The following is a 44,587-nucleotide window of genomic DNA, read 5'->3' on the forward strand; positions in this document are numbered from 1 at the left end:
CGAGGTGCCGGAGGGGTACGATCGAGCCCCAGTCAAGATCGCGAGGCTAGGGGCATCGCGTTCGCGCCCCACGCAGGCGGCGGCTACTGCGCCTTTCGGAGAGACATCGCAAGCTTGCGCTCGCCGTTATGCCGCCGATAGGTCAGCCCCTCCGGGTCGCCCAGACGCCCACCTGATGATGCAATGGACTGATCGTGACACTTGACCGTCGCCCCTTTGGTTGGTCCGGGACATGTGTTCGTTCGGACCAACGGCGGAGGAGGGAGGATCATGCGACGAAGATGACTTCACCCTCGACCAACACGACAGTGGAACTCGGCTCCCTGGGACCGGGTGGGTGGGTGACACCGGTTTCGCGCTTCTCCCACTTGGCCACGGTCTTCGGATTGATCCTGTAGCGTTTCGCTGAGGCCCTAAGACTGGGTTGACTATGCTCAACGCTCGACTGACCGCTGCCGTCGTGCGGGCGCTCCGACGAAGAATTTAGCCCCCAACGCGTCCTTTGGTGCTGCGGAAAAGAACGCACCATAAAACCCTAGAAGCACCCACCTGTAGTGATACTGGTACGCGTCTGGCAAGAAATGACGTCAACTGACCTAATTTGCTTTGATCCCTCGCTCTCTGATAAGCCTGCCCCATGCGTCCATCTCGCTGTCCATGAAGCGGCGGAGCTCTTCAGGTGTGCCGCCGACGGGTTGAATGCTGAGTTCTGCAAACTTCTCGCGCACGGCCGGAGCCTGCAGCGCTGTTCCGAATGCCTCGTTCAGCTTCATCGTCGCCGCATCCGGTGTTGCCGCCGGCACGACGAGGGCCGACCAGGCGACCGCTCCGTAGCCAGGGACACCTGACTCAGCGATTGTCGGCACATTCGGCATCGCGGTCGAGCGGCTCTGCGAACTGACGCCGAGTGCCCTCAGGCGGCCGCCTTGGATGTGCGGCAGCGCCTCCGGCACGCTGACGATCATTGAGTCTACGCGACCTGCGATGATGTCTGGCAGCGCTGCAGTCGAACCTCTGTATGGCACGTGCTCGATGCGCACGTCGGCTAGGGCCTTGAACATTTCGCCTGCGAGATGCGATGCCGAGCCTACGCCAGAGGAGGCCATGGTGAGTTGTCCCGGCTTCGAGCGTGCCAGCGCCAGGAACTCCTGGACGGATGTGGCCTGGATGCTCTGACCGATGACCAGGACGTTTGGGACGATACCCGCCATGATGACAGGACGGATGTCGGTCCGCGGATCCCAGCCGAGATTGTCGATCAGGAAGACGTTGGACGCGCAGCCGAGCGTGCACATCAGGATCGTGTGGCCGTCGGGCGTCGCACGTGCGCCTGCCTGCATCCCGATGTTGCCGCCGGCACCGGTGCGGTTCTCCACTTGAACCGGTTGCCCCAGCTGCGGCGAGGCATGCTCGGCAAGCAGTCGCGCAACGATGTCCGGAGCGCCTCCCGGAGCGAACGGCACGATGATGCGAAGCGGCTGCGTTGGGAATGGCGCGGTCTGCGCCACCACGTCTCCTGACGAGTACGCAACGAGGCTGACTGCGAGGGCAGCCATCATGACGTGTCGCATAGGAGATCTCCTTGCCCAGTGCTCCCGGCCGCTCTTCACAAGGCGGCTCGGATGACTGAACATCCCGTTTCGATGTCGGTCAAGGGGACGAAGATGGATCAAGCTGCAATGTCTGCACGGGCGCGCGACGCCATCGACCAGGACGCGATGGTTGCGCTCCTTCGGCAGATGATTGCGATCCCGAGCCAGCACTTCGAGGAAGCGAAGGTCGGTGCGTTCATGGCTGAGCGCATGCACGAGGCCGGCTTCTCGGTGACGGAGATGGACGTCCATCATCCGCTGCAGGAGGGGCGCTTGACGCGCCAGTCAATCGGTCTGCTGAAGGGAACAGGTGGCGGGCCGACGGTGATGATCAACGGCCACCTCGACGTGAACGTGCTGATGCCGGGATGGACGGTCGATCCGCACAGCGCGCATTACGAGGACGGGTGGATCTGGGGGCTTGGCGCGCAGGACGACAAAGGCGGCCTCGCTGCCGCGTTCGAGGCGATCCTCGCCATCCAACGCGCTGGCGTTCCGCTCAAGGGGGACGTGCTGTTCTGTCCCGTCGCTGCGCACAAGGTCGGCGGAACGGGAACGCGGACCCTCGTGAAGAACGGTGTGAAGGCCGACTACTGCATCAATCTCGAGCACTCGGCGAACACGATCGGATCCGTCATCGTGGGCTCGGTCCGCGTCAGGCTGCGTACCAAGACGCCAGGCCTGTTCTTCCGCTTCACCGAGGAGGCGCGGGCAGGGTACTTCAACCCGCTCGAGCAGCATGCCCTCCTGATCGGCGCCTTCGGCCCGAGCTTGACGCCGCTGCCGCACAATGGCTGGGCGCGCCACAGGCCGCACCCGCAACTTCCTGGCTTCCCCATGATCCGCTACGACGCCGTCTCCAAGGACCACTACGGCACCTCGTCTGACCTCATCTTCCAGATCAGGACCGTGCCCGGAATGACGCTGCAGGGGGTCATCGAGGATGTCACTGCGGTGGTCGAGCGCCTGAAGGCTCAGCACCCGGCGCTTGACTGCGAGATCATCATCCCCGCCAACGGTGCGAACGATCCGTTCTACATGGAACCGACCGCGCTGGAGGACGATCACCCGCTGGTCGCTGCGATGATCCACGGCTACCGCCACGCGACGGGCAAGGAGCCCCAGGTCGGCGGTGTCGAGCGAATCGGCAATTTCGGGGACGGCAACGTGCTGCAGGCGGCTGGCATTCCGTCCGTGCAGTTCGGGCCAGGTGACATCAAGCGATATCCCGAATGGCCCGCACCGGACGAGCGTGTCCATGTCACGGAGCTCATGACGACGTCGCGGACCGTGGCGCACGCGATCGTCGAGCTGTGCGGATGAGCGTGGCCGATCTTCCGACCCTGCAGCGCGAGGCGCTCGCGCACGCCGCGCCTGCAGCCGTGCGGGCCGCCATCAGGGAGCGCCGCTGGACAGGCAATACCAAGCGGCTTGCGCTCGGCTACCACCAGGCGAATGTCACGATCCTGCCCGAGCGCTACGCGTTCGACTTCATGCGCTTCTGCCATCGCAACCCCCGCTCGCTGCCGCTTCTCGACGTCACCGACCCCGGCTATCCGCACCCCACGCTGGCTGCGCCGGAGGCCGATCTCCGCACGGACATTCCTGCCTTCTGCGTCTATCGCGACGGGCAGCTGGTCGAACGGGTGAGCGACCTGCGCCCCCTATGGCGCGACGACCACGTTGCCTTCCTGACCGGCTGCAACCTGTCGATCGACCAGGTGCTGCTTGAGGCAGGGATCCGCTTTCCCCATCTCGTGCGCGAGGATGCCTTTCCAGCGCAGTACCGCTCGAGCCTTCCGGCGCGCGAGGCGGGTGTATTCCGCGGGCCGGTTGTGCTGAGCTACCGGCCCGTTCCGGAGGCGCAGCTGCTTCGCGTGATAGAGCTGACGTCGCGGTTTCCGCTGTGTCATGGCGGGCCGGTACACGTTGGCGACCCCGGCCGCGTCGGTATCGCCGATCTCGCAGAGATCGACTGGGGCCGCAAGCCGGAGCCTTCGCCTGGGACGGTTCCTGCCTTCTGGGCCTGTGGCATCACCGCTCAGGCGGCCGCGCTCGCCAGCGCGATCCCTGAGATGATCACGCATGCCCCAGGCCACATGTTCGTGACGGATCTTCCGGTCTCTGACCGGACGTTCGGCTAGGCCACGACACGTCCTGCCGCACGGGTGGCAGGCCGATGGGTGCCTCTGATGGGAGGAGTAGAGACGATGAACCGAAGGATGCTTGCCGCAGGGCTCGCAGCGCTGACGACCGCGTGGCTCGTGCCGATGCCGAGCCAAGCGCAGGCGCAGTCGACTTGGCCCGATCGGCCAGTGCGGCTCGTGCTGCCCTTTGCGGCGGGGGGGGCGGCGGATGTCGTCATCCGCATCGTTGGCGCGGCGGTCGCCGAACGGGTCGGACAGAACATGGTGGTCGAGAACCGCACGGGTGGCAGCGGAAACATCGGGACGGAGGTTGTCGCTCGCGCAGGGCCGGACGGATACACGTTCCTCGTCGGCTCTCCGGGCACGCTCGCCATCAACCCCCACATGTTCCAGCGGCTGCCCTATGACGTTCGGCGCGACTTCATCGCCGTGTCGCACGTCGCGAGTTTTCCGCAGGTCCTCGTCGTGCATCCCGGTGTGCCGGCCAAGACCATCGAGGAGTTCATCGCGCTTGCGAAGCGCGAACCCGGGAAGCTGAACTACGGGTCGAGCGGGAATGCCTCGACCGGTCACCTGATCACCGAGATGTTCCGGAGCCAGGCCGGGATCCAGCTTGAACATGTACCGTTCCGCGGTGGCGGACCTGCGGCGCAGGCGCTCGTTGCCGGTACCGTGCAGATGGTGATCGATGGCCTTCCCACCTGGCTCAGCTACATGGGCGGTGACCAGATCAGAATCCTCGGCGTCACCTCCGGCCAGCGCTGGCCAGGACTGCCCGACGTTCCTGCGATCGGCGAGAAAGCCGTGCCCGGGTTCGATCTTGGATCGTGGGTCGTACTCGCCGCGCCGACAGGCACGCCACAGGCCGTGCTCGAGCGCTTCGCCTCGGAGATCGACGTAGCCCTGAAGCGCGATGACGTGCGCCAGCGCCTCGCGCAGGCCGGAGCGCTCCCGGCCGGCGGAACGCCGGCGGAAGCGCAGGCGTTTCACATGCGCGAGCTAGAGAAGTGGAAGCGTGTTGTCGAAGTCTCAGGCGCAACGATCAACTAAGTTTGCTAGGCCTCCTTCACTTTTCTTGCGCGCTAGATCGCTGCCAACACGGCCTCCGGATGTGCCCTTGCGGCACTGATGAGCGCCCGCGCGACGGGATCGTTGGGCGCGATGCTTTGCTGCACCATGACCCGGTCGGCGAGCGCGGAGCGGTTGGCGGGATCGAACACGAGCGCGACGATCGCCTCCCAGACGCCCGCTGTGTTGAGGCGCTCGGGCAAGAGGGAGAGCGGAACGAGCGCGTCGGGCGGCGGTGGGGGCTCGGCAGATGGCTCCATGGCTACGGCAGCGGCGACCGGCGCGTCGCGCACTGTGTCGTCTGCCACAGCCTCCGTCGCGAGTGGCGTTCTGTGCATGCCGCTGCGCACGAGGACCGAGCGCCGCTCCGGGTCATCCCAGCGGCGGACGATGCCGCAGTGTCGAGATCTGACGGCACCAGGATGATGGATCACACTCGGATCGTTGTCCTGCGACCATCGCAATGTCCTTGCTCGCTTTTTCGCTTCGCTTCGGCGCTGCACCGAGTGACGTGGGGGAAGTGTAGAGGACGGATAGAGCGATGCGGGCTGATCGGGCGGAGAGGGTGGCGGCGAACCAGCAGCGCAGCCTGGAGGCGTTTCTCACAGCTCAGGCCGAGTTCGATGCGCTGGTTGCCGAGTTGCAGGCAACAAGCGCTGATCATTTCGGCGCCCACCCGGAGGCGGTGCTATGGGGCAATTCGGCGAACCTGGCCGGCAGGACCCGGCGCCTTCGCGACGCGACCGACGCCTACCACCGGCGCGGAGAATTCGCGCCCGGCTGAGCCAGGCGCCCGCACGCCTCGCGCGTTGCCCCGTGACGGGGGCTTGGGCTCGTAGGGGCCCGGCGGTCAGGCTCCGTGACCCGGAGACCCGGCGATGACCCCTGTCCGATACCCACCTGAGGTGGACTCGAGCTCTCGAGCCCAACGCAAGACATCCTGATAGGAGCCGTTGATCTTGAACGAGCTCCTCGCAGTAGCGACCGCAAATTGGCGCCTTTCGTGCGATAGATCGACCGTCTGGAAGGCCTTCGCGATCTGACCCACAACGTCCTTGAATACGGAGTCTGCTGGGGCAAACGTAATGGTACGCTTAGCCTGCACCTCCGAGTCTGCTGCGTCACCGGCAGGGGTTACGCCGTGGACAATCACGTCGTCTAAGGGATGCCCCTCACCGGCACGCTGCAGTTCAACGCGTTCAATGGTGATGCCTGGAAGCCCCCGCGGATCCGCCTCCGCAAGCATCGTCAGCAGGTAGTGAGCGGCAACTTCGGCCTCGAAGCGTGCACCAGCTGGACCCGTCGCGGCGGGGCTTACACCGGTCGGCCCGGCAGCTGGCGTACTATTCGTCATGTGACGCCAACGATTGTCGAACGTTCCGTAAACATCACGACCTATAACCTCTCACCCAAGTGTCGACGCCACCGCGCGGAAGCGGGCCACCGCGGCTTCCAGGTCCTCGGCGATGCTGGCTGGGATCTCGGCAGGAGGGGGAGTAAGGCGGGGCGCTGATGCGCTACCCCTTGGGCCTCAGGACTGGCGGTCTGCCTCAAATCGTCGTCGGCTCGCATGGCGGAACGGTAACACAGCCGAGAGCGCGTACAGGAGGGCGCTGGCATCTGACCGTCACGCAGGAGCTTCGGGGCTGCGATCGCGCGTTCGACCCCAGTGCTGAGCGGAGGAGCGGTCGCTTGATTAACTCATTTCGCGTCTACGGCGACGAAAACTGTTTGTGATCAATACGTTGAACCTTGTTGGCCAAATCACTCCACCCTCAAGGTTCGGAGAGTTTTCCGCCTCCGAGGAGAGAAATGGGCGGCCGTTGCGCTCGCGCACCATCAAGTTCGCGTGCGAAAAGCCGAAAGACCGGGCGGTTCTCGGCGGCCGGCCACGTCGGAGAGGCTGAGTCGAATGAGGTGACTGGAGCAGGGAAGTGAGCCGGGGAGGGAAAAGTCTCTGAGCGGCGAGCCTTGCCCTTGCGGGCAGCACGATCCTGCGCCTTTGGGCAACCACCCCACCGTCAAGCGCCCCTTGTGAAGCCATCGGGACGACCGGCAAGAGGCACAGCCATGGCCAGCGCCTGCGACCGTGCGGGCTTTAGGGTCTTCCAGAAATCGCGCGTTATCACAGCGCCCCATCTTGCACCCAGCCCGCCGACGGCGCTTGACTGCGCGGCATGTTCACCCTCTCCGCCCGGCAAGATCAGATCATGGCCCTGGTGCGCGTCGCAGGGCGCGTCTCGGTCGATGCGCTCGCCGAGAAGTTCGCGGTCTCGCCTCAGACCATCCGCAAGGACCTGAACGAGCTTTGCGAGGCACGGCTTCTGTCGCGTGTCCATGGCGGCGCGATGCTGGCGTCAGGCACCGAGAACATGGCCTACGCCGCCCGCCGTGCCCTGGCGGCGGACGAGAAGAAGCGCATTGCCGCCGCCGCCGCCCGTCTCGTGCCCGATGGATCGAGCCTCTTCATCAACATCGGAACCACCACCGAGGAGTTCGCCCGCGCCATCACCGGCCGCCGCGGCCTCCTGGTGATCACCAACAACCTGCACGTCGTCTCGATCCTGCTGCCCAGCCCGGAAATCGAGGTGGTGGTCGCCGGCGGCCTGGTCCGCCGTGCCGATGGTGGGATCGTCGGCGAAGCGACGATGGACATGGTCTCACAGTTCAAGGTCGATCTCGCGGTGATCGGCGCGAGCGCGATCGACGAGGATGGAACGCTGCTCGACTTCGACTATCGCGAGGTGCGGGTGACCCAGCGCATCATCGCCAACGCGCGCAAGGTGATCCTGGTGGTCGATGCGCTGAAGTTCGCCCGCAGCGCACCGGTGCGGATCGCCCATGTCGCGCAGCTCGCCGCGGTGGTCACCGATGCACGGCCTCCCGACCGCTTCGCCCAGGCCTGCGCCGAGGCAGGCGTGGAGCTGGTCGTCGCCGCCGGGCAGGGGCCGCGGGGTGCGGCCAGCGAAGACGAGGCGATGGGGAACGAACCGCCGCTCGCGGAAAACGAAACTCATTTGCGTTGATTCGAAAGATTTTGGCCGCGATCCACGCGCGGATTTTTTCCTTGCAGTTTCATTTGAGCTTCGTCACGCTCGCTCGGTCAATGTTGCCCCTCATTGGACAAGGGCGGCGCAGCCGGGAGAAACGATCTGTCACCCCCCGACAACACGTTCGATCTTGCCATCATCGGCGGTGGCGTGAACGGTGCCGGCATCGCGCGCGATGCCGCAGGGCGCGGACTCTCGGTGCTGCTCGTCGAGCAGGGCGACCTTGCCGGCGCAACCTCCTCGGCCTCGACCAAGCTGGTACACGGGGGCTTGCGCTACCTCGAGCATTTCGAGTTCCGGCTGGTGCGCGAGGCGCTCCTTGAACGCGAGGTGCTGCTGCGCGCCGCGCCGCACATCATCTGGCCGCTGCGTTTCGTGCTGCCCCATCATGCAGGCCTTCGCCCGTGGTGGATGATCCGGCTCGGCCTGTTCCTGTACGATCATCTCGGCGGGCGAAGGATCCTGCCTGGAACGCGAAGCGTGGCGCTGCGCAGCGATGCGGTGGGCGTGCCGCTGCGAGACGAGTTCGCCCGCGGCTTCGAGTATTCCGACTGCTGGGTCGAGGATGCGCGGCTAGTGGTGCTGAACGCGCGCGACGCAGCCGACCGGGGAGCCGATGTGCGCGTGCGGACGCGCTGCACGGCAGCACAGCGCGTCGGCGCCCTGTGGCACCTGTCGCTGGCCGGCGAGGGCGCGGGCGAGGTCTCGGCGCGCGCGCTGGTCAATGCCACAGGTCCCTGGGTCGCTGACTTCCTCGCGCACGCCGTCGGCGTCAACGCACCGTCGAAGGTACGGCTGGTCAAGGGCAGCCACATCGTGGTGCGCCGCCTGTGGGACGGCCCGCAGTGCTATATCTTCCAGAATTCCGACGAGCGGATCTGCTTCGCCATACCCTACGAGGACGCGTTCACGCTGATCGGCACCACCGACCGCGACTTCACGGGCGATGCCGGCAGCGTCGAGATCAGCGCCGAGGAAACGGGCTACCTGTGCGAGTCGGTCAGCGCCTATCTGCGCCGGCCGGTCACGCCGTCCGACGTGGTGTGGGCCTATGCCGGCGTCCGGCCGTTGTACGACGACGGCGCCTCGAAGGCTCAGGAAGCCACCCGCGACTATGTGCTCGAACTCGATGCGCCGGCCGGTGGGCCACCCCTGCTGTCGGTGTTCGGCGGCAAGATCACAACCTTCCGCCGCCTCGCCGAGTCGGCACTGCTGCGTCTCGCGCCGCACCTGCAGATGCGAGGCCCCTGGACGGCGAACGCGTCGCTGCCGGGCGGCGATTTTCCGCACGATGGCGCGGCGGCGCTGGCGCAGCGGCTGCTTGCCGCCCATCCCTGGCTCGCGGACCGCACGGCGCGGCGCCTGGCGCGCCAGTACGGCACCCGTGCCTTCGTCGTGCTTGAGGGAGCATCCGGCCCAGAGCCGCCGCTCGCCGCCGACCTCACCGCGCGCGAAGTGCGCTGGATGATCGAGCAGGAATGGGCGCGCGCACCTGCCGACATCCTGTGGCGGCGCACCAAGCGCGGCCTCGTCGCCACCGAGGCCGAGATGGCGGCGCTCGCCCGCTTCATGGGCGCACCGGCCGGCAGCGGCATGCGAGCGGCTGAGTAGCCATGGCGCTCGTGCTCGAGAACATCGCGCTCAGCGTCGGTGGCGTCGTGCACCTGCACCCCACCAGCCTGTCGCTCGCGCGCGGCAGCCTGACCGTGTTGCTGGGCCCGACCCTGTCGGGCAAGACCACGCTGCTGCGCCTGATGGCCGGGCTCGATCGCCCCGATGCAGGGCGTGTGCTGCTCGACGGCGTCGATGTCACCGCTATGCCGGTCCGTCGCCGGCGCGTTGCGATGGTCTACCAGCAGTTCATCAACTACCCGACGCTGTCTGTGTTCGAGAACATCGCTTCGCCGCTGCGCGTCGCCGGCCTGTCGCGCGGCGCGATCGTGGACAAGGTGAAGACCGCCGCACGGCTCTTGCGGCTTGAGCCGTTCCTCGACCGGACCCCGCGCGAGCTTTCGGGCGGGCAGCAGCAGCGCACTGCGATCGCGCGCGCGCTGGTCAAGGATGCCGACCTCGTACTGATGGACGAGCCGCTGGCGAATCTCGACTACAAGCTGCGCGAGGAAATGCGCGAGGAACTGCCGCGTGTGTTCGAGGCCAGTGGCGCGGTGTTCGTCTATGCCAGCACCGAGCCGGCCGAGGCGCTGATGTTCGGCGGCGGTGTCGCCACCATGCACCAGGGGCAGGTGACCCAGCTCGGCCCAGCCTCCGAGGTCTATCGACAGCCGCTCGACCTGGTAACCGCCGGCGCCTTCTCCGACCCACCGATCAACCAGTTCGCCGCGATCAAGGCCAACGGCGCCATCAGGCTCGCTACCGGCGAGGATCTCGAGGCCAGCAGCTTACCGCCGCTGCCGGACGGCCCCCTGACGCTTGCCGCGCGCGCACACGAAATCAGGCTCGAGGCCGTGCCCGGGGCTGTGGCGCTTGCCGGGCGGGTGCGGGTGGCGGAGATTTCCGGCTCGGAGAGTTTTGTGCATGTCACGTTTCCCGATGGGCGTGACCGCGTGGTGCAGGTGCCGGGCGTGCACCGCCACGAGCCCGACAGCCACATTCTGGTCTGGCTCGACCCGCGCCGACTGTTCGCTTTCGGCGCCGACGGACGATTGCTGGTCGCCCCCAGCGCCGCAGCGCGAGGAGCGGGCTGATGGCGCGCATCAGCCTCGAGCGGCTCGCACACGCCTATCGGCCCGGCGGGCCGTATGCGTTGCAGCCGATGGATCTCGTCTGGGCGCAGGGCGGCGCCTATGCGTTGCTCGGGCCGTCGGGATGCGGCAAGACCACGCTGCTCAACATCATCTCCGGCCTGATCCATCCGAGCGAAGGGCGCGTGCGCTTCGACGACCGGGACGTCACCACATTGCCGACCGAGGCACGGAACATCGCCCAGGTGTTCCAGTTCCCGGTCGTGTATGACACCATGACGGTTCGCCAGAACTTCGCGTTCCCGCTGAAGAACCGTGGCGTGCCCGAGCCCGAGATCACCCGCCGTGTCGCCGAGATCGCCGAACTCCTGGACATGGTCGCTGTGCTCGACCGACCGGCCCGCAACCTGACGGCGGATGCCAAGCAGAAGATCTCGCTTGGGCGCGGCCTCGTGCGCAGCGACGTCGCCGCGATCCTGTTCGACGAGCCGCTGACCGTGATCGACCCGCATCTGAAATGGGAGTTGCGCGGCAAGCTCAAGGCGCTGCATCGCCGCATCGACGTCACGATGATCTATGTTACGCACGACCAGACCGAGGCGCTGACCTTCGCTGACCAGGTCGTCGTCATGAACGCTGGCGAGGTCGTGCAGGTCGGCACGCCGGATGAGCTCTTCTCCCGCCCGGAGCATGTCTTCGTCGGCCATTTCATCGGCTCGCCCGGTATGAATTTCCTGCCCTGCGAGGTTGCTGGGCGGCTTGCCTGGGTCGACGGCCACGCCGTGCCGCTGGGCGCCGACTACGGTACGACGGCAGGGCGGCTCGAACTCGGCATCCGTCCGGAATTCGCGAGCCTCGCGCGGGCCGGTGCAGGCGTGCCGGTTTCGGTCCGCCGCATCGAGGACCTGGGCCGGGTGCGGCTGGCGCGCTGCATGCTGGCCGGGAACCCGTTCGTGGCGACCGTGCCTGACGGTGTCGTACCCGATGGAGATGCCGCCTCGGTGCTGCTGCCGCCGGCGCACCTGCACCTCTATGCTGACAGCCGGCGCGTCGTCCCCCTCGAACCGGCGAGGGAGGCCGCCTGATGCAGCGTCCCCGCAACGATCGCGCCTGGTTCCTCGTGCTGCCGGTGGTCGGCATCGTCGCCTTCAGCGCGTTGATCCCGCTGATGACGGTGGTCAACTATTCGGTGCAGGACACGTTCGGCAACAACCAGTTCTTCTGGAACGGCATCGGCTGGTACAAGGAGCTGCTCGACCCCACGACCGACCTGGGTGGACGCTTCTTCGACGCGCTGTGGCGCAATCTCCTGTTCAGTTTCCTGGCTCTGGTGATCGAGGTGCCGCTGGGCATCGCGGTGGCACTGGCCATGCCGCGGTCTGGCTGGAAGGTCTCGGCGACGCTGGTGCTGATGGCGATGCCGCTGCTGATCCCCTGGAACGTGGTCGGCACCATTTGGCAGGTGTTCGCGCGTCCCGATATCGGCATGTTCGGGGCCGCGGTGAACCGGCTGGGCGTGCCGTACAACTACACCCAGGACCCGCTCTCCGCCTGGGTCACCATCGTGCTCATGGATGTCTGGCACTGGACGAGCCTCGTCGCGCTGCTGGCCTATGCAGGGCTGCGCAGCATCCCCGATGCCTACTACCAGGCAGCACGCATCGACGGCGCAAAGGGCTTCTCGATCTTCCGCAACATCCAGCTGCCGAAGATGAAGCGCGTGCTGCTGATCGCGGTGCTGCTGCGCTTCATGGACAGTTTCATGATCTACACCGAGCCCTTCGTGGTCACCGGCGGAGGGCCCGGCAACAGCACCACCTTCATCTCGATCGACCTGGTCAAGACCGCGCTCGGGCAGTTCGACCTGGGCAAGGCCGCCGCGTTGTCGATCGTCTACAACCTGATCATCCTGGCGATCTGCTGGGTGTTCTACACCGTCATGACGCGCGCCGACGCCAGGGAGAATGGCTGATGCGTGGCATGACGGGCGGGCGGTGGGTGCTAGGTCTCTATCTGCTGTTCCTGCTTCTGCCGACCTATTGGCTCGTCGCGATGAGCTTCAAGACGAATGCCGAGATCACGACCGGGCTGACGCTGTGGCCGCACAGCCCCACGTTGGCCAACTACAAGCGCATCTTCACCGACGCTAGCTGGTATTCCGGCTACATCAACAGCCTGAAGTTCGTCACCGTGAACGTGCTGCTGTCGCTGGGTTTCGCGCTGCCCGCGGCCTATGCGTTCAGCCGCTACCGGTTCCTGGGCGACAAGCACCTGTTCTTCTGGCTGCTGACCAACCGCATGGCGCCGCCCGCGGTGTTCGCGCTGCCGTTCTTCCAGCTCTATTCGGCAGTCGGGCTGTTCGATACGCCCTGGGCGGTGGCGCTGGCGCATTGCCTGTTCAACGTGCCGCTCGCGGTCTGGATCCTCGAGGGCTTCATGAGCAGCGTCCCGAAGGAGATCGACGAGACCGCCGCACTCGACGGCTACAGTTTCCCGGTCTTCTTCGTCAAAATCTTCTGCCCCTTGATCGCCAACGGCATCGGCGTGACGGCGTTCTTCTGCTTCATGTTCAGCTGGGTCGAACTGCTGCTGGCGCGCACTCTGACCACGGTCGATGCAAAGCCGATCGTCGCGACGATGACCCGCACCGTCTCCGCCGCCGGCATGGACTGGGGGCTGCTGGCGGCTGCCGGCGTGCTGACGATCGTTCCGGGTGCGATCGTCATCTGGTTCGTGCGCAACCACATCGCGCGCGGCTTCGCGCTCGGCCGGGTCTAGGGAGCGCGGCTATGAACCTCGACTGGATGGGCTGGACCTGGCAGACCGCGACCTTCTTCGCCGCCATCGCCGCGACGCTGCTGGTCATGACGGTGCTGGCCGCGCTCCGTCCGGAAACGGCACGGCCTGGCATGCTCGGCATCACCACCACTCGGGGCGACCGACTGTTCCTGTCCCTTCTGTCGGCCGCCTTCATCCATCTCGCCTGGCTGGGCCTCGTCGGCGACGATCTGCGCCCGGCCTCGGCGATCGCCGTCCTGTGGGCCGCCATCCTGTTCCGGTGGGCCTGAATCAGGAGCCTGAAGACGCCGGCACCAGACCGGCCCCCCAACGAGAGAGCGAGGAAAAGACCATGTCTCAGAAACTTCCAAGGCGTACGGCGCTGCTTGCCGGCAGCGCCCTTCTGGCCACCCCGTTCGTGCAGGGGATCGGCAGTGCCCTGGCGCAGGAGGGTGTCGCGCGCCGCTGGGTCGAGAACGAGTTCCAGCCGAGCACGCTGTCGCGCGAGCAGGCAATGCAGGAGATGGATTGGTTCATCGCCGCCTCGCGCCCCTATCGCGGCCAGGAGATCAACGTGGTGAGCGAGACCATCACCACGCACGAGTACGAGGCACGCACCATGGTGCAGGCCTTCAACGAGATCACCGGCATGCGGATCCGCCACGACCTGATCCAGGAAGGCGACGTGGTGGAGAAGCTGCAGACCCAGATGCAGTCCGGCCGCAACGTCTATGACGGCTGGATCAACGATTCCGACCTGATCGGCACGCACTATCGCTACAACCAGACCGTGGCGCTCAGCGACGCGATGGCCGGCGAGATGAAGGACCAGACGCTGCCGACGCTGGATGTCGAGGACTTCATCGGCCGCAGTTTCGGCACCGCGCCCGACGGCAAGCTCTACCAGCTGCCCGACCAGCAGTTCGCGAACCTGTACTGGTTCCGTTACGACTGGTTCAACCGCCCCGCAATCAAGGAGGCGTTCCGCCGCCAGTTCAACTACGAGCTCGGCGTGCCGCTGAACTGGAGCGCGTACGAGGACATCGCGGAGTTCTTCACCAACACGGTGCGCGAGATCGATGGCGTGCGCGTCTATGGCCACATGGACTACGGCAAGAAGGACCCCAGCCTCGGCTGGCGCTTCACCGATGCCTGGCTCTCCATGGCGGGCAACGGCGACCGCGGCATTCCCAACGGTAAGCCGGTCGATGAATGGGGCATCCGCATGGAGGGCTGCCGCCCCGTCGGCTCATCGGTCGAGCGCGGCGGCGACACCAACGGCCCGGCGGCCGTCTACGCGGTCGAGAAGTATGTCGAGTGGCTGCGCAAGTACGCGCCGCCGCAGGCCGCGGGCATGACCTTCGGCGAGGCAGGGCCGGTGCCGGCGCAGGGGGCGATCGCGCAGCAGATCTTCTGGTACACGGCCTTCACCGCCGACATGGTCAAGCCCGGCCTGCCGGTGGTGAACGCCGACGGCACGCCGCGCTGGCGCATGGCGCCGAGCCCGAAGGGCTCGTACTGGCGCGAGGGCATGAAGCTAGGCTACCAGGACGCCGGCTCGTGGACGTTCCTCAAGTCCACGCCGCTCGATCGGCGCCGTGCCGCCTGGCTCTACGCCCAGTTCACGGTGGCCAAGAGCACCTCGCTGAAGAAGAGCCATGTCGGGCTCACCTTCATCCGCGAGAGCGACATCTGGCACCCGAGCTTCACCGAGCGCGCCAAGAACCTGGGCGGCCTGATCGAGTTCTACCGCAGCCCAGCGCGTGTGCAGTGGACGCCGACGGGGGCGAACGTGCCTGACTATCCGAGGCTGGCGCAGCTCTGGTGGCAGAACATCGGCGATGCGAGCTCCGGCGCGAAGAGCGCGCAGGAGGCGATGAACGCGCTGGCCGCCGCGCAGGACAGCGTGCTGGAGCGGCTTGAGCGCGCCAACGTGCAGGGTGAATGCGGGCCGAAGCTGAACCCCCGCCGCACTGCCAACGACTGGTTCGCACAGAGCGAGCGCGACGGCAACATCGCGCCGCAGCGCAAGCTCGCCAACGAGAAGCCCCAGGGCCAGACGGTCGACTACGACGCCCTGATCCGGAGCTGGCCCGCGACGCCGCCGCGCCGCACCTGAACCGGGCCTGACGATGGGGCCGGCGGGAAGGCGTCCTTCCCGCCGCCGCCTTTTTCTCCAGGAGACGCATGCGATGAGCCATGTCCTGGCGCCCGCCCAGGGCACCACCAGCACGCGGGCGCGCCATGGTGGGATGCCGAGGCCCGCGGCGCGCTGTACGGGCTGACCCGCGCCACCGACCGAAATGAACTGGTCCGCGCCGCGCTCGAGAGCGTCGGCTTCCAGACGCGCGACCTGATCGAGGCGATGCGCCGTGACTGGAATGGCGAGGCCGGCAGCGTGTTGCGCGTGGATGGCGGCATGACCGCCAACGCCTGGGCGATGCAGTTCCTGGCCGACATTCTGGGGAGCCCGGTAGACCGCCCGGCGGTGACCGAGACCAGCGCGCTGGGCGCCGCTTGTCTCGCCGGGCTGCAGGCGGGGCTGGCGCCGGACCCCGGCGCCTGGGCCGAGCGCTGGCGGGCCGAGCGTCGCTTCACTCCCGGCATGCCGGCATCGACGCGCGAGGCGCTGTACAGCGCCTGGCAGGATGCCGTCGGGCGCACACGCTCGCAGCGCTGATGGGCTGAGCGAGAGGCGCACGGGCGCATGCGCCAATTGGCTCCCGGCGATTGTTGGGGAAATCCCGACCCTGACGCAGTGCCGGCGTCGCGCGACGCTGCGCTGACGGATCGTCCTTGCGCTCGGGCCGATGGACGGCATGCGACCGCGCCAGGATCCGACAGGGCAACCACTGGCAGGCTCATCGGTCACCATCCCCAAGCCCGTTCGATCATCCTGTCCGCCTCTCGCTCAATGCGCGTGGTGTGCGATACCGAGTTAGCGCGCCTGGAGGTCCTGATCTGCTACAAGAGCCGCCGTTTCGAACATGGCCCCGATCCTGCCGTTCACCATGACGGCGGCTGTCCGACAAACGGAGGCGGCGATTGCAAGCTTCTGCTCGACCAGCAGGATCTGCATCCCGTCACGGCCGGGCGTGACAAGCACGTTGCACAGACGGTCGACGATGACCGGCGCCAAACCTTCGGAGGGTTCGACGTTGCGCCACATCTGGCTCAGCAACGCTCGCTTTCCGAACTTGGCACCCGGAACGAACGCGCCAAGGTTCGTCGCCGGCCGCGAGCACGTCGCCGGAAGGCTGATCGGGACCTCGCCTAACAGAACTACGTCGGCCGCATTGGCGGGCAGTTCCTTCAGCCATGGAGACTACGTCGGCAACCAGCAACGGAGCCTCGAGGCGTTCCTCGCGGCAAAGGCGGAGTTCGACGCCATGGCCGCCAAGCTCAAGGCGATGAGCGCCGAGCATTTCGGTGCCAACCCGGAGGCCGTGCTGTGGGGCATGCAGCGAACGTGGCCGACTGGACCGGACGGCTGCGCCAGGTGAGCGGCGCGCATCGTCGGTGCGGAGAATTCGCGCCCAGCTGAGCCAGTCGCGCCGCGGGCTTCGGGTGTTGCCCCGAGGTGGGGGCTTGGGCTGGTCGGAGCCGGACGGTCGGGCTCGGTGACGAAGCATTTGGCCTCGGCGTCGAGCGGATAACCGGTCGCTTGATTAACTGACGTTACGACCAGCGCCGCGAAAACCGTTCGCGATCAGCGCGCTGAACCTTCTTGGCCAAATCGCCCCAGCCTCAAGGTTCGGAGAGTTCTCCGCCTCTGTGGAGAGAAACGGGCGCTTGTTCCGACCGCGCACCATCAAGGTCGCACGCAAGTATGCCAAAGAACCTGCGGTTCGTGGCGGCCGGCTACGCCAGAGAAACTGAGTTGTTTGAGGTGACTGGAGCGGGCGAAGGGATTCGAACCCTCGACCCCAACCTTGGCAAGGTTGTGCTCTACCCCTGAGCTACGCCCGCATCCGTCCGCCGGGGCGCGAGCCCCGGCGAAGGCCGCGGACTATACGCAGCGCTTCGCCGATTGCAAGCCGTCACCGCGCCCGGCTCCCGAGCGCCCGGCCCATGCCTCGCGCCGGCCAGGGGCCTTGCTGGCGCCGGAGCCGGCGCCTAGCGTGCCGGCGAAGAAACCAACCGCAGGGTCAGAGGAAGCCATGACGAAACGCCGCGCCGTCCTCGGGGCGATCGCCGCCGTTCCCTTCGTGGCGGCAGGCCCGCCCGCAAGGGCACAGTTCAACCGGTCGCTCCGGCTCATCGTCCCCTTCGCCCCCGGCGGCACGAGCGACATTCTCGCGCGGCTCATGGCCCCGAAGCTCACCGAGGCGCTCGGCCAGAACGTCGTGGTCGAGAACAAGCCGGGCGCGAATGGCAATATCGGGGCGGATTTCGTCGCCAAGGCCCAGCCTGACGGGCATACCCTGCTGCTCACCGATGTCGGCAGCCTGGCCACGGCGCCAGCCCTGTTCTCGAAGCTGTCCTTCGATGTGAACAAGGACCTGGCCCCCGTCACGATGGTGCTGTTCGCACCCTACATCATGGCGGTGCATCCCTCCGTGCCCGCCGCGACGGTGCCGGAGCTCGTTGCTTACGCGAAGGCGAATCCCGACAAGCTGAATGTGGCCCATAGCGGGGTGGGCGCGGCGAACCACCTGACCGCCATCGTCTTCGCCAAGCATTTCGGCATCACCTGGTCCTACGTGCCGTATCGCGGCGGGGCGGCCGCGATCCGCGCCGTGGCGCAGAACGAGTGCCAGGTCCTGCTGAACGGCGCGACCGCCACGCAGCCTTTCGTCGTGCAGGGGCAGATGAAGGGGCTTGCGGTCTCCGGCGCGCCGCGCCTCGCCGCCCTGCCCGACACGCCGAGCTTCGGCGAGATGGGCCTGCCGAAGACGCTGGTCGACAGCGGCACCTGGCAGGGCATCGTGACGACGGGCGGCACGCCCGCGGGCACCGTCGCGGCGCTTTCAGACGCGATCCGCCGCGTCCTTGCCCAGCCGGACATCGCCGCGAAGGTGACGGAACTCGGCGGGGTCAACCGAGCCGAGGGGCCCGAGCCATTCGCCGCCTGGATGAAGGACGCGATCGCGAGCTGGGGCCAGGTCGTGCGCGCCGAGGGCATCACGCTCGACTGAACTCGACCTCAGGCCCGCCCGGCCCCATCTGACCGACCATAGAGACGGGAGAGATACCGCATGTATGCAACACTCGAGATGCTGATCGACGGCAAGTTCGGCAAGGGCAGCGGTACGGCGGCCGAGCCGGTGCTCAACCCCGCGACGGAGCAATCGCTGGCCGACCTGCCGCACGCCTCGGGCCATGACCTCGAGGCCGCCGTCGCCGGGGCCGAGAAGGGTTTTGCGACCTGGAAGGCCATGAACGCCTACGACCGCTGCCGCATCATGCGCAAGGGAGCAGACCTGATCCGCGCCCGCCTCGACGCGATCGCGACGGTGCTGACGCTCGAGCAGGGCAAGGTGCTGGCCGAGGCAAAGGTCGAGGTCGCGACTGCGGCCGACATCCTCGACTGGTATGCCGAGGAAGGTCGCCGCTCCTACGGCCGCATCGTGCCCGGCCGCGTCGGCGGCGTGCGGCAGATGGTGCTGAAGGAGCCCGTAGGCATCGTCGCCGCCTTCACGCCGTGGAACTTCCCGGCCGTGACGCCGATGCGCAAGATCGCCGGCGCGCTCGGCGCGGGCTGCTCGATCATCCTCAAGGCGTCGGAGGAGACGCCTGGCACCGCCGTCGAGATGGCGCGCTGCCTGCAGGAGGCCGGGCTGCCGGCCGGCGTGCTGAACCTCGTGTTCGGCGTGCCGTCGGAGGTCTCGACCTACCTGATCAACCACCCGAAGGTGCGCAAGATCTCGTTCACCGGCTCAACCGCGGTGGGCAAGCAGCTGACGAAGATGGCCGCCGAGGGCATGAAGCGCACGACGATGGAGCTCGGCGGCCACGCGCCGGTGATCGTGTTCGACGATGTCGATGTCGAGGCGGTTGCGAAGATCGCGGCCGGCGGGAAGTACCGCAACGCCGGCCAGGTCTGCATCTCGCCGACGCGCTTCTTCGTGCACGAGAGCAAGTACGCCAAGTTCCTCTCGACCTTCACGGAGATCGCCTCGGGCCTGAAGCTTGGCGACGGGCTCGACCCTTCGACGCAGATGGGCCCGATGGCCAATGCCCGCCGCCTCGAGGCGATGGACGGGTTCGTGGCGGACGCCAAGGCGAAGGGTGCCAAGGTGGCGACCGGGGGCGAGCGCCCCGCAAACCAGGGCTTCTTCTACAAGCCCACCGTGCTGGCCGACGTTCCGCCCGATGCCAAGGTGATGAGCGACGAGCCGTTCGGGCCGATCGCGCCGATCGTGCCGTTCAAGAGCTTCGAAGAGGTCGTCGAGCGTGCCAACGGCGTGGCCTACGGCCTCGCGGCCTATGCCTTCACGAACGACGAGAAGCGTGCGACGGCGATCGCCGATGCGCTGCAGTGGGGCATGGTGGGCGTGAACAGCCTCGCCGTCTCGATGCCCGAGACGCCGTTCGGCGGCATCAAGGACAGCGGCCACGGCAGCGAGGGCGGCACCGAGGGGCTCGAGGCCTACCTGAACGTGAAGTTCGTCTCCCAGGCCTGACCCGGCCGACCGGCCGCACCGCGGCAGGGTCGAGGAGGGGCGGCGGGGCAACCTGCCGCCCCTTCTGATTTCCGGTTGAAACGGCCGGTTTTGCCCTATATCAAAGTTTCAGAAATTCCTGAAACCGCAGTAAGGGCGAGACGCCGTGAACCTGCCACCCCTGGTCCAGTCCTTCGTGCTGCATTTCGGCGAGATGGGCAGAAGCTGGGGCATCAACCGCACCGTCGGGCAGATCTATGCGCTGCTCTACGTCTCGCCCGTGCCGCTGAACGCAGACCAGATCGTCGAGGCGCTCGGCGTCTCCCGCTCGAACGTCTCGATGGGCCTGCGCGAGCTGCAGGCGTGGAACCTTGTCCTGCTCCGCCATATCCCCGACGACCGGCGCGACCATTTCACCACGCCAGACGATGTCTGGCAGATCCTCCGCGTCCTTGCCGAGGAGCGGAAGAAGCGGGAGGTCGACCCCACGCTGTCGGTCCTGCGCGAGCTCCTGATGCAGAAGCCTGGCACCGCCGAGGAAAAGCATGCCCAGGCGCGGATGGCCGAGATGCACGGGCTGATCGAGCAGCTCACCACCTGGTACGATGACGTGAAGCGGCTCGAGACCGAACGCCTCGCAGCGCTTCTCGCGCTCGGCGCCAAGGTCACGAAGCTGATGGAGGTGAAGGACCGGGTCGTGTCGCTCGCGCGGCCGCGGCGGGCGAAGGAGACCGCGTGATGGACGCGACCGTCCTGGCCCGCATCCAGTTCGCGGCCAACATCTCGTTCCATATCCTCTTTCCCGCCATCACCATCGCGCTCGGCTGGGTGCTGCTGTTCTTCAAGCTGCGCTTCAACGCCACCGGCGATGCGAAGTGGATGGACGCCTACCGGTTCTGGGTGAAGGTGTTCGCGCTCTCCTTTGCGCTTGGTGTCGTCTCCGGCATCACAATGAGTTTCCAGTTCGGAACGAACTGGCCCGGCTTCATGGAGCGGGTGGGCAACATCGCCGGCCCGCTTCTCGCCTACGAGGTGCTGACGGCCTTCTTCCTCGAGGCGACCTTCCTCGGCATCATGCTGTTCGGCTATCGCCGCGTTCCGGGCTGGATGCACACCGGGGCGACCGTGCTCGTCGCCTTCGGCACGACGATGAGCGCGTTCTGGATCCTGGTGCTGAACTCCTGGATGCACACGCCGCAGGGCCACGAGATCCGCGAGGGCGTGGCGCACGCGGTCGACTGGTGGGCGATCGTCTTCACGCCGTCGATGCCTTACCGGCTTGCGCACATGCTCATCGCCTCGGCGCTGACGGTCGCGTTCCTCCTCGCCGGGCTCTCCGCCTATCGGTGGCTGAAGGGCGACAGGGGGCCTGACGTCGCCGTCGCGCTGCGCACCGGCATCGTGATGGCCGCCGTGCTGGCCCCCGTCCAGGCCTTCGTGGGCGACCTGCACGGGCTCAACACGCTCGAGCACCAGCCGGCAAAGGTCGCGGCAATGGAGGGGAACTGGGAGACGCGCGGGCACGTTCCGCTCGTCCTGTTCGCGATCCCCGACGAGGCGGCGCGCGAGAACCGCTTCGAGATCTCCATTCCCTCCGGCGCGTCGCTCATCCTCAAGCACGAGGCGGCCGGCGTCGTTCCGGGGCTGAACGAATTCGAGGGGCTGCACCCGCCTGTGGCGCCGGTGTTCTTCGCCTTCCGCGTCATGGTCGGCGTCGGCCTCTTGATGATCGCGATGGGCTGGACGGGGGCGTGGTTCCTCCGCCGCCGCAGGGGCGAGCTGCCGCCGCTGCTTCTCCGCGGCTTCGTCGCCGCCACCTTTGCCGGCTGGGTCGCCACCCTCGCGGGTTGGTACGTCACGGAGATCGGGCGGCAGCCCTGGCTCGTCACCGGCGTGCTGACGACGGCCGACGCCGTCGGCCCGATCGCCGCCGGAACGGTTCTGTCGACGCTCGTCATGTATCTCACGCTCTATGCGCTTCTGCTGTTCGCCTATGTCGCGACGCTGTTCCGGCTCGCGCGCAAGGCCAAGGCGCTGCCCGGCTCGGAAGGCGGCGGCAATCCGCTGACGCTTGCCCGCCCCGTGCCGGCAGCGAAGGCCTGAGCGCGATGACCCCGTTTCTGCCGCCGGATGTCCTGCCCATTGTGTTCGCCGCGCTGATGGCGGCCTCGGTGCTGGCCTATGTCGTGCTCGACGGGTTCGACCTCGGCGTCGGCCTGCTTCTGCCGCAGGCGGCCGACGAGCCGGAGCGCGACAGGATGGTCGCCTCGATCGGTCCGTTCTGGGACGCGAACGAGACCTGGCTCGTTCTCGGGGTCGGGCTGCTGCTGGTGGCGTTCCCCACGGCGCACGGCGCGATTCTCACCGCGCTCTATCTGCCCGTCGCGCTGATGCTCCTGGGCCTGACGCTTCGCGGCGTCGCCTTCGAGTTCCGGGCCAAGGCGACCGAGCTTCACGACAAGCGGCGGTGGGATCATGCCTTCTTCGGCGGCTCGCTTCTCGCGGCGCTCACCCAGGGCTGGATGCTCGGCCGCTACGTCCTCGGCTTCGACGATGCGCCGGCCGCACTCGCCTTCGCAGCGTTGTCCGCCATCGGGGTGGCCATCGCCTACAGCTTCATCGGCGCGGCCTGGCTCATCTGGCGCTGCGAGGGCGCGCTCCAGCGTCGGGCCGTCGCCTGGGCGCGGCGGTCGCTCTGGGGCGTCGCGCTCGGCATCGTCGGCGTCTCGGTCGCCACGCCGCTTGCGAGCGAGCGCATCTTCCACCGCTGGTTCGACTTCCCCAACGTCATGCTTCTCGCGCCGATGCCACTGATGACGCTCGCGCTCGTCGCGGGCCTCGTCGCACTCCTGCGCCATCTTCCACTGCCAGGCGATGCCCTTCGGCGCCTGCCCTTCTGGGGTGCTGTCGGCTTGTTCTGCCTCTCCTTCGCGGGCCTTGCGTGGAGCTTCTTCCCCTACATCGTGCCCGAGCAGCTGACGCTCTGGCAGGCCGCAGCCGCGCCCGAGAGCCTCTCGATCATCCTCGCAGGCGCGCTCGTCGTGCTGCCGGTGATCGCCGCCTATACTGTGCTTGCCTGGCGCGTGTTCGGCGGCAAGGCGATGGACCTGCGGTACGACTGATCGGGATAGTCCGCTCGCGCCGGCCGACCAACGCCCGCCATCACCCGAGCAGTTTCTCCGCGGCGTCGGCGAGCACAGCGCAGCCGCGCGCGATGTCCTCCTCCTTCGTATCCTCCGTCCAGTGGTGGCTGATGCCGCCGATTGAGGGAACGAACAGCATCCCTGCCTTCAGCCTGAGCGCGATCACCTGCGCGTCGTGCCCCGCGCCGGAGGGCATGCGCTGCCAGAGCCCCTTGGCATGCGCCTCCGCGGCCTCGGCGAGCGCGTCCTGGAAGGCCGGGTCCATCACCTTGGGAATGGTCTTCGAGGCCGTCTCGATGGTCACGCGGCACAGGCCTGCCTTGTCGGCCTCGGCGACCAGCGAGCGCAGATGCGCCTCGAGCCTGTCGAGCACCGCGGGGTCGGCATCGCGGAACTGCACGTTCATCTCCGCCCCGCCCGGCACGATCGACGGCGCATTGGGGTCGAGCGACATCCGCCCGATCGTCCATACGCTCCGCTCGGCAATCACCTCGGGAAACGTGTCGTCGATGCGGTTGGCGAGACGCGTCATCGCCACGCGCGCATCGCGGCGGATGGCCATCCGCGTGGTGCCGGCGTGGTTCTGCACGCCCTCGAAACGGATGCGGAAGTTCCAAATCGCGACGATCGAGGTGACGACGCCGATGCCGAGCCCCTTGGCCTCGAGGTCGTCGCCCTGCTCGATATGCGCCTCGAGGAAGCCGCGATAGCGCGCGGGGTCATCGAGCGTGATGCGGGGCACGTCGGCGAGCCCCGCCCGCGCAAGCCCCTCGCGCATGCTCTCGCCCGTGGTTCGGTTGCGCGCGGCGTCGATCTCGGCGTCCGTCACCTCGCCGATGAAGGAGCGGCTGCCGAGGAAGTTGCCGTAGTGGCCCTCCTCGTCGACGAAGGCGACGACGTCGATCGGCAAATGCGGCAGGGCACGCGCAACCTCGAGGCCGAACATCACGCCCATGCAGCCGTCGAGCCAGCCCGCCTCGTTCTGGCTCTCGAGGTGGCTGCCGATCAGAAGCCGCCTGCCCGGGTTCTTCGTGAACCCGAACACCGAGGCGATGCCATCGATCTTCGCCTCGAGCCCGGCTTCCTCGAGCCTGCCGGCAAGCCAGCGCCGGCTCGCGATGTCCTGCTCCGACAGCGTCGGGCGGTGCACGCCCGTCCTGAACCGCCCGAAGTCACGCAGCCTGTGGAGATCGGAAAGCAGTCTCGCACCGTCGATCGTCGCCAAGGTCGCCCTCCCCATGCATGAGGAGGCGATGCTGCAACGTCGCGGGCCGCGAGGCGAGAGGGGCTGCTGTCCTCGCCTCAGGCCGCCGCGGTGCCGCGCGCGCCTGGTGCGGGCGTCGGCTCATAGACGCCGCGCTCGCCCGCCACCGCGCTGAGACGGTCGGTGATGCCGAGCACCGTCTCGGCGCCGCCGAGATAGAGCACGCCGTCTGCTGGCATCTGGCCGGCAATCGCTGCAAGGACGCGCCCCTTCGTCGCCTGATCGAAATAGATCAGCACGTTGCGGCAGAACACGATGTCGAAACGCCCCAGGCCCCGCAGGTCGCCGAGCAGGTTGCCCTCGCGCCAGCTCACCATGGTGCGGATCGCCTCGGAGAGGCGCCAGTTCTGCCCTTCCTGCTTGAAGTACTTCATCAGCAGCTGGATCGGCAGGCCCCGCTGCACCTCGAACTGCGAGTAGACGCCCTCGCGCGCCTTGGCGAGCACCTCGCGCGAGAGGTCGGTGCCGACGATCTCGACGCGCCTGTCGCCCAGCACCGCCTTCGCCTCGGCGACGATCATCGCGAGCGAATAGGCTTCCTGCCCCGTCGAACAGGCGGCGGACCAGACGCGGATGGGCTGGCCGGCAGGTCGGGCGGCATGGATGCGCTTCAGCGCCGAGAGCTTGAAATGCTCGAACGGCTTGCCGTCGCGGAAGAAGAAGGTCTCGTTGGTGGTCATCAGCTCGACCACCTCGCGCGCAAGCGTCTCTCCCGCCGGCGAGGAGATGCGCGAGACCAGCAGGCCGAGATCGGCGAGCTTCTCCCGCTTCATCAGCGGCCCGAGCCGCGTTTCGACCAGGTACATCTTGTCGGGCCCGAGAACGAGGCCCGAGCGGGCATGCAGCAGTGCCGCGAGAGAGGTGAAGGCCGCCTGGCTCATGCCCGTGCTCCCTTGCCGGTGATGCCCGTGACGGCACCGGCGATCTCCCCGAGCGGCAGAACGGCGGAGGCGAGCCCCGCCTGTGCGACTGCGCCCGGCATGCCCCATACCACCGACGTGGCCTCGTCCTGCGCGATCACCCGCCCGCCTGCCGCGACCACTGCCTTGCTGCCGCTGAGCCCGTCCTGCCCCATGCCGGTGAGCATGACGACGAGCACGCGCCCGCCATAGGCAGCGACAGCGCTGCGCAGCATCGGGTCGACCGCGGGGCGGCAGAAATTCTCTGGCGGTGTCTTGGAAAGGCGAAGCTTCGGCCCGCCAGGCTCGGGGGAGAGGATGAGGTGCGTGTCGCCCGGCGCGAGATAGGCGCGGCCCGGCAGAGGCGTCTCGCCGTCCTTCGCCTCGGCGCAGGGCGGCCCGCCCACCTTGCTCAGATGGTCGGCGAGGATGGGGGTGAAGGCGGGCGGCATGTGCTGCGTCACGATCACCGGAAGCGGGAAGCCGCGGCCGAGCCCCGCGAACAGGGTGAACAGCGCCTGCGGCCCGCCCGTGGACGAGCCGACGGCGAGGATGGCGGGAGCCTGCGCAGCGGCGGCGCGCAGCGGCGGTGCTGCAGGCCTCGGCGCCATCGGTGCCGCAACCGGACGGGCAGGGCCGAGCCCGTGCCTCCGCTGGCGCGCGAGCCCCTTCACCTTGGCGACGATCTCGTCGCGGAACGACGCCTCGCCCGCGATCGCGCCCGTCGTCGTCGGCTTCGGAACGTAGTCGGCCGCGCCCAGTCGCAGCGCGCGCATCGCCACATCCGCGCCCCGCGTCGTCAGCGTGCTCGCCATCACCACGCGCAGCGCGGGGTCGACCTTGAGCAGTTCGGGAAGCGCGGCGAGCCCGTCCATCACCGGCATCTCGATGTCGAGCACGCAGACATCGGGCCTGGTGCGGCGCACCGCCTCGACTGCTTCGCGGCCGTTGCTCGCACGGCCCACCACCTCGATCGCGGGATCGGCTTCCAGCATGCGGGTGACGAGGCCGCGGATCACCGCGCTGTCGTCGCACACGACGACGCGCACGGAAGCGGCATCCTGCGCCGCCGGGAGGGTGAACGGCGCTGGTCTCGTCGGGGCCGGTACCGTCACAGGAGGCCGACCTGCTCGAACTTCGAGGTGAGGATCTCTGCGTCGAACGGCTTCATGATGTACTCGCTCGCGCCGGCCTGCATCGCCTCCATGATGAAGCTCATCTCGTTCTCGGTGGTGCAGAACACCACCGTCGCGGCGCCCTCGCCGAACTCGGCCTTGAGCGCGCGCAGGAACTCGATGCCGTTCATCACAGGCATGTTCCAGTCGAGCAGGATGGCGGTCGGCATGGCCCGGCGACAGGCCTCGAGCGCCTTCTGCCCGTCCTCCGCCTCCTCGATCGCGAAACCCTGGCCCTCGAGGATGCCGCGCGCGATGCGCCGCACGACGCGGCTGTCGTCGACCACGAGGCACGTGCGCCGGCCTGCCTCCGCGGCAGGCTGCGTCGTGAGCGTCGCCTGGGCTGGCTCAGTCATCGGGAGGGCTCCCTGCGCGTGTCCGTCGGGGGATCATGCGCAGGCGATTGCGTATCCTTCGTTAAGGCGCCAAAACGCGGCGATGCAGGCAGAACCGATGACGCCGGAGGCCTTCCTCGCTTGGCTCGAGGCGCGGGGCATCGGGCATGAGACCATCCATCATGACCCCGTTTTCACGGTCGCGGAGAGCAAGGCGCTTGCGATCCACGCACGCCTGCCCGGGGCGCATGTGAAGAACCTGTTCCTGAAGGACCGCGACGGGCGGCACTGGCTTGCGACCCTTCCCGAGCACCGCCGCGTGCCGATCGGCGCGCTCGCCCGCTCCCTCGGCCTGCCGAGGATGTCCTTCGCCTCCGCCGAGGAGCTGCTCGCGCTGCTTGGCGTCACGCCCGGCTCGGTGACGCCCTTCGCCCTGGTGAACGACCGTGCCCGCCGCGTCGGCTTCATCCTCGACCGCGAGCTCGCCGAGGCGACCGGCAGACTCACCGCCCACCCGCTCGCCAACACCGCCACCACCGCGGTCTCGGCCGAGGATTTCCGCCGCTTCCTCGCCGCGACCGGCCATGCGCCGATGATCGCCGATCTCGCCCCCCTCGAGGGCGCCGCGGGCTGAGCGTCCCGCGCGCCCCGGACCCCGCCCTTGCTCGCCCCGCCCTTGCTCCCCGGCCATCCATGCGCATGTTATGCATCCGGAGGAATGCCGCAGGCCCAAAGAGCGGCACCACCAGTGAGAGAAGGCCGATGGAAATCATCTTCGACCCGCCCAAGCCGCAGCCCGGTACACAGCAGGGCCTCGGCGGCGACGGCAGTGCTCCCGATCCGGTGATCGACGTCACCGAGGCCAATTTCATGGCCGAGGTGATCCAGGCGAGCCAGCAGATCCCCGTCGTCATCGATTTCTGGGCGACATGGTGCGGGCCCTGCAAGCAGCTCACCCCCGTCCTCGAGAAGGTGGTGCGCGGCGCGGGCGGCCGGGTGCGGCTCGCCAAGATCGACATCGACAAGAACCAGCGCCTCGTCGCGATGCTGGCGCAGCAGGGGCTTCGCGTTCAGTCGGTGCCGACGGTGGTCGCAGTCGTGCAGGGCCAGCTCGTGCCGCTCTTCCAGGGCGCGCTGCCCGAGAGCCAGGTCCGGCAGGTGATCGAGCAGGTCGTGCAGATGGCCGGCGGCACGATGCCGACGGAGGACCTGATGACCGCCGCCAAGGCCGCCGGCGCGGAGGGGCGGCATGACGAGGCGGCCGAGATCCTGCGCGCGGTGCTCGCGGAGCAGCCGGAGAACGCCGAGGCGATCGGCCTGCTCGGCCGCGCCCTTATCGCGCTCGGCCAGAGCGAGGAGGCGGCCGCGCTGGTCGCCAACCTGCCTGCCAATGTCGAGAGCCATGCCGAGGTGCAGGGCGTGAAGGCCGCCCTCGAGGTCGCCGAGAAGGGCCGCGAGGCCGAGGCGCAGCTATCCTCCCTCCAGGCCCGCCTTGCCGCCGATTCGGAGGATCATGCCGCGCGGTTCGACTATGCCGTCGCGCTCAACGCGATCGGCCACCGCGAGGAGGCGGCCGAGCAGCTGCTGCAGATCATGCGGCGCAAGAAGGGCTGGAACGACGATGCCGCCCGGCTGCAGCTGCTGAAGTTCTTCGAGGCCTGGGGGCTCTCGGACGACGTGACCGTCGCCGCACGCCGCCGGCTCTCCACGCTCCTGTTCAGCTGAGCGGACAGCACATACTGGGGACGCCCCTGCGATGACCACCGACGCCTGGCTTCCCTCCGCGGAGGAGCTGCCGTCGGAAATTGCGGTGTTCCCGCTTACCGGGGCGCTGCTTCTTCCGTTCGGCCGCCTGCCGCTCAACATCTTCGAGCCGCGCTACCTCGCGATGACGCAGGACAGCCTCGGCCAGGGCAGGATGTTCGGCATGATCCAGCCGAACGCCGGCGACACGCCGGGCGCCTCCGGTCCCGCGCTCTACCGCATCGGCTGCCTCGGCCGCGTCTCCTCCTTCAGCGAGACCGACGATGGCCGGCTTCTGATCACCCTGACCGGCGTCGCGCGCTTCGCCGTGGCGCAGGAACTGCCGATGCGCAGGGGCTATCGTCGCGTCCGCGCCGACTACTCGGCCTTCCTTGGCGATCTCGATGCCTCGGTGCGACCGGTGCTCGACCGCGAGAGGCTGGAGGAGTCGCTGCGCGCCTATTTCCGCGCCAGGCGGATCGACGCGAACTGGGACGCTGTGCGCGAGACGCCCGATGCGATGCTGATCACCACGCTTTCCATGGTCTGCCCCTTCGAGCCGCGCGAGAAGCAGGCCCTGCTCGAGGCGCCGACGATCCAGGATCGCTCCGACATGCTGCTTGCGCTCGTCGAGATCGGGGCGCATGGCGGGTCGGACGCCGAAGGAGGAGCGCGGTTCTCATGACCGAACCCAACGACGCCAACGCCCCCACCGAGGCGGCCCCGCCACCGGTCGACCCACGCCTGCTCGAGATCCTCGTCTGCCCCCTCACCAAGGGGCCGCTCCGCTACGACCGGGCTCGCGGCGAGCTGGTGAGCGAGCAGGCCGGCCTCGCCTACCCGATCCGCGACGGCATCCCGATCATGCTGGCAGACGAGGCACGACGGCTCGACGAGCCGCCGCACGGCTGAATGCCTGCGCCGAGGGAGATCAGGCTGCGCCGCGCGGAGAAGGAGCTCGTCGTCTCCTTCGACGACGGGGCGAGCTTCACGCTGCCTGCGGAGTATCTGCGCGTCGAAAGCCCCTCTGCCGAGGTGCAGGGCCACGCGCCCGACCAGAAGGTGATCCTCTGGGGCAGGCGCCATGTCGGCATCCTCCGGCTGGAGCCGGTCGGCAACTACGCCATCCGCATCGTCTTCGACGACCTGCACGACACGGGCATCTACTCCTGGGAGTATCTGCGTGAGCTCGGCGAGCAGCGCGAGGCGCGGTGGCAGCGCTACCTCGAGGAGCTCGAGGCGCGCGGCCTGTCGCGCGAGCCGCGCCGGCCGCCGCCGCAGCGCCAGGGGTGAGCGGGGGTGACCTGGCTTCGCTCCGCCCTCTTCAACCTGGCGTTCTTCCTCTTCACCGCCCTCGGCACGGTGCTGCTTTCGCCCGTTCTCCTTCTCGGCCGCGGCCCGACGCTTGCCCTCATCCAGTGGTGGGCGCGGCAGGTGATCCGGCTGATGCGCCATCTCGCCGGCATCGAGCTCCGCGTCACCGGGCGGGAGCACCTGCCCGTCTCGGGGCCGGCGCTGATCGCGGCCAAGCACCAATCGGCCTTCGACACCATCGTCTGGCTCGCGCTCCTGCCACGGCCTGCCTACGTGCTGAAGGCGGAGCTTCTGCTGATTCCCTTCTATGGCTGGTTCAGCCGCGGGGCGGGGATGATCGGCGTCGATCGCGGGGCGGGTGCGGCGGCGATGCGAAGCCTGTTGCGCGGCGCCGCCGCGGCGTTCGAGGACGGAAGGCAGGTGGTGATCTTTCCCCAGGGCACGCGCGTGCCGGCAACGCCGGGGACGCGCGCGCGCCATCCCTACCAGCCTGGCGTGGCGGCGCTCTACGCCCGCTCCGGCCTCCCCGTCATTCCCGTCGCGACCGATTCTGGCCGGTTCTGGCCGCGCCGGTCCTTCCGGAAGCGCCCTGGGACGCTGACCGTCGCGATCCTTCCCCCCATCCCGCTGGGGCTCGACAGGACGCGTTTCGAGGAGGAGCTTGCCACGACGATCGAGACGGCCAGCGACGCTCTCCTGCCGCCTGTGGATAACCCTGTGAGAACCGATGTCTCCCGAGCTTGACTATCACATCAAGGCGTGGGCCCAAGTGGCTCATCCGCCGTGGTTTTGCCAAGCAATTCCGCGGCTTTCCGGGCCGGTTCCCCCGCGCGGGGGACAAGTCGCGGCGGAGGTGGCCGCCTGTGGATGAGATGCGACAGTGAGGCGGGTCGTCCTCATCCTCCTTGCCCTTCTTGTGGTCGGCGCTCTCGGCCATGCGGCGCTCTGGTGGGTGGCGACCGACAGGCTCATCGCCGAGGCCGGGACCGCGATCGCTGCCGAGCGCGCTGCCGGCGCGACGCTCACCCACGCCCCGCCCGTGCGCGGGGGCTACCCCCTCGATGCAAGGGTTCGATTCTCGGTCCCCCGCTATGCCGGTGCCGTCTCCCTGCCGGGTGGCGGCGTGGTGCCGGTGGCGGCCGAGGCGCAGGCGGTGACCCTCGTGCTGTCCCCGCGCCGGCCGCGCGAGATCGTGGCTGACATCGCCTGCCCCTGCCGCCTCGGCGCGGGTAGCGCAGCACCCGTCACGGTCGAGGCCGCATCGCTTGCCGCCACCGTGCCGCTTGTCCGCGGCGGCGCACCGGTGGTCGATGGCCGCGACATGGTCTTCGAGCTGCCGGAGGGACCACTTGCGGTGCGCAGCCTTCGCGCCTCCGTGCCGGCCGAGCGCCGCACGACGGTCGCCTTCGAGGCCTGGGGCGTGACGCTGCCGCCGCCGGAGGCGCAGTGGCCGCTCGGGCGCGAGCTCGCCTCCGTCTCCGCCGAAGCGACGCTGCGCGGTCTCATTCCCGCAGCGTCCGGTACTGCGCGATCGCTCGCGCTCTGGCGCGATCAGGGCGGGGCGCTCGTTCTCGACAGGGTCTGGGCTGTGTGGGGGCCGCTCTCCGTCCGCGCCGCGGGAACGCTCACGCTCGATGCCGGGCTGCAGCCGCGCGGGGCGGTGACGGCCTGGCTCGCGGGCTTCGGCGCGGCTCTCGACAGGCTGGTCGCGGCAGGGCTGATCGGGCGCGGCCCGGCAGCGCTCGCGCGCCTCGCGCTCACCGCCACCTCGCGCCCGGGCGAGGGAGGCGAGCGCGTTGCGGAGATTCCCATCACGATCGAGGACCAGGTGCTGACGGCAGCGCGCGTGCCGCTGCTGCGGCTTCCGCCCGTGGTATGGCCCGACCCGCTGCGGTAGCGCGGGCAGGCAGGCAGGACACGGCAATCAGAAGGAGAGGCGAGGATGGCTGAGAACACGCAGGTGCTGCTGGCCCGGCGGCCCGAAGGCAAGGTGCGGGTGGAGGATTTCTCCATCGTCCGCTCCGCCGTGCCGGAGCCTGGGCCGGGCGAGGTGCTTCTCCGCCATCTCTGGCTCTCGCTCGACCCCTACCAGCGCGGCCGGATGAGTGCGGCGAAGAGCTATGCCCAGCCCGTCGCCGTCGGCGCGGTGATGGAGTGCCGCGCCGTCGCCCGCGTCGAGAAAAGCAACGACCCGGCGCTGAAGCCAGGCGACATCGTTCTCGGCGCCTATGGCTGGCAGGAATGGTCGGTCGCCTCGCCGAAGGAGTTGATGAAGCTCGACCCCGCCGAGGCGCCGGTGCAGACAGCGCTCGGCATCCTCGGCATGCCGGGGCTCACCGCGCATGTGGGGATGAGCGACATCGGCCAGCCGAAGCGCGGCGAGACGGTGGTGATCTCCGCCGCCTCCGGCGCGGTTGGCGCTGTGGCGGGGCAGATCGCCAAGGCGGAAGGGGCGCGCGTCATCGGCATCGCCGGCGGGGCGGCGAAATGCGCCTATGTGCGCGAGGAGCTCGGCTTCGATGCCTGCCTCGACCATCGCGACGCTGACTTCATCCAGGCGCTCGATGCCGCCTGTCCCAAGGGCGTCGATGTCTACTGGGAGAACGTCGGCGGGGCGGTGCAGCGCGCGGTGTTCCCAAGGCTCGCCGATTTCGCGCGCATGGTGATGTGCGGGATGATCGCTGAATACAACGATCCGGTTCCGCAACCCGGGCCGAACCTGATGTCTGCTGTGCGCAAGCGGCTTCGCATCCAGGGCTTCATCGTCTCCGACAGCTGGCAGCGGCTTCCCGAGTGGCGTGCCGCGGCCATCCCGCTGATCCGCGCGGGCAAGCTCCGCTACCGCGAGGACGTGGTGGACGGCATCGAGGCGGCGCCGGAGGCCTTCATCGGCCTGCTCGAGGGACGGAACTTCGGCAAGCTCCTGATCAAGGTCGGATGAGGAGCGCCGGCGCGAGCGCGGCGAGCACCGGCGCTGGCGGCAGGCCGAGCGCGGTGGTGAGCTCCCAGGCCGTCGCGACGTTCGAGGAGATCACCGGCCCCTTCCTGTCGAGCGAGGCGGCGATGGCATCGAGCGTCGGCATGCCCGTGCCGCTGAGCACGACTGGCACGCCCGCCCGGTCGGGCACGGCGGCGAGGCCCGCCATGACCTCCTCGGGCGTCATCTCGTAGGCACGGAACGTTCCGTCGCTTGCGCTGATTTCCGTCACGCCGTACCCCGCCGCGCGCCAATATGCCGCGGCGCGGGCCGAGAGCCAGTCGGGGTAGGGGGAGTAGAGGACGATCTCGCGTGCGCCGAGCGCCGCGAGCGCAGCGGCGATGGCGCGACTTGCGAGCACGACCGGGATGCCGCGCGGCGCGCCGAGGCGCTTCGCGAAAGCCTCGTCCTCCTCGGGGCTCATCGCGTAGCTCGCCCCCGTCAGCGCGACGGCGGCGGCATCGAGCGCAAGCTCGCCGAAGCTCGCGAGTGCGGGCTCGAAGCTCGCGAGATAGGCCGCGTTGCGCTGCTCGAGCGTGGTTCCGGGCATCACCGGCAGGCGCGCGACATGCAGCGCCACCGCCTCCGGCATCAGGGCGCGGAACTCCGGCTCCACGGCAGGGTTGGCGGAGGGAACGAGAAGCCCGGCGCGGCGGCTCGGGACGAAGCGGGGGGTCATGGCGGCGGTGCTCCGGCATCGCAGGTATCGAGCATCGAGGCGGCGACGAGCCAGGCCTCGGCGCGGGCGGGATCGGAAGCGGCGGCGACCGCCTCGTCGCGCCAGGCGGTGGCGGAGGCGACGGCGCGATCGGTGCGCGCGAGCAGCACCTCCTGCGTGACCGAGAGGCGCGCCGCCTCCCACGCATCCAGATGCGACTCGTCCCCGCGCTGCACCGTGGCGGCGAGGCTCGCGGCAAGGGTGGCGGCGTCATGCATGCCGGCATTCATGTTCATGCCGCCCCGCGTGTTCGTCACATGCGCCGCGTCGCCGATCACGCAAAGCCGGCCGGCGCGCATGCGCCGCGCGATGCCTCGGGCGACGCCGTACACATCGGCCGAGGCAATTGGCAACGGATCGGGAAGCCCGGGCAGGAAGCGGCGGAGGATGGGCGCGCGGAACGCTTCGCCCAGGGCGTCGTCGTCGCTCGTCGAGGCTGGCACGCGGATGATGATGCGCCAGAGCCCGGTCATGGCGAGAAGGCTCACGCTAGCCTCGCCGTCATACACATAGGCGATGCCTGCGCGCGCGAGGCCCGGAACGATCTCGTCGAGCGGCAGGGGCGTCATCAGCCTCACCACGCGATGCCCGTACGGCGCCGTTTCGACCGCGATGGCAGCGGCGGAGCGGAGCGCGCTGTGCGCGCCGTCGGCGGCGATGGCCCAGTCACCGCGGTGCCGCGTGCCGTCCTCCATGCTCAGCGTGACGCCGGAAGCATCCTGCTCGAGTCCCGAAACTCCGGCGCCGAACGTCACCGTGCCTTCGGGGAGGGCGGCGAGAAGAAGCGGCGTGAGCAGGGATTGCTCGGCATGCAGCCGGAACGGAAACGCCGTGCGTCGCGCAACGTGCGCTATGGATATCACCGCGTCCGCGCCGCGGCCCGCTGTGAGCCACGCGAGCGCCTCGACGCGGCGGCCGAGAGGTAGGAGCGCTCCGGCGACGCCGAGCCTGTCGAGCACGCCGAGCGTCGAGGGGTGGAAGGTGCTCGCACGGCTCGCGGCGGAGAGGGAGGGCCGCTTCTCGAACACGCGCACGGCGAAGCCCGCCCGGTAGAGCGCCAGGGCGGCGGTGAGCCCCACGGGCCCCGCGCCCGCGATCAGGACAGTGCTGGTCATTGCCCGCCATCCTGTCGCGTCCGCTCCGGCGCGACTAGACTGCTCCGATGACCGAAACGAACGAATCCCTCGCGCTGCGCGCAACCGCCTTCGCCGCCGAGGTGCACACGCATCAGCGGCGCAAGGGCGCTGCGGCCGAGCCCTACGTCAACCACGTCATCGAGGTCGGCGCCGCGCTGGCCGCGGCAGGTGCGCCGCTGGCCGCCATCCTGGCCGGGCTGCTGCACGACACGATCGAGGACGGCGACTCGGCCGGCCGGCCGGTGACAGAGGCCGAGCTCGCCGAGCGCTTCGGCGAGGAGGTCGCCGCCATCGTCGCCGAGGTGACCGACGACAAGGCGCTGCCGAAGGCGGAGCGCAAGCGCCTGCAGATCGAGAAGGCGCCGGGCAAGAGCGCAGCGGCGCGCATGGTGAAGCTTGCGGACAAGGCCGCGAACCTGCGCGCCATCACGGTAAGCCCGCCACCCTCGTGGGACCTTGCCCGCAAGCGTGACTACATCGACTGGGCCGAGGCCGTGGCCGCCGGCTGCCGCGGCGTGAACCCGACGCTCGAGGCGGCGTTCGACACCGCGCTCGCGCTCGCCCGCACTGCGCTCGAGGATCAGACGCTCGATTGAGGTCCAAACCTCTGCTGCGCATCGAGCCGCTTGATGGTCTCGCGCAGGAGCTCGGTCAACGCGAGAAGCTCCCGCTCACGCAGAAGATCGATCTTCTGGTGCAACAGCTCAATCTCGAGTTCTGCCTTCACGTTCACGTCGTAGTCCGCCATCGCGCGGCTCCGGTCGACCTCGGCCTGACGGTTCTGGCTCATCATGATTGCCGGCGCGGTGTAGGCGGCCTGGAAGCTCAGCAGCAGGTTCAGCAGGATGAACGGGTAGGGGTCCCAGGCGTCGCCGCCGAACAGCGTGTTGACGAGAATCCAGAGCGCGATCAGAGCCGACTGGAGCCCGATGAAGCGCCAGGAGCCGACTGTGGCGGCGACCGCATCGGCGAGCACCTGGCCGCGCGTCCTCGCCGGGGCGGGCTGCGGAACGACCCGGCGTGTGCGCCGGCGGTGCCGCAGCTGAGAGAGCTGGGCGGCTTCGGCAGGCGTGAGGTGGTGCGGTTGTGCAATCAGGGTCATCGGGCGCTCCCGTGCTGGGCGCGGCGAGCCTAACGCGGAACCGCGTCGTCCACGCTGTCCAACATGCGCAGCAGCAGCGCGCGCCATGCATCGTCGTAGGGGTGAAGCCCCGGCAATGCCGGCCGGCGCCTTTCGGCAAGCCATCGGAATAGCCCGCCCGAAAGGTTCGCCACGCCCATCGGCCGATGCGCGGACAGTGGGCCTGTAACGGTCTCCGCGAGCCGAGCGCTCCGCAGCCCGACGGAGCAGATGAAGAGCGCGATGCGGCCGCTGCACGCTGCGCCATGCGCGGCGGCGAACCGCCAGGGAGACAGGCCGGGCTCGATGCGCACGGAGCCGGGAAGGTGCCCGCTCTCGAACTCCTCCCCACTTCGTACGTCGAACACCGCGACATGGCCCTCCGCGATCAGCCCTTCCGCCTGCTCTGGCGTCAGATGCGGAACGGGGTGCCGGTCGCGGATCGCGCGCTCGACATCCGCGATCGTCACGGCCGGGTCGCGCGGGTCGGGCAGAGGTACGGCCCGTTCAGGCGGGAAGCGCATCGGCAAGCTCCTCTCCGGGGTCGGCGCGGCGAACCGTTCCGCCCGCGAGCAGATGCAGTACGGTTCCGCCCGTGGCAGCCGCGTCCTCCGGGTCGTGCGTGACCATCAGCACGGGAAGGGCGAGGCGGCGGGCGCGCTCGAACACGAAGCGGCGCATGCGGTCGCGCAGGGCGACATCGAGCTTGCCGAAAGGCTCATCGAGCAGAAGCGCACGCGGCTCGGCAAGCAGGGTGCGCATCAGCGCGATGCGTGCACGCTGCCCGCCTGACAGCGTTGCCGGGTCGCGGTGCTCGAACCCGTCAAGCTCGGCGTCGGCGAGCGCGGCGGCGATGCGCGCACGCCGCGCCGACCCCCGCACGGAAGCGGGAAGGCCGAAGCCGAGATTGCCGCCGACGGAGAGATGGGGAAACAGGAGGTCATCCTGGAACAGGATGCCGATGCGCCGGCGATGCGCCGGCAGGGCCGTGACGTCGGCGCCGTCGACCAGGACCGTGCCGGACGCCGCGAAGGCTGGCGCGAGGGTGCCGCACACCCAGGCGAGCAGGCTCGACTTTCCGCTTCCGGACGGGCCCATCAGCGTGACGACCTCGCCCCTGGACATGGAGAGATCGAGCGGACCGACCAGCGGCGCGTCGCCGAGGGAGAGGCTGGCGCGGCGAAGCGACAGGCCACTCATGTGACGGCGAGCCCCCTTCGGTTGCGCCAGAGGATCGCGGGCGCGGCAAGTGCCGCCGCATAGGCAGCGAGAGGCAGCAGCGCCTGCACCATGGCATAGGCGCCGACGATGCGCCTGTCCGATCCGCCCGCGAGCGTCACGGCCTCCGTCGTCAGCGTCGACACGCGGCCCGCCCCGGCGAACAGCGTGGGCAGGTACTGCCCCGCGCTCACCGCAAAGCCGACCGCCGCCGCGATCAGGATCGGGCGAAGCATCACCGGCAGCTTCACGGCGAGGAACACGCGCCACGGCCCCGCGCCGAGTGAGGCGGCGTTGCGCGCAAGCCGCGTGTCGATCGCCCGCCATGGGTCGGCGAGCGTGAGGAAGACATAGGGCAGAACGAAAAGAAGATGCGCCCAGATCACGGCCGCCACCGTGCCGTCGATGCCGAGGCGGACGAGCGCCACCTGCAACCCGAACAGGAAGGAGATCTGGGGCAGGATCAGCGGCAGATAGAGAAGCATCAGTGCGCCGCGGCCTGGAACGATGTCGAACCGCTGCTCCGCCTCGAGGCAGAGTAGCGCGAGCACGACGGCGATCGCGGTTGCCGCCGCGCCGATGAGCAGCGTGGTCGCGGCCAGCGAGACGAGCCCGGTGCTTTGCGCCTGCCAGGTCGCGAGCGTCCAGAATCGCGGCAGCGCATCGGGAAACCGCCAGGCTCCGGCGAACGACCAGAGTGCGAGCATCGCGACGGCGCCTGCCGAGAGCGCGAGTACGGTGCCGAGCGTTGTTGCGGCAATCAGGCCGGAAGCCGGGGCGAAACCGCCTCGCGCTCCGGCTTCGAGCCAGGTCCGCGCGGCGCGGGCGATCGCCCATTCCGCGAGCCGCCATGCCGCGACGGCCGTAGCCACCAGCGCGGCAAGCAGAAGCGCGCCGGCGCTCGCAGGGAACCACAGCGACAGTTCCCTGTCCGAGAACCAGCGCATGACGAGCACTGCAAGCGTCGGCGGCGTGCCAGGGCCGAGGATCAGCGCGACATCGACGACGGAGAGGCTGAAGGCGAGCACGGCGTAGATCGGAAGCCTGATCTGCGGATAGACCAACGGCAGCACGACCTTCATCCAGCCCATCATCGGCGCGTAGCCGAGCGTGCGCGCGGCCCGCATGAGCGCCTCGGCGCGCACCTGGTTCAGTGCGGCGAGGGTGACGAGGAGCAGATAGGGCACCTCCTTCAGCACGAGCCCAGCGATTAGCGCGAGGCCGCCTTCGTCGTTCACCGAGGCGATGTCCGGCGGGCGTGTCCAGCCGGTTGCCCAGGGTGAGGCGAGGCGCGCGAGCATGCCTGAGGGCGCGATGAGGAAGGCGAAGCCGATGGCGAGCGCCGCATGCGGCGTTGCGAGCATCGGTGCGAGGAATGCCTGTGCCCTGCGGAACGCCGCCGTGCCGTGGCAGGCCGCGCAGAAGGCGATGACGAGGCCGAGCGAGATCGCCGTCGCCGCGAACCCCGTCGTCACCGTCACGCGCAGGGAGGAGGCGAAGCCCGGCCAGGCGAACAGGCTTCGCCACGGGTCGAGCGAGAGCGCGTTGCCGCCGATCGCGGGAAGCCAGCCGAAGGCGGGCCCGGCCGTTCCGGCAAGCCCGCCCGCGATCGGCCCGAGGAACAGCACGAGCGTCACGGCCGGCGCTGCCTTGAGCAGCGCAGGGCGCGTGCCCGTGCTCAGCGCGAGACGCGCCGTTCCCATTCCGCGACGATCCGCGTCATCCAGGACGGGTGCGGCTCGGGCAGAGGACGGCCGAGCTCGGCATTCGTCAGCGTTGCCGCGCCGCGCGGCAAGCGTTCGAACCGCGCGCGATCCTCCGGCGCGAGCCGCTCGAGCGCGAGCACGGTGAAGTTGCCCATCACCCGCGGGTCCTGCCCATGCGCCTGCGCCTCGGGGCTCAACAGGAAATCGGCGAGTACCATCGCCGCGGCGGCGTGAGCAGCGTTGTACGGAATCGCGACGAAGCTCGCATTGCCGATGGTTCCGCGTTCGAGGACATAGCTGCGCACGCTCGGCGGAAGTTGGCCGTTGGCGATGGCGGTCGAGGCCTCGGAGGGGTTGAACGAGATCATGATGTCGATCTCGCCGTCGTTCATCAGCGTGCGCTGCGCCGGGCCGTTCTCGGGGAACTGCCGTCCCTGCCGCCAGAGATGGGGGCGGAGTGCCTCGTACCACGCCCACAGCGGTCCGGTCGTCGGCCCGAAATTCGCATCCGTCGCGGGGCCGGCCAGCACCTCCGCGTCCGGCGCGAGCTCGAAGAGCGCCTGCTTGAGGAAGGTCGCGCCGAGGAAGTTGCGCACGGTCGGGTGCGCGAGCCGTCCGGGGTTCGCCTTCGCCCAATCGAGCATCGCGGGGATCGAGCGCGGCGGCGCGCGCACCGTGTCGCTGTCGTAGACATAGACGATCTGCGCCATGCGCCACGGTGCGGCGAGCCCGTCGACCGGCACGGTGAAGTCGGTCACCGTCGCGGGCTTGCCCTCGCGGTCGATCAGCCCTGCATTGGGCAGCCGATCGAGGAACGGGCCGAACAGCAGACCCGATTCCTTCATCGCGAGGAAGTTCGGCCCGTTGATCCAGATGAGGTCGACCGAGCCGCCCTCGTTGCGCCCCGCCGCCTTCTCAGCGACGACGCGCGCGACCGCCTCGGAGGTGTCGCGCAGCCGTACATGGGTGATGCGGAAGCCGAACCGTTCCGAGACGCGATCATTCGCCCAGGCGATGAAGCCGTTCGTGCGGTCATCCCCGCCCCAGGCATTCCAGAACACGGTCTGGCCCCGCGCTGCGGCGAGCACCTCTGCCCATGGCGCGCGGAGAAGCGGATTGGCAGGCGTCGCTGCGCGCGCTGCCGGTGCGAGAAGCGTTGCGAGAAGGAGCGTGCGTCGGCGGAGCATGCTCACTCCGCGGCGATGCGGGCGCGGCGGCGGGCGGCCGCGGCCTCGATGCGGGGCTTCAGAACCTCGTCATGGAACCGGTCGCAGCCGATGCAGAGATTGGCGTAGGCGCGGCCCTTCGGGTCGGTGGTGCGGGACTTCTCGAGGAAGGTCTCGAGGCTCCACCCGTGCGTGAGGCCCATCCGCTGCGGCTGCCCGGCATTCAGCGCCTCGTACACCGGATCGCCGGCGAGACTGTCGAGGATGTCGATCAGCCCGTCCTCGGTGAGGTTGCCGATGGGAAGCTTCGTCTTGATGCAGCAGGGATAGACAGCCCCATCGGGCTCGATGCTCACCTCGGAGCCGGAATACTGGTGATTGAGGAAGTTCATCGCCCCCGACCAGCGGGCACAGAAATTGTCGGCCATCGTCGCGGTGGAGAGCCCGTTCTGCCAGCCCCGCCCGCGCGGCCAGATCTTGCCGATCCAGGCGTCCGGGCTCGCGCCGAAGAAGGAGTAGAGCGGGCCCGCCTCGTCGAGCCATTTGCGGTTCTGCTGCGCCACGCCGGAGGCGCGCATGCCGGCCGCCTCGAACATGGCGGTAAGGCTCGCCATGAACGCCTTCTGCTTCGCCTCGCCCTCGAGCCCGACATGGTAGTCGTCAATGGAGGCGACGGAGATCATCCAGACGCGGCGCGCGAGAAGCTCCTCGACGATCGCGGGCGTGAGAAGATCGCCGGTCGTCTGCACCACGATCTTCACCCCGCCCGCGTCGCGGTACTTCGCGATGAGCCGCTCGATCACGGGGTAGGTGACGCGTTCGCGCACGGGATCCATCAGGCTCTCGCCGCCGGAGAGGATGATCCGGCCGGTCTTGGAGGGAAGCGTGCCGTCCTCGTTGGGGTCGGTGAGGTCGAGATAGGTCATCGAGGGCGGAAGGTTGGCGATGATGCGTGGCGCGTTGCGCTCGGCTTCCGCCAGAACGGCCTCGAGCGCGCCGCGCACATAGGGGCGGAAACGGTCCTCGTAGCAGTGCCGGCACTTCCTGTGGCAGGCCCAGGCCATCACCCAGTAGATCGATTCCACGCCTCTCCCTCCGCCATCCGCGGTGCCTTCGTTTCGCACGGGCTCGCGTCGGGGTTACATCACTTTCGCTGCACTTTCGCCGCCCCCAGGGCCGTGCTTGTCTCCCGGCCATGCAGCTTCCCCCCATCGAGGCGATCGAGCGCGCCTGCCTCACCGCCGTGCCGGCCGAGCGCGTGGCCTATGACGGCTCGGCCATCATCCGTGCCGGCGCGGGGCCGGGCGGGTCGGGCCGCGCCAACAGCGCCTGCTGGCTCGATCCGGAGGACGAGGCCGATCTTCCGGCGCGTGTCGCGCGGATCGAGGCCTGGTATGCGCGGCTCGAGCGCCCCGCCAAGCTGCGGATCACGCCGCTCGCCCCGCCTGCGCTCGACCGGCTGCTCGCGCATCGCGGCTTCTCGCGCAGCGTCGATACGGTGGTGATGCTCGGCGCGCTGGACGGGCTGCCGCTTCCCGATGGCGAGACGACGATGGCGGAAGCGCCCGACGAGGCCTGGCTCGAGGTGCGCGAGGCTGGCTCGGGCGCCAATGCTGCGCGGATGGCGGAGAAGCGGGCGACACCGTCCCTTCTCATGGTGCCTGGCGCGTGGATCTCGGTTGAGGAGGAGGGGCGTGTGGCCGCCGTCGCCTTCGCAGCGGCGGTCGGGCCGATCGCGATCCTGGGCGATGTGACGACGATGCCCGCCTTCCGCGGCAGGGGGCTCGGCCGCCGTGCCTGCGTCGCAGCGCTCGGCTGGGCGCGGTCGGAAGGGGCGCGCTGGGGGGCCTTGCAGGTCGAGGCGGACAATGACGCCGCGCTCAGCCTCTATCGCCGGCTCGGCTTCCGCGAGTCGTATCGCTACGTCTATCGCGAGGCGGGCTGAGGCTTCTCCGCCGGCCCGCCGACGCGCGGCAGGAGCGCGGTTGCAAGCCCGAGAAGCGGCAGAAAGGAGACGATGCCGTAGACCGTCTCGATGCTCGTCCAGTCCGCGAGCGCGCCCATCGCCGCAGCGCCGAGCCCGCCGAGGCCGAAGGAAAGGCCGAAGAACAGGCCGGAGACGAAGCCGATGCGCCCGGGCATCAGGTCCTGCGCATAGACGATGATCGCCGAGAAGGCAGAGGACATGATCAGCCCGATCAGGGTGGCCAGCACGCCGGTCCAGAACAGGTTGGCGTAGGGCAGGATCAGGGTGAAGGGCAGGGCGCCGAGGATGGAGAACCAGATCACCGGGATGCGGCCGATCCTGTCGCCGATCCACCCGCCTGCGAGGATGCCGCCAGCGAGCCCGGCGAGATAGGCGAACAGGAAGAGCTGCGCCGTCTGGATCGACACGTCGAAGCGCTCGATCAGGTAGAAGGTGAAGAAGCTCGTCAGCGCCGCGCTGTAGAAGTTCTTCGAGAACAGCAGCACGATCAGAACGGTGATGCCGAGCAGCACCTTGCCCCGCGAGAGGCGCTGCGGCGCCGCGGCCTGCGCCTTGCCGGGCGCGCGCCGGGCGCGGGAATACCAGGCGCCGACGCGGGAGAGGACGAGCGAGGCGAGAAGGGCCGCGCCGGAGAACCACAGCACCCGCCCCTGGCCGGCCGGCACGACAACGAAGGCAGCAAGCAGCGGCCCGATTGCCGAGCCGGTGTTGCCGCCGACCTGGAAGATCGACTGCGCGAGGCCGTAGCGGCCGCCCGCCGCGGCACGGGCGACGCGCGAAGCTTCCGGGTGGAACACGGCCGAGCCGCAGCCGATGAGCATCGCTGCGAGGACGAGAAGCGGGTAGGACCAGGCGGTGGCGAGAAGGACGAGCCCGACCAGCGTCGCCCCCATGCCGATGGCCATGGAGTAGGGAAGCGGGTTCCTGTCGGTGTAGAGGCCAACGGCGGGCTGCAGCATCGAGGCGGTGCACTGGAAGGCCAGCGTCAGCAGCCCGATCTGCGCGAAGTCGAGCGCGAACTGGTCCTTGAGCACGGGATACAGCGCGGGAAGCAGCGACTGCATCATGTCGTTCAGCATGTGGCAGAAGCTGAGCGACAGGATGATGGCGAGGTTCGCACCCGCACGCTGCGGCGCCGTATCGGCTGCCGGGGCGGGGGCGGCCAGGGAAGGGGATGTCACGCTCGGGCTCGTTTCCTCTCGACGATGAAACGCTAGGCCCGGCGGCTCAGCCCGGCAAGGTCACGCCTCGTCCGTCGCGAGCAGGGCTGCGTTGCCCCCGGCGGCCGCCGTGTTCACCGAAACGACATGCTCCGTGGTGAAGCGGAGGATGGCGAGCGGCCCGCCCGCCTTCGGGCCGGTGCCTGAGAGCCCATGCCCGCCGAAGGGCTGAACCCCAGGCACGGCACCGATCTGCGCGCGGTTGATGTAGGTGTTGCCCACCCCGAGCCGCGCCGTGATGCGCTCCGCCGTTGCTTGCACCCGGCTGTGGATTCCGAGCGTGAGCGCGAAGCCGGAGGCGGCGATGTCGTCGAGCAGCGCATCGAGGCCGCTCTCGCGCCAGCGCACGACATGCAGCACGGGGCCGAACACCTCGCGGTCGAGGGCGCGGGCGCTTGGCAGCTCGATGGCGCGCGGGGCGAAGAAGGTGCCGTTCGCGCAATCTTCGGGCAGAGGCAGCGTGAACAGGGGTTTCCCCTTCGGCGGCGCCCAGGCGGCAAGCGCATCCCGCGCCTCGGCGTCGATGACCGGGCCGATGTCCGTCGCGGGGTCGAGCGGGTCGCCGAGGGTGAGCGTGCGCGCAGCACCCTCAATCATCGCGAGCACGCGGTCGGCTGTGTCCTCCTGCACGCAGAGCAGCCGTAGCGCGGAGCAGCGCTGCCCGGCCGAGCGGAATGCGCCCTCAAGCACGTCCGCCGTCACCTGCTCCGGGAGCGCGGAGCTGTCGACGATCATCGCGTTGATGCCGCCCGTCTCGGCGACGAAGGGGATGGGAAGACCTCCCCGCGCGGCGATCGCTGCGGCGATCGCGCGCGCCGTCTCGGTGCCGCCGGTGAAGGCGACGCCCGACACGGCGGGATGCGAGACCATCGCCGCGCCGACGCCAGGCCCGTCGCCAGGGAGGAAGGCGAGCACGTCGTGCGGCACGCCGGCATCGTGCAGCAGCGCGACGGCCTTCGCGCCAACCAGCGGCGTCTGTTCCGCGGGCTTGGCGAGCACGGCGTTTCCGGCAGCGAGCGCGGCGGCGATCTGGCCGACGAAGATGGCGAGCGGGAAGTTCCACGGGCTGATCGCCGCGATCACGCCGCGGCCCGAGAGCGCCCAGGTGTTGCGCTCCCCCGTCGGCCCGGGGAGCTCGCGCGGCGCGCCGAACCAGATCCGCGCCTGGTGCGCGTAGTAGCGGCAGAAATCCGCCGCCTCCCGCACCTCCGCCACGCCGTCGACGAGGGTTCGGCCGCCCTCGCGCGCAATCAGCGCGAGCAGCGCCTCGCGGTTCGCCTCGATCAGCTCGGCGGCGCGTTCGAGCACGGCGGCGCGGTGCTCGACCTCCGTCTCGTTCCAGGTGTGCAGCGCCCAGGCCGCGCGCTTCGCGGCGCGATCGACCGTTCCCCCATCCGCCCACACCACATGGCCGACGATGCGGCGCCGGTCCGCCGGGTCGCGCACCGGCACCGCCTCGCCGCGGATGCGGTCGCCGCCGACGATCGGCGCCGCATCGGCCGGGCGCGCGGCGGCTTCGCGGAT

At 69.0% G+C, this 44,587-nt stretch carries 45 protein-coding genes, 1 tRNA gene and 1 pseudogene; 30 read left to right on the forward strand and 17 right to left on the reverse strand.

The annotated features are described in order from the left end of the window. Positions 1-596: 596 nt before the first annotated feature. Positions 597-1,571: a Bug family tripartite tricarboxylate transporter substrate binding protein gene (locus FIF60_RS09400; RefSeq protein ID WP_158639145.1), complete on the reverse strand. Its 975-nt coding sequence runs from the start codon at positions 1,569-1,571 to the stop codon at positions 597-599. Positions 1,572-1,679: 108 nt separating this feature from the next. Between FIF60_RS09400 and FIF60_RS09405 the strand changes: the two genes are divergently transcribed. The 3 genes from FIF60_RS09405 to FIF60_RS09415 all read left to right on the forward strand — a co-directional run bounded on the left by FIF60_RS09405 (position 1,680) and on the right by FIF60_RS09415 (position 4,789). Next, positions 1,680-2,915, forward strand: a complete 1,236-nt coding sequence (locus FIF60_RS09405; RefSeq protein ID WP_158639146.1) for a M20 family metallopeptidase — start codon at positions 1,680-1,682, stop codon at positions 2,913-2,915. Beyond that, complete coding sequence (locus FIF60_RS09410) at positions 2,912-3,736, forward strand: D-glutamate cyclase family protein (protein ID WP_144185817.1); 825 nt, start codon at positions 2,912-2,914, stop codon at positions 3,734-3,736. The genes FIF60_RS09405 and FIF60_RS09410 overlap by 4 nt, the downstream gene beginning before the upstream one ends. A 66-nt stretch (positions 3,737-3,802) precedes the next feature. Next, on the forward strand, positions 3,803-4,789 hold the full coding sequence (locus FIF60_RS09415) for a Bug family tripartite tricarboxylate transporter substrate binding protein (protein ID WP_158639147.1): 987 nt from the start codon (positions 3,803-3,805) through the stop codon (positions 4,787-4,789). Between the two features lie 32 nt (positions 4,790-4,821). Here FIF60_RS09415 and FIF60_RS09420 read toward each other — a convergent pair whose 3' ends face one another. Continuing rightward, a complete protein-coding gene (locus FIF60_RS09420; RefSeq protein WP_144185819.1) occupies positions 4,822-5,115 on the reverse strand; it encodes a hypothetical protein in 294 nt (97 codons plus the stop codon). Positions 5,116-5,348: 233 nt separating this feature from the next. Between FIF60_RS09420 and FIF60_RS09425 the strand changes: the two genes are divergently transcribed. The 12 genes and pseudogenes from FIF60_RS09425 (at position 5,349) to FIF60_RS09480 (ending at position 16,840) form a co-directional block, all read left to right on the forward strand. Then, positions 5,349-5,591 (forward strand): hypothetical protein, encoded by a 243-nt coding sequence (locus FIF60_RS09425; RefSeq protein ID WP_144185820.1) that lies wholly within the window; start codon positions 5,349-5,351, stop codon positions 5,589-5,591. Between the two features lie 381 nt (positions 5,592-5,972). Further along, on the forward strand, positions 5,973-6,320 hold the full coding sequence (locus tag FIF60_RS21560) for a hypothetical protein (protein WP_158639148.1): 348 nt from the start codon (positions 5,973-5,975) through the stop codon (positions 6,318-6,320). A 664-nt stretch (positions 6,321-6,984) separates the two neighbouring features. Beyond that, entirely contained in the window at positions 6,985-7,833 is an 849-nt protein-coding gene (locus tag FIF60_RS09435) for a DeoR/GlpR family DNA-binding transcription regulator (protein WP_144185821.1), read from the forward strand. 93 nt (positions 7,834-7,926) lie between these two features. Then, positions 7,927-9,468, forward strand: coding sequence for a glycerol-3-phosphate dehydrogenase (gene glpD, locus FIF60_RS09440; RefSeq protein ID WP_239451571.1), 1,542 nt, complete (start codon positions 7,927-7,929; stop codon positions 9,466-9,468). Positions 9,469-9,470: 2 nt separating this feature from the next. Next, entirely contained in the window at positions 9,471-10,562 is a 1,092-nt protein-coding gene (locus FIF60_RS09445; RefSeq protein WP_144185822.1) for an ABC transporter ATP-binding protein, read from the forward strand. Continuing rightward, the gene (locus FIF60_RS09450; protein ID WP_144185823.1) at positions 10,562-11,644 is read left to right on the forward strand and encodes an ABC transporter ATP-binding protein; all 1,083 of its coding nucleotides are present in this window, start codon (positions 10,562-10,564) and stop codon (positions 11,642-11,644) included. The genes FIF60_RS09445 and FIF60_RS09450 overlap by 1 nt, the downstream gene beginning before the upstream one ends. Continuing rightward, positions 11,644-12,531: a carbohydrate ABC transporter permease gene (locus FIF60_RS09455; RefSeq protein WP_144185824.1), complete on the forward strand. Its 888-nt coding sequence runs from the start codon at positions 11,644-11,646 to the stop codon at positions 12,529-12,531. Before FIF60_RS09450 ends, FIF60_RS09455 begins: the two co-directional genes overlap by 1 nt. After that, positions 12,531-13,337, forward strand: a complete 807-nt coding sequence (locus FIF60_RS09460) for a carbohydrate ABC transporter permease (protein WP_144185825.1) — start codon at positions 12,531-12,533, stop codon at positions 13,335-13,337. The genes FIF60_RS09455 and FIF60_RS09460 overlap by 1 nt, the downstream gene beginning before the upstream one ends. An 11-nt stretch (positions 13,338-13,348) precedes the next feature. Then, positions 13,349-13,627, forward strand: a complete 279-nt coding sequence (locus FIF60_RS09465; protein ID WP_144185826.1) for a DUF2160 domain-containing protein — start codon at positions 13,349-13,351, stop codon at positions 13,625-13,627. A 62-nt stretch (positions 13,628-13,689) separates the two neighbouring features. Then, positions 13,690-15,456, forward strand: coding sequence for an ABC transporter substrate-binding protein (locus FIF60_RS09470; protein ID WP_144185827.1), 1,767 nt, complete (start codon positions 13,690-13,692; stop codon positions 15,454-15,456). A gap of 129 nt (positions 15,457-15,585) precedes the next feature. After that, positions 15,586-16,017 (forward strand): annotated as a pseudogene (locus FIF60_RS09475) (FGGY-family carbohydrate kinase); the annotation flags it as partial. A gap of 307 nt (positions 16,018-16,324) precedes the next feature. Then, positions 16,325-16,840, forward strand: coding sequence for a hypothetical protein (locus tag FIF60_RS09480; RefSeq protein WP_144185829.1), 516 nt, complete (start codon positions 16,325-16,327; stop codon positions 16,838-16,840). A 391-nt stretch (positions 16,841-17,231) separates the two neighbouring features. On the opposite strand, the gene FIF60_RS09485 is transcribed toward FIF60_RS09480, so the two are convergent. After that, positions 17,232-17,306, reverse strand: a tRNA-Gly gene (locus FIF60_RS09485). 191 nt (positions 17,307-17,497) lie between these two features. On the opposite strand from FIF60_RS09485, the gene FIF60_RS09490 reads away from it, so the two are divergent. The 5 genes from FIF60_RS09490 to FIF60_RS09510 all read left to right on the forward strand — a co-directional run bounded on the left by FIF60_RS09490 (position 17,498) and on the right by FIF60_RS09510 (position 23,064). Further along, the gene (locus tag FIF60_RS09490) at positions 17,498-18,475 is read left to right on the forward strand and encodes a Bug family tripartite tricarboxylate transporter substrate binding protein (RefSeq protein ID WP_144185830.1); all 978 of its coding nucleotides are present in this window, start codon (positions 17,498-17,500) and stop codon (positions 18,473-18,475) included. A gap of 60 nt (positions 18,476-18,535) precedes the next feature. Then, positions 18,536-19,963 (forward strand): NAD-dependent succinate-semialdehyde dehydrogenase, encoded by a 1,428-nt coding sequence (locus tag FIF60_RS09495; protein WP_144185831.1) that lies wholly within the window; start codon positions 18,536-18,538, stop codon positions 19,961-19,963. 145 nt (positions 19,964-20,108) lie between these two features. Next, complete coding sequence (locus tag FIF60_RS09500; protein ID WP_144185832.1) at positions 20,109-20,681, forward strand: GbsR/MarR family transcriptional regulator; 573 nt, start codon at positions 20,109-20,111, stop codon at positions 20,679-20,681. Continuing rightward, entirely contained in the window at positions 20,681-22,045 is a 1,365-nt protein-coding gene (locus FIF60_RS09505) for a cytochrome ubiquinol oxidase subunit I (RefSeq protein ID WP_144185833.1), read from the forward strand. The genes FIF60_RS09500 and FIF60_RS09505 overlap by 1 nt, the downstream gene beginning before the upstream one ends. Before the next feature lie 5 nt (positions 22,046-22,050). Further along, positions 22,051-23,064, forward strand: a complete 1,014-nt coding sequence (locus tag FIF60_RS09510; RefSeq protein WP_144185834.1) for a cytochrome d ubiquinol oxidase subunit II — start codon at positions 22,051-22,053, stop codon at positions 23,062-23,064. A gap of 40 nt (positions 23,065-23,104) precedes the next feature. Here the strand turns inward: FIF60_RS09510 and FIF60_RS09515 are convergent, their stop codons facing one another. From FIF60_RS09515 to FIF60_RS09530, 4 genes are all read right to left on the reverse strand, one after another. Further along, the gene (locus tag FIF60_RS09515; RefSeq protein WP_204251151.1) at positions 23,105-24,310 is read right to left on the reverse strand and encodes a hydantoinase/carbamoylase family amidase; all 1,206 of its coding nucleotides are present in this window, start codon (positions 24,308-24,310) and stop codon (positions 23,105-23,107) included. Positions 24,311-24,387: 77 nt separating this feature from the next. Further along, positions 24,388-25,230 carry a CheR family methyltransferase gene (locus tag FIF60_RS09520; RefSeq protein ID WP_144185836.1) on the reverse strand — a complete coding sequence of 281 codons (843 nt, stop codon included), beginning with the start codon at positions 25,228-25,230 and terminating at the stop codon, positions 24,388-24,390. Further along, positions 25,227-26,297, reverse strand: a complete 1,071-nt coding sequence (locus tag FIF60_RS09525; protein ID WP_204251152.1) for a protein-glutamate methylesterase/protein-glutamine glutaminase — start codon at positions 26,295-26,297, stop codon at positions 25,227-25,229. Before FIF60_RS09525 ends, FIF60_RS09520 begins: the two co-directional genes overlap by 4 nt. A 62-nt stretch (positions 26,298-26,359) precedes the next feature. Next, the gene (locus tag FIF60_RS09530; protein WP_144185838.1) at positions 26,360-26,779 is read right to left on the reverse strand and encodes a response regulator; all 420 of its coding nucleotides are present in this window, start codon (positions 26,777-26,779) and stop codon (positions 26,360-26,362) included. A gap of 97 nt (positions 26,780-26,876) precedes the next feature. On the opposite strand from FIF60_RS09530, the gene FIF60_RS09535 reads away from it, so the two are divergent. The 8 genes from FIF60_RS09535 to FIF60_RS09570 all read left to right on the forward strand — a co-directional run bounded on the left by FIF60_RS09535 (position 26,877) and on the right by FIF60_RS09570 (position 32,756). Next, the gene (locus FIF60_RS09535) at positions 26,877-27,392 is read left to right on the forward strand and encodes a prolyl-tRNA synthetase associated domain-containing protein (protein ID WP_144185862.1); all 516 of its coding nucleotides are present in this window, start codon (positions 26,877-26,879) and stop codon (positions 27,390-27,392) included. A 128-nt stretch (positions 27,393-27,520) separates the two neighbouring features. Next, positions 27,521-28,483, forward strand: coding sequence for a thioredoxin family protein (locus FIF60_RS09540; RefSeq protein ID WP_144185839.1), 963 nt, complete (start codon positions 27,521-27,523; stop codon positions 28,481-28,483). Positions 28,484-28,514: 31 nt separating this feature from the next. After that, positions 28,515-29,186, forward strand: coding sequence for an LON peptidase substrate-binding domain-containing protein (locus tag FIF60_RS09545; RefSeq protein WP_144185840.1), 672 nt, complete (start codon positions 28,515-28,517; stop codon positions 29,184-29,186). After that, complete coding sequence (locus FIF60_RS09550; protein WP_144185841.1) at positions 29,183-29,413, forward strand: Trm112 family protein; 231 nt, start codon at positions 29,183-29,185, stop codon at positions 29,411-29,413. Before FIF60_RS09545 ends, FIF60_RS09550 begins: the two co-directional genes overlap by 4 nt. Next, positions 29,414-29,794: a gamma-butyrobetaine hydroxylase-like domain-containing protein gene (locus tag FIF60_RS09555; RefSeq protein WP_144185842.1), complete on the forward strand. Its 381-nt coding sequence runs from the start codon at positions 29,414-29,416 to the stop codon at positions 29,792-29,794. A 6-nt stretch (positions 29,795-29,800) separates the two neighbouring features. Then, entirely contained in the window at positions 29,801-30,559 is a 759-nt protein-coding gene (locus FIF60_RS09560) for a lysophospholipid acyltransferase family protein (RefSeq protein ID WP_144185843.1), read from the forward strand. A 136-nt stretch (positions 30,560-30,695) separates the two neighbouring features. After that, on the forward strand, positions 30,696-31,712 hold the full coding sequence (locus FIF60_RS09565; RefSeq protein WP_144185844.1) for a DUF2125 domain-containing protein: 1,017 nt from the start codon (positions 30,696-30,698) through the stop codon (positions 31,710-31,712). 45 nt (positions 31,713-31,757) lie between these two features. Next, positions 31,758-32,756, forward strand: a complete 999-nt coding sequence (locus FIF60_RS09570) for an NADP-dependent oxidoreductase (RefSeq protein ID WP_144185845.1) — start codon at positions 31,758-31,760, stop codon at positions 32,754-32,756. On the opposite strand, the gene FIF60_RS09575 is transcribed toward FIF60_RS09570, so the two are convergent. Beyond that, entirely contained in the window at positions 32,743-33,471 is a 729-nt protein-coding gene (locus tag FIF60_RS09575) for an aspartate racemase/maleate isomerase family protein (RefSeq protein ID WP_144185846.1), read from the reverse strand. The two genes, FIF60_RS09570 and FIF60_RS09575, sit on opposite strands and share 14 nt — an antisense overlap. Next, on the reverse strand, positions 33,468-34,625 hold the full coding sequence (locus FIF60_RS09580) for an FAD-dependent oxidoreductase (RefSeq protein WP_144185847.1): 1,158 nt from the start codon (positions 34,623-34,625) through the stop codon (positions 33,468-33,470). Before FIF60_RS09580 ends, FIF60_RS09575 begins: the two co-directional genes overlap by 4 nt. Positions 34,626-34,672: 47 nt before the next feature. On the opposite strand from FIF60_RS09580, the gene FIF60_RS09585 reads away from it, so the two are divergent. Continuing rightward, positions 34,673-35,242 carry an HD domain-containing protein gene (locus FIF60_RS09585; RefSeq protein WP_144185848.1) on the forward strand — a complete coding sequence of 190 codons (570 nt, stop codon included), beginning with the start codon at positions 34,673-34,675 and terminating at the stop codon, positions 35,240-35,242. On the opposite strand, the gene FIF60_RS09590 is transcribed toward FIF60_RS09585, so the two are convergent. The 6 genes from FIF60_RS09590 to FIF60_RS09615 are packed head-to-tail and all read right to left on the reverse strand — an operon-like array spanning position 35,227 to position 40,941. After that, a complete protein-coding gene (locus tag FIF60_RS09590; protein WP_144185849.1) occupies positions 35,227-35,748 on the reverse strand; it encodes a DUF1003 domain-containing protein in 522 nt (173 codons plus the stop codon). The genes FIF60_RS09585 and FIF60_RS09590 overlap by 16 nt on opposite strands. A 29-nt stretch (positions 35,749-35,777) precedes the next feature. Next, a complete protein-coding gene (locus tag FIF60_RS09595; protein WP_144185850.1) occupies positions 35,778-36,290 on the reverse strand; it encodes a rhodanese-like domain-containing protein in 513 nt (170 codons plus the stop codon). Further along, positions 36,274-36,966, reverse strand: a complete 693-nt coding sequence (locus FIF60_RS09600; RefSeq protein ID WP_144185851.1) for an ATP-binding cassette domain-containing protein — start codon at positions 36,964-36,966, stop codon at positions 36,274-36,276. The genes FIF60_RS09595 and FIF60_RS09600 overlap by 17 nt, the downstream gene beginning before the upstream one ends. Then, complete coding sequence (locus tag FIF60_RS09605; RefSeq protein WP_144185852.1) at positions 36,963-38,687, reverse strand: ABC transporter permease; 1,725 nt, start codon at positions 38,685-38,687, stop codon at positions 36,963-36,965. The genes FIF60_RS09600 and FIF60_RS09605 overlap by 4 nt, the downstream gene beginning before the upstream one ends. Next, positions 38,663-39,877: an ABC transporter substrate-binding protein gene (locus tag FIF60_RS09610; protein WP_144185853.1), complete on the reverse strand. Its 1,215-nt coding sequence runs from the start codon at positions 39,875-39,877 to the stop codon at positions 38,663-38,665. Before FIF60_RS09610 ends, FIF60_RS09605 begins: the two co-directional genes overlap by 25 nt. A 2-nt stretch (positions 39,878-39,879) precedes the next feature. Beyond that, the gene (locus FIF60_RS09615) at positions 39,880-40,941 is read right to left on the reverse strand and encodes a radical SAM/SPASM domain-containing protein (RefSeq protein WP_204251153.1); all 1,062 of its coding nucleotides are present in this window, start codon (positions 40,939-40,941) and stop codon (positions 39,880-39,882) included. Positions 40,942-41,051: 110 nt separating this feature from the next. Between FIF60_RS09615 and FIF60_RS09620 the strand changes: the two genes are divergently transcribed. Beyond that, entirely contained in the window at positions 41,052-41,801 is a 750-nt protein-coding gene (locus FIF60_RS09620) for a GNAT family N-acetyltransferase (RefSeq protein WP_144185854.1), read from the forward strand. Here the strand turns inward: FIF60_RS09620 and FIF60_RS09625 are convergent. After that, positions 41,783-43,024 carry an MFS transporter gene (locus FIF60_RS09625; RefSeq protein WP_239451572.1) on the reverse strand — a complete coding sequence of 414 codons (1,242 nt, stop codon included), beginning with the start codon at positions 43,022-43,024 and terminating at the stop codon, positions 41,783-41,785. The two genes, FIF60_RS09620 and FIF60_RS09625, sit on opposite strands and share 19 nt — an antisense overlap. Positions 43,025-43,084: 60 nt before the next feature. Continuing rightward, positions 43,085-44,587: L-glutamate gamma-semialdehyde dehydrogenase (locus tag FIF60_RS09630; protein ID WP_144185855.1), on the reverse strand; the 1,503-nt coding region annotated here is incomplete at its 5' end.

The sequence above is a fragment of the Elioraea rosea genome (genome assembly GCF_007644105.1).
Classification (GTDB): domain Bacteria; phylum Pseudomonadota; class Alphaproteobacteria; order Acetobacterales; family Acetobacteraceae; genus Elioraea_A; species Elioraea_A rosea.

Excerpts from the sequence above, each read along its gene's own strand:
- FIF60_RS09410 (WP_144185817.1), top strand. The coding sequence starts at position 2,912 with ATGAGCGTGGCCGATCTTCCGACCCTGCAGCGCGAGGCGCTCGCGCAC.
- FIF60_RS09405 (WP_158639146.1), top strand. The coding sequence starts at position 1,680 with ATGTCTGCACGGGCGCGCGACGCCATCGACCAGGACGCGATGGTTGCG.
- FIF60_RS09595 (WP_144185850.1), bottom strand. The coding sequence starts at position 36,290 with ATGCGCTTCCCGCCTGAACGGGCCGTACCTCTGCCCGACCCGCGCGAC.
- FIF60_RS09555 (WP_144185842.1), top strand. The coding sequence starts at position 29,414 with ATGCCTGCGCCGAGGGAGATCAGGCTGCGCCGCGCGGAGAAGGAGCTC.
- FIF60_RS09570 (WP_144185845.1), top strand. The coding sequence starts at position 31,758 with ATGGCTGAGAACACGCAGGTGCTGCTGGCCCGGCGGCCCGAAGGCAAG.
- FIF60_RS09545 (WP_144185840.1), top strand. The coding sequence starts at position 28,515 with ATGACCACCGACGCCTGGCTTCCCTCCGCGGAGGAGCTGCCGTCGGAA.
- FIF60_RS09575 (WP_144185846.1), bottom strand. The coding sequence starts at position 33,471 with ATGACCCCCCGCTTCGTCCCGAGCCGCCGCGCCGGGCTTCTCGTTCCC.
- FIF60_RS09520 (WP_144185836.1), bottom strand. The coding sequence starts at position 25,230 with ATGAGCCAGGCGGCCTTCACCTCTCTCGCGGCACTGCTGCATGCCCGC.
- FIF60_RS09490 (WP_144185830.1), top strand. The coding sequence starts at position 17,498 with ATGACGAAACGCCGCGCCGTCCTCGGGGCGATCGCCGCCGTTCCCTTC.
- FIF60_RS09495 (WP_144185831.1), top strand. The coding sequence starts at position 18,536 with ATGTATGCAACACTCGAGATGCTGATCGACGGCAAGTTCGGCAAGGGC.
- FIF60_RS09585 (WP_144185848.1), top strand. The coding sequence starts at position 34,673 with ATGACCGAAACGAACGAATCCCTCGCGCTGCGCGCAACCGCCTTCGCC.
- FIF60_RS09540 (WP_144185839.1), top strand. The coding sequence starts at position 27,521 with ATGGAAATCATCTTCGACCCGCCCAAGCCGCAGCCCGGTACACAGCAG.
- FIF60_RS09605 (WP_144185852.1), bottom strand. The coding sequence starts at position 38,687 with ATGGGAACGGCGCGTCTCGCGCTGAGCACGGGCACGCGCCCTGCGCTG.
- FIF60_RS09505 (WP_144185833.1), top strand. The coding sequence starts at position 20,681 with ATGGACGCGACCGTCCTGGCCCGCATCCAGTTCGCGGCCAACATCTCG.
- FIF60_RS09510 (WP_144185834.1), top strand. The coding sequence starts at position 22,051 with ATGACCCCGTTTCTGCCGCCGGATGTCCTGCCCATTGTGTTCGCCGCG.
- FIF60_RS09450 (WP_144185823.1), top strand. The coding sequence starts at position 10,562 with ATGGCGCGCATCAGCCTCGAGCGGCTCGCACACGCCTATCGGCCCGGC.
- FIF60_RS09610 (WP_144185853.1), bottom strand. The coding sequence starts at position 39,877 with ATGCTCCGCCGACGCACGCTCCTTCTCGCAACGCTTCTCGCACCGGCA.
- FIF60_RS21560 (WP_158639148.1), top strand. The coding sequence starts at position 5,973 with ATGCCCCTCACCGGCACGCTGCAGTTCAACGCGTTCAATGGTGATGCC.
- FIF60_RS09460 (WP_144185825.1), top strand. The coding sequence starts at position 12,531 with ATGCGTGGCATGACGGGCGGGCGGTGGGTGCTAGGTCTCTATCTGCTG.
- FIF60_RS09455 (WP_144185824.1), top strand. The coding sequence starts at position 11,644 with ATGCAGCGTCCCCGCAACGATCGCGCCTGGTTCCTCGTGCTGCCGGTG.
- FIF60_RS09435 (WP_144185821.1), top strand. The coding sequence starts at position 6,985 with ATGTTCACCCTCTCCGCCCGGCAAGATCAGATCATGGCCCTGGTGCGC.
- FIF60_RS09445 (WP_144185822.1), top strand. The coding sequence starts at position 9,471 with ATGGCGCTCGTGCTCGAGAACATCGCGCTCAGCGTCGGTGGCGTCGTG.
- FIF60_RS09465 (WP_144185826.1), top strand. The coding sequence starts at position 13,349 with ATGAACCTCGACTGGATGGGCTGGACCTGGCAGACCGCGACCTTCTTC.
- FIF60_RS09535 (WP_144185862.1), top strand. The coding sequence starts at position 26,877 with ATGACGCCGGAGGCCTTCCTCGCTTGGCTCGAGGCGCGGGGCATCGGG.
- FIF60_RS09600 (WP_144185851.1), bottom strand. The coding sequence starts at position 36,966 with ATGAGTGGCCTGTCGCTTCGCCGCGCCAGCCTCTCCCTCGGCGACGCG.
- FIF60_RS09480 (WP_144185829.1), top strand. The coding sequence starts at position 16,325 with ATGGCCCCGATCCTGCCGTTCACCATGACGGCGGCTGTCCGACAAACG.
- FIF60_RS09580 (WP_144185847.1), bottom strand. The coding sequence starts at position 34,625 with ATGACCAGCACTGTCCTGATCGCGGGCGCGGGGCCCGTGGGGCTCACC.
- FIF60_RS09470 (WP_144185827.1), top strand. The coding sequence starts at position 13,690 with ATGTCTCAGAAACTTCCAAGGCGTACGGCGCTGCTTGCCGGCAGCGCC.
- FIF60_RS09590 (WP_144185849.1), bottom strand. The coding sequence starts at position 35,748 with ATGACCCTGATTGCACAACCGCACCACCTCACGCCTGCCGAAGCCGCC.
- FIF60_RS09415 (WP_158639147.1), top strand. The coding sequence starts at position 3,803 with ATGAACCGAAGGATGCTTGCCGCAGGGCTCGCAGCGCTGACGACCGCG.
- FIF60_RS09425 (WP_144185820.1), top strand. The coding sequence starts at position 5,349 with ATGCGGGCTGATCGGGCGGAGAGGGTGGCGGCGAACCAGCAGCGCAGC.
- FIF60_RS09530 (WP_144185838.1), bottom strand. The coding sequence starts at position 26,779 with ATGACTGAGCCAGCCCAGGCGACGCTCACGACGCAGCCTGCCGCGGAG.
- FIF60_RS09620 (WP_144185854.1), top strand. The coding sequence starts at position 41,052 with ATGCAGCTTCCCCCCATCGAGGCGATCGAGCGCGCCTGCCTCACCGCC.
- FIF60_RS09550 (WP_144185841.1), top strand. The coding sequence starts at position 29,183 with ATGACCGAACCCAACGACGCCAACGCCCCCACCGAGGCGGCCCCGCCA.
- FIF60_RS09400 (WP_158639145.1), bottom strand. The coding sequence starts at position 1,571 with ATGCGACACGTCATGATGGCTGCCCTCGCAGTCAGCCTCGTTGCGTAC.